The sequence below is a fragment of the Streptomyces aurantiacus genome (assembly GCF_027107535.1).
In the GTDB taxonomy this organism is placed as follows: Bacteria; Actinomycetota; Actinomycetes; order Streptomycetales; family Streptomycetaceae; genus Streptomyces.
This window is the reverse complement of record NZ_CP114283.1, coordinates 4281457-4337716: the sequence shown is the minus strand read 5'-3', so window position 1 is coordinate 4337716 and position 56260 is coordinate 4281457. Positions and strand designations below refer to the sequence as shown.

Here is a 56260-nt window from a genome sequence, read left to right as displayed (position 1 = left end):
TCAGCCGGTGGTCGTACTCGGCAGATACGACGCGGAGTCGTTCCTCAGCCGTGTGCAGAGGTGGCGGGTCTCCTCGACCGTGATGGTGCCCACCCACTTCCAGCGGCTGCTCGCCCTCCCGGAAGAGGTCCGCGTCCGGTACGACGTCTCCAGCCTGCGGCAGGTCTCCCACACCGGCTCCGCGTGTCCGCCGGACGTGAAGCGCACCATGATCGAGTGGTTCGGTCCGGTGCTGACCGAGTCGTACGGCGCCAGCGAAGCGGGCACCGTGGCCCGCATCAGCAGCACCGAGTGGCTGGAGCATCCTGGCTCGGTCGGGCGCGTCCGGCCCCCGTTCGAGGTCCTGGTCACCGATGACGACGGCCGGCAACTGCCGCCCGGAGAACGCGGACTGCTGGCTTTCCGGGCCCCGGAGGACCAGGGCGTCCGTTACCACGCCGACCCGGACAAGACCAGGTCCGCCTACCTCTCCCCCGGCGTCTTCACGCTCGGCGACATCGGCTACGTCGACGCGAACGGCTACATCTTCATCACCGACCGGGCCGCCGACGTCGTGGTCTCCGGCGGCGTCAACCTCTACCCGGCCGAGAGCGAGGCCGTACTGCGGCAGCACCCGGCGGTCGCCGAGGTCGCGGTCATCGGCGTACCCGACCCGGACTTCGGCGAGTCCCTGCGGGCCCTGGTCGTGGCGGCCGGGGACGATCCGCCGTCCGATGAGCTCGACCGGTTCTGCCGCGAGCGCCTCGCCGCCTACAAGTGCCCGCGGTCGTACGAGTTCGTTCCCGAACTCCTGCGCAACGCGATGGGCAAGCTCGACAAGCGCGCGATGCGCCGCCCCTACTGGAGCTCGGAACGGACCATCGCCGGCTGAGTCACCCGCCCGCCCCTCACCCGCACGAAGGACCCCTCATGACCGAACTCCTCCTCATCCGGCACGGCCTCCCCATGGCGGGAGTGTTCGACCCGGGACTGTCGCCGGAGGGCGCAGCCCAGGCCGAGCGCCTCGCCAACTGGCTCGCGCACGACGACGTCGACGCCCTGTACGTCAGCCCGTTCCAGCGGGCCCGTGAGACGGTGGCGCCCCTGGAGCGCCTCACCGGCATGACCGCCACGGTCCTCGACGACCTGCGCGAGTGGGACACGGACGTGTCCCAGCCCTACATGCCACCGGAGCAGATCGGCGCGGACGATCCCCGGGCGGCGGCGCTCGCCGAGGGACGCTACGAGGATTTCGTGCCCGATCTGGACTGGGACGCCTTTCGCACGCGTGCCGTACGGGCCATGGACACCATCTTCGACGCCCATCCCGGCGGGCGGGTCGCGGTCGTGTGCCATGGCGGCATCACCAACACCTACCTGGCGACGGTGCTCGGCCTGCCCACGATGTTCTGGTTCCACCCCGACTACACGTCGGTCAGCCGGGTGCGGCGCATGCCCGGCGGCCGGATCGTTCTGCACTCGGTGAACGAGACAGCCCACATGATCGCAGAACGTGCCGTCGACGCGGCCGTCTGATCCTTTCCCACATCCCAGGAGGTCCCGGCCATGCCCGGATCCGTCATCGTCGCCGGAGCCAGAACGCCCATCGGCAAACTGATGGGCACCCTCAGCTCCGTGTCCGCGGTCGACCTCGGCGCCCACGCCATCGGCGCGGCACTGGCCGCCGTCCGGCTGGACCCGGCAGCCGTGGAAGCCGTCGTCATGGGGCATGTCGTGCAGGCCGGGACAGGCCCCAACTCGGCACGGCAGGCCGCGGTCCGCGCCGGAATTCCGTTCTCCGTCCCCGCGAGCACCGTCAACAAGCTCTGCCTGTCCGGGCTGCACGCCATCGCCCTGGCCGACCTCATGATCGCCTCCGGCCGCCACGAGGTGGTCGTGGCCGGTGGCATGGAGTCCATGTCGGGCGCCCCGCACCTGCTGCGCGGAGCTCGCACCGGCTGGAAGTACGGCTCGGCCGCGGCCGAGGACGCCCTTGACCGCGACGCTCTCGTCTGCGCCTTCGACGGCGTCTCCATGGGCGCGGCCACCGAGCGCCACCAACAGCCGTTCGCCCTGACCCGCGCGGAACAGGACGAGTACAGCGCGCTGTCCCATCAAAGGGCCGCCCACGCCCAGGAGTCGGGGGCGTTGTCCGAGGAGATCACCCCCGTCACCGTGGCGGGGCGTCGCGGCGAGACGGTGGTGGTCACCGACGAGGGTGTACGGCCGGCAAGCACCGCCGAGAGCCTGGGACGCCTGAGGCCGGCTTTCTCCAGCGCGGGCACCATCACCGCCGGCAACTCGTCCCAGCTCTCGGACGGCGCCGCGGCCGTCGTCGTGATGAGCGCGGAGCGCGCCCGGCGGGAGGGCCTGACGCCGCTCGCCGAGATCGGCGCCTACGGCACGGTCGCGGGCCCCGACCCCTCGCTGCTCGTCCAGCCGGCCGGCGCGGTCCGCGACGCCCTGTCCCGGGACGCCCGGCTGAAGGCCGCCGACCTGGACCTGTTCGAGATCAACGAGGCGTTCGCCGGCGTGGCCCTGGCTTCCGTACGGGAGCTGGACATCCCCCTGGACAAGGTGAACGTCAACGGCGGAGCGATCGCGCTCGGGCACCCGGTCGGCATGACCGGAGCCCGGCTGGTGCTGACTCTCGCGGCGGAACTGCGGCGGCGCGGAGGCGGCAGCGGAGCGGCGGCCCTGTGCGGGGGCGGCGGCCAGGGTGACGCGCTGTTGCTGCATGTCCCGACGCAGGACTGAACCCCGGAGCCGAACCACCATGAACGACCACCTCCCCCCGGTCGACACGACCCTTGTCGTGGCGGCCCGCACCCTCGCCGCCGACGGCGTCGTCTCTCTCACCCTGCGCAGCCCCGACGGCGAGATGCTCCCCGCCTGGACACCGGGCGCCCACATCGACGTATTCCTGGACGGCGACGACGGCGATCTGATCCGTCAGTACTCCCTGTGCGGGCAGCCGGCCGAACGCGGGGCCTGGCAGATCGCCGTGCTGCGCGAGCCGCGAGGTCGCGGCGGCTCCGCGTACGTCCACGACCACCTGCGCGAGGGCGCCACCGTGCGGGTCCGCGGACCGCGGAACAACTTCCCGCTGCGGCCCGCCGCACGCCATCTGTTCATCGCCGGAGGCGTCGGGATCACGCCCATCCTTCCCATGGTGGAGGCCGCCGCGAAAGCGGGAGCCGACTGGCGTCTGCTGTACGGCGGCCGCACCCGCACCTCCATGGCGTTCCTGGACCGCCTCGCTCCGCACGGGGACCGGGTACTCATCCGTCCGCAGGACGAGTACGGCCTGCTGGACCTCGCCGCTCACCTCGGCGTACCCGGGGAGGGCACCCTGGTGCATGCCTGCGGTCCCGAACCCCTGCTGCAGGCGGTGCAGGAACACTGCGGTGGCTGGCCCCCCGGCACGCTGGGCGTCGAACGGTTCGCCCCGGTGCGGACGGCCGCGACCGACCCGACCGAAACCTTCGAGCTGGAGCTCGCCCGCTCCGGGCTCACTCTCACGGTGCCGCCGGACCGCTCGGTCCTCGAAACGGTGGAGCAGGCCGGCGTCGCGGTCGACTTCTCCTGCCGGGAGGGCACGTGCGGCACCTGCGAGACCGACGTACTCGACGGCAGGCCCGACCACCGCGACTCACTGCTCACCGAGGATGAGCGGGCCGCCGGCGACACCATGCTCATCTGCGTCTCCCGCTCGTGCGGACCTCGCCTTGTCCTCGATCTGTGACCGCGATCGATTCCAGTAATTTACTAGGACGTCCTAGTATCTCTTCTGTCAGCTGTACCCCACCCTGCCCGGGAAGGCCCCTCATGAGCGACCTGCACCGACCCGTGCACCCTGTCCGCCTGGTCACCGCTTCGGCTCTGTTCGACGGGCACGACGCGTCGATCAACATCATGCGGCGCATCTTCCAGTCCCAGGGCGCCGAGGTGGTCCACCTCGGACACAACCGGTCCGTGCGGGAGGTCGTGGACGCGGCACTGGAGGAGGACGCACACGGCGTGGCGGTCTCGTCCTACCAGGGCGGGCACGTGGAGTACTTCGAGTACCTGGTCGAGTCGCTGCGCGCGCAGGGAGCCGACCACGTCCGCGTCGTGGGCGGCGGAGGCGGCGTGATCGTACCCGAGGAGATCACCCGGCTGCGCGAGAGCGGGGTGACCATCTTCTCCCCCGAGGACGGCCAGCGGATGGGCCTGGCCGGGATGGTCAACTCAGTGGTGAAGGACTGCGACTTCGACCTCTGGGACGGCAAACCGGCCGACGCGGCCGCCGTGCTCGCCGGCGACCGGTTCGCGATCGCCCGCGCCATCACCGGCGCGGAACTGGGCAAGCTGCCCACCGATCTGCTGAAGCAACTGCGAGCCGCCGCCGCGGCACAGGTCACTCCGGTGCTCGGCATCACCGGCACCGGCGGCTCCGGAAAGTCCTCACTGACCGACGAGTTGGTGCGCCGTTTCCGCCTCGACCAGCAGGACAAGCTACGCATCGCGGTCATTGCGGTCGACCCGACCCGTCGCCGTGGTGGCGGTGCGCTGCTAGGTGACCGGATCCGCATGAACTCCCTCGACGGGAGCCGGGTCTTCTTCCGCAGCCTGGCCACCCGCGGCAGCCACGAACTGCCCGAGCACCTGTCCGACGTCATCGACGTGGTCAAGGCCGCCGGGTTCGACCTCGTGATCGTGGAGACGCCGGGCATCGGGCAGGGAGACGCGGCGATCGTGCCGTTCGTCGACACCTCGCTCTACGTGATGACACCGGAGTTCGGCGCCGCCTCGCAGCTGGAGAAGATCGACATGCTCGACTTCGCCGACGTCGTGGCGATCAACAAGTTCGAGCGGCGCGGCGCGCAGGACGCCCAGCGCGACGTCAGCCGCCAACTGGTCCGCAACCGCGAGGCCTTCGGCATGAAGCCCGAGGACATGCCGGTGTACGGCACGTCGGCGGCGACGTTCAACGACGACGGTGTCACCGCGCTCTACCAGCACCTGAAGACGGGCCTGGCCGAGAAGGGGCTGCCGCTGTCCGAGGGCGCGCTGGCACCGGTCGGGGTACGCCACTCCTCCGGCATCCGGCAGGTGGTCCCCGCAGGCCGGGTGCGCTACCTCGCCGAGATCACCGACACGATCCGCGCCTACCACGCCGGGACCGCGCAACTGACCGACACGGTCAGGCGGGTACAGCACCTGGAGACGGCCAGGGACGGGCTCGTCGAGGCCGGCTCCGACGCGGCGAACGTGCAGTCCCTCCTCGACGACGCCCGCAAGCAGCTCCCGCACCAGGTCACGGAGCAGCTCGAGAACTGGCCCGCCGTCATCGCCTCCTACTCCGGAGACGAGCAGGTGGTGAAGGTCCGGGACAAGGAGATCCGCACCACGCTGACCCGCGAGTCCCTGTCCGGCCACAAAATCCCACGCGTCGCCCTGCCCCGCTTCACCGACCACGGGGAGCTGGTGCGGTTCTGGCGCGAGGAGAACCTGCCCGGCTACTTCCCCTTCACGGCCGGGGTGTTCCCCTTCAAGCGCGACGGTGAGGACCCGGCGAGGATGTTCGCCGGTGAGGGCGATCCGTTCCGTACCAACCGACGCTTCAAGCTGCTCTCCGAGGGCCAGCCGGCCACCCGCCTGTCCACCGCCTTCGACTCGGTCACCCTCTACGGCCGGGACCCGGACGAACGCCCCGACATCTACGGCAAGGTCGGCACGTCCGGAGTGTCGGTGGCCACGCTGGCGGACATGAAGGCGCTCTACGACGGCTTCGACCTGATAGCGCCCGCCACCTCGGTCTCCATGACCATCAACGGACCCGCGCCGACCATCCTGGCGTTCTTTCTCAACACCGTCATCGACCAGCAACTGGAGGGATTCCGCGCCGCCGAGGGCCGGGACCCGTCGCCGGAAGAGGCGGACGGGCTGCGGGCCCGCGCGCTCGCGAGCGTGCGCGGCACCGTGCAGGCCGACATCCTCAAGGAGGACCAAGGGCAGAACACCTGCCTGTTCTCCACCGAGTTCTCCCTGCGGATGATGGCCGACATCCAGGAATGGTTCATCGCCCACAAGGTCCGCAACTTCTATTCGGTGTCCATCTCCGGCTACCACATCGCCGAAGCCGGCGCCAACCCCATCAGCCAGCTCGCCTTCACCCTCGCCAACGGCTTCACCTACGTCGAGGCCTACCTGGCCCGCGGCATGCACATCGACGACTTCGCCCCGAACCTGTCGTTCTTCTTCTCCAACGGCATGGACCCCGAATACTCCGTCCTCGGCCGGGTCGCCCGCCGCATCTGGGCCGTCGCGATGAGGGACAAGTACGGCGCGGGCGAGCGCTCGCAGAAGTTGAAGTACCACGTCCAGACCTCCGGCCGCTCCCTGCACGCCCAGGAGATGGACTTCAACGACATCCGCACCACCCTGCAGGCCCTCACAGCCATCTACGACAACGCCAACTCACTGCACACCAACGCCTACGACGAGGCCGTCACCACCCCGTCCGAGGAGTCGGTACGGCGGGCGCTGGCGATCCAGCTCGTCATCAACCGCGAATGGGGTCTGGCGATGAACGAGAACCCACTGCAGGGGTCGTTCGTCATCGACCAGCTAACCGACCTGGTCGAGGAAGCGGTGCTCGCCGAGTTCGAGAGGATCAGCGAGCGCGGTGGTGTGCTGGGCGCCATGGAGACCGGCTATCAGCGCGGCCGTATCCAGGACGAGTCGATGCTGTACGAGCAGCGCAAGCACGACGGAACTCTGCCCATCATCGGCGTCAACACCTTCCGACGCCCCGGCGGCGACAGCAGGCCCTCGCAGCTGGAACTCGCCCGGGCCACCGAGGAGGAGAAGCAGTCCCAGCTGGAGCGCGTGCGGGACTTCCAGACCCTCCACCGCGACCAGGCCCACGACGCCCTGACAGCTCTCAAGGACGCGGCGACGAGCGGCCGCAACGTCTTCGCCGTCCTCATGGACGCCACCCGGGTCTGCTCGCTCGAGCAGATCACCGAGGCCTTCTTCGAGGTGGGTGGCCAATACCGCCGCAACGTCTGACCCAGCCCCGGAAACCACCGCGCAGCGACTCATCAGATAGGACCTCAGATGGATCCCGTTACCCGTCTCGGCGTTGTCGGATGCGGCCTCATGGGCTCCGGCATCGCCGAAGTCGCCGCCCGCAACGGCATCGACGTCCGAGTCGCCGAGGCCACCCCGGACGCGCTCGATGCGGGCCGCCGCCGGCTCACCGCCTCCCTCGACCGAGGCGTACGGCGTGGCAAGCTCAGCGAAGAGCAGCGCGACCAGGCCCTCGCCCGGCTTTCCTTCACCCATGACCTCAGCGACATGGCCGACCGCCAGTTCGTCGTCGAGGCCGTCGCCGAGAACCGCGACATCAAGACCGACGTGCTGCGCACCCTGGACAAGGCAGTCGAGGACCCTGCCGCGGTCCTGGCGACCAACACCTCATCGATCCCCATCGTCGACCTCGCCGTCGTCACCGAGCGTCCCGCACAGGTCATCGGCATGCACTTCTTCAACCCCGTGCCCGTGCAGCAGCTGGTCGAGCTCATTCCCGCCCTCACCACCAGCGCGGACACCGTGCGGCGCACCCAGGGCTTCGCCGAACAGTTGGGCAAACACGCCATCCAGGCGCCCGACCGCTCCGGCTTCGTCGTCAACGCCCTCCTCGTCCCCTACCTGCTCAGCGCCGTACGGATGGTGGAGTCGGGCTCCGCACAGCCGGAAGACATCGACCGGGGCATGGAACTCGGATGCGCCCACCCCATGGGGCCGTTGCGCCTGCTCGACCTCATCGGCCTCGACACCGCCCAGGCCGTGGCCGAGTCGATGTACGAGGAGTTCAAGGAGCCGCTGTACGCGCCGCCCGCCCTCCTGCGCCGCATGGTCGCCGCGGGCCACCTCGGCCGCAAGAGCGGCCGAGGCTTCCACACCTACGACGCCTGAACAAGACGTCAGTCGCCGGAAGAGACCTGGTCCGCCCACCCGAGATCCCGATGGACAGAAGTGGGCCGACCAAGGCTCGACGGGCCCCGGCCGATGGGAGGCCCCAAAGCCGGGTAGTCAGTGGCCAGCGACGGATCGGGTCACGTCCACAGACCGTCGGCGAACAGTTCGCGGTCGAACAACCGCTTCGGGTATCGGAGCGGGTGCGGACGCTGCTGCGGTTCACGCTGTACGCGGTCGCCCGTGACGGCGCAGTGCGGGAGGTGGCCTGATCGGAACGGATGCCGACCTGGTCGGCGAACAGCACTTCGCCGTACTCCGTCTTCGCCGTCGCCCGGATCGCCGGCCATGCCTCCTCCAGCCAGGTTCGCAGCGCCTCAGGGTTCTGCTCGACCGCGCGCTTGTCGGGCCGCTGGAACGACAGTCCCCAGCGCCGCAGGTACTTGCCCACCCGTGGCGCGGTCATCCGCACCCGATCCAGTTGCAGAACCGGGCGAACCCACGTGCCCCGAGGTGTTGCCCACCCACCGCCAGCGCGTTCCTACCCGGTGGGCTTCAGATTCTGCGAACCCGCTGGTTTCGGAGTACGACCGCAGCGCCTGCCCCGACCACCTTGCCGCCCGCCGACGACGCTGTGAGCGCAGCGTCAGCCCTGGAGGGCACGACCCGTGGGAAGCCTGCGCTGCACCCACCGTCATCGTCAGCCGCGCCCTGCTGCAGGCAGAACCCTCACTTCTGCTACTTGCCCGGCCCGCCCAATCCCTTCTTGGCGTTGCGACTCCGCCAGATGCCGATCCCCACCGAGGCACCGGTGATGAGGACGAGCATCACCGCGCCCGTGGGCCAGAAGCCGGCTTTCTCCTGTGCGGCGAGAAAGAGAAGTTCCACAGGTTCTCCCTTGGGTGTCTGTGTGCGATCAGGACCAGTCCCCACCACCGATCCCGGCTCCTCCGCATACCCGCCGAACCCGCCGCCCATTCGACGGGATACGGCACCTACGGAACAAATGCACTCCGCCAATACCCCTGCGCACGCTCGACACCTGCCTTCTCCGGACTACCGGGCGCCCCGTAATCAGGTGTCGGGACGATCAGCCCCCGGGGGGAAAGGTCCGGTATGGGGCCGGAGAACGGCTGCGTACGACGCGGGTGTTACTTTGCTTCCCGTGTTAGAACACCAGGACGAGACCAGGGCGGCCTACGACGGGGTCGTCGAGCTGTATGCGTCGATGTTTGCTAATGGGTTGGAGACGCAGCCGTTCGCGCGGAACATGATCGGCACCTTCGCCGAGCTCGTGCGTGGTACGGGGAATCGGCGGGCAGCCGACGTAGGGTGCGGACCCGGTCATTTGACGGCCATGCTGCACGACTTGGGGCTGGACGCCTTCGGGCTCGACATCTCCCCGGCCATGGTCGACCACGCCCGGCGGGCCCATCCGGCACTGCGGTTCGACGAAGCGCGGATGGAAGCCCTTCCGGTCGAGGACGGCGCCCTCGGCGGGGTGCTGGCCCACTATTCGATGATCCATACCCCGCCTGGGGAATTGCCCGCGCTGCTCGCTGAGCAGGTGCGTGTCCTGGCACCAGGGGGCCTGCTCCTGGTGTCCTTCTTCGGGACCGAAGGGCCAGAACCAGTCCGCTTCGACCACAAGGTGGCGCCCGCCTATAGCTGGCCGGCGGAGCAGTTTGCCGGGTTGCTGACTGGGGCCGGACTCGTCATGGCGGCTCGATTGCTCCACGATCCAGCGTCCGAGCGGGGCTTCCTGGACACCCACTTGTTGGCCCGCCGTCCGTAGAGCGTGGCCCGTGGCCTGGGCCGCGGTGGTATGGATCCTCCGCGTGGATGAAGCTCGTCCGAAGAGCCGTGTTTGTGTCGGCGGCAACTGAGCATCACGGGGGGGGTGACAACCGTCCAGGTCAGGTGCTGCCGATCCGTGGTCTGAGCCCTGAGAAGAGTCGCCGGGCCAACCGCGTCTTGGGACGCGGCGAGGGCATTCGCATACAACCGGCCCGGACAGTGGAGGCCAGGCAGATGCACTGCGACCACTTCACGGTCCGGGATCGCTCCCGGGCTTACGCGGGCGCCGTCCTCGCCCTGCTCCAAGCCCGCGTGTAATCCCGTGGGCCCGCGAAGTTGCGCCATCCCGCGGCGATTTCACCCGCAGACCGCGCTTGGGCCCAGGCTGATGCCCTCCAGGGGGCAGACTGGAGGGCATCAGTGGTGTGCTGGGATCAGATGGCGCCAATCTGCCAGGCGATCGCGCCGGTTGATCCCGTGGTGCCGTCGACGTCGAGGCATATCGGCTTGTGTACGGTGATCCGCTGGCGGACCACCGACTGATCGCAGGGAACCGTGGTGTCCGTGCCCGTGTCCGCCGGCGTGAAGGCCATCCGGGCGCTGCCTGCCCCGAAGCACGTCAGGGTGAGCAGGTAGGTCTTGCCATTCCTCAGGATGGGCTCGGTGTGGATGCCGTCGGTCACCCATTCCGCACCGGCCTCGACCAGCTTTCCGCTGCGGAGGTCGGCGAGAGCCGCCTGGGCCTGCTGGGTGAGGTCTTTCTCCGACACCTTCGAGCGAACTCGCCCGACTCACTGGCGAGTTCGCCGCGTTCCTGACCCCGGCCCCGGCCAACGACGACAAGCTCACCTGTGGATCGCCACAGTCCGCACCGCTGTCCTGCCCCACCTGCACAGCTTCCGCGACCGCACCGCCTGGATCGCCGGCCTCACCCTGCCCCCACCGCGACGGCCGGACCGAGGCCGTCAATACCCGAACGAAGAAGATCATGCGGCAGATACACGGCCGAGCAGGATTCGGCCTCCTCCTCCAAGAAGGAGAACGCACCCTCACCACCGACTACGGAACAGAGCCGAATGTCGTACAGTCCCCGCGCCCGTCGAGCTCGGCCTCGCACGACTGAAGTCCTGGCGGATTTTCCGCAGAGCCCGGTGCAGCCCGAACCGGATGTCGGCAATCGCCGCCGCCATCCTCCCCTGGAGTGGCAACGCTGAAAGAGTCACTGATCACGAACGATGCGTGACACTGAGCCACGGTGCCCTCTGCGACACCGGACTCCATGCTGCAGCAGTCACGTATCGCGAACATAACCAAGCCGGCATCGTCGAAGCGCACCTCGCCGACGTCCAGCCAGCAGATTCGGCCGAAGGTCTCAAGTCCAGTCCCCAGAGAGGAATCCTACGGGCGCCACCAGGCAAGACGTCGTCCTAACGGGCTGGGGTCGGCATGGTCGACGGCCGCCACTCTCGCCTGATCAACCCGAACACCCACGAGTCGGATACCTCGCCGTTCACGACGCAGTCTTCCCGCAACGTCCCTTCCCGCACGAATCCGAGCTTCTCCAGAACCCGGGCAGATGCAACATTGCGTGTATCAGCCTCGGCTTGAACTCGATTCAGTTCGAGTGTGTCGAATGCCCACTGCAGCAAGGCATGTGCGGCTTCCGTCGCGTAGCCCTGACCCCACATCGCCTCGTCGAGGATGTAACCCAACGACGCGCTGGCGTAGTTCGGGTTCCATGCGGTCAGCCCGCACCAGCCGGCGAATGCCCCGTCAGAAACACGGTCGATGGCCACTCGTGCCCCCGTGCCTTCGTCCGCCATCTTCCCGCACATCGCGATGAAGCGCTCAGCGCGAGCCCGTTCGTTCCACGGCGCGGAGTCCCAGTAGCGCATCACGTGGGTGTTGCTGTGCAGCGCGAAAAGGAGGTCCGCATCGGCGTCGGTGAAGGGGCGCAGTCGCAGGCGAGCTGTGTGCAGCACGGGAGTGGTCACAGTCATGCGCACCATCTTGCGCCCTCATGGGGCCGGCAGAACACCGAATATCCGCCCCGGGTCCTGCACCCCTGCAGAGGTAGGCCCAACTCCACCTTTCATTGCAGCTGTTCCGTGTGGTCTGAAAACGTGGAACCCCGTGATCACGTTCAGAAGGTCGTCTTCGCTTCAGCACCGCGCCAGGCGTCGGCGATCCATCCGGACATCAGGGGACGATCGCTCAGAGGGGCGACTTTGTAGTTGCCGTAGCTTCAAGCCCATGCCGTTTCGGCAGCATGCTGCACGGGTTCGGCGGGACATGTCCGCTTTCCCAACGGCTCGTTGGAGGCGATCGAGGCTGCACTTCTCTTCCCGTTCGGTCAAGACCTGGAAGTGGAGTTCGGCGCCGCGCCGGTCACGTTCCTTGTAACCCAGCTCACCAATGCACAGAAGATCGACGCGCCCGTAGCGGGCGATGGTCTTGTTCAGCTGCTCCTCATCAGCAACCTCGGCCATCTCGTTCACCAGTTTCGCGGCGAGCGCGTAGCGGACACGGTAGGCCTTCGTGGCAGCCTCGGTGCCCAGGGTGATGAGCCTATGGGACTGGCTGGTGCCCGAGTCGCCGATCAGGCAGAGCGGCTGGCTCTTCTTGATCCACTCGGAGCTGGCGATGGCGTTCGTGGTGGCCAGGTCGATCACGACACACTGCCCGGGGGCGGCTCGCGTGACGTGCGGCGCACAGCCGGGGGCCGGCGCACATGGCACACAGCCGAGAGCGGTACGCCAGCCGCCTGGCCGGGCGGTACGCGTGACGTACAGCCGGCCCTGAGATGTTTGTTGGGCATCTTTGGGCTCCACCGCGGGGCTCAGAAGTGGCTCCACTTCGTGAAAGTTGAGGCTTTGCCCGTCGAGGAGGGGACGGTGCAACGCGAGCCTGCGACGGGGCAGCCTCGAAAACCACGTGCTCCAGCCGCTGTGCTTTCCTACGCTTCCTGCAATGGAAAGCACCTGGACCGAGAACCTCGTCAACGTCGTGGACGTTGAAGCGACCTGTTGGGCGGGTTCCCAGCCGCCTGGCTCGGTCAGCGAGATCATCGAGGTCGGACTGACCGTCATCGACCTGGATGCCGGTGAGCGCCTCGCCCGACACCGGATTCTGGTGCGGCCCGTCCGGTCCACGGTCAGCGAGTTCTGCACGGAGCTGACCGGCCTCACCCAACACGAAGTCGACCAGGGAGTCAGTTTCGCCGAAGCGTGCCAACTGCTGGCGGTCGAGCACCGTGCAGGCACCCGACCGTGGGTCAGCTGGGGCGACTACGACCGCCATCAGTTCACCCGGCAGTGCCAGGCGACACGGACGCCCTACCCCTTCGGCCGCCACCACACCAACGCCAAGATGGTCTTCACCGAGGCACATGGTCTGCGCAAACGGCCCGGCATGGCACAGGCCCTGAAGATCGCCGGACGGCGGCTTGAAGGCCGTCACCACCGAGGCGAGGACGACGCCTGGAACATCGCGGCCCTCGTGCTCCACCTGTCCCAACAGGGCCCCTGGCCGGCCACGGTCGAACCCCCTGCTTGACGCACTCCGCCGATCCAGCAGCACCACTTGATCAAAGTGGGACCACATCACCTTGCTACGGGGCCGCGAATGCCATCCCCGCATGCCCCCGACGGCCCGCCCGCGGAACCACAAAGGCTCGGTGCACTGGAGCCCAGAGAAGCGCTTCCAAACAGGCGAGACCGACAACACCATGTTCTGACCGGCAGCGGCCGGCCACACCTTGCCTGCAGTGATGAAGGCAGCCGAGCATCCACGAGTGAGACGACCGGCTGTGCAGACGTGGGTCGCCGCTGGGGCACTTCGAATCCTGCTTCTTCCACGACATGGGCGACGAACTCGACAGCTGGCCGCCTGGATGACCAAGCGGACAGTGGATGGCTCCGCAGGGGGCGGACACCCGCTGACCAAAGGTGTTTGCGCAAACCGCGCAGACCACGCGAAACTCACGGCTCGCGACACTGCGTAGCTCAATTTGCTGTTGGCCATGGGCGCAGCGATGAGTTTTCCCGGCCCGGCAAGTCTCACCACCGTTGTCGACAACAAAGGAGGAGCACGTGGCTCAGCTACTGAGAGTCCAGAACTTCAACATCTCGAGTGACGGAATCGGTGCCGGTGAGGATCAGACCCTTGAGAGGCCGTTCGGCCATGTCGAGCCCGAGAGGCTGTTCGCCTGGGCCGGCGCCACAGCGAGCTGGCCCATGCGTACCGACCCCGGAGGAAGCCGGGGCCTGGACGACTACCTCACGCGGGACTACCCCCGCAACATCGGCGCCGAGATCATGGGCCGCAACAAGTTCGGGCCCCAGCGCGGCCCCTGGCAGGACCATGAGTGGCAGGGCTGGTGGGGGGACGAGCCCCCCTTCCGCACTCCGGTGTTCGTCATGACCCACCACAAGCGTCCTTCGTTCACGCTTTCCGACACCACGTTCCACTTCGTCGACGGTGACCCTGCCACGGTCCTTGAACAGGCCCGGGAAGCGGCGCAGGGTAAGGACGTCCGGCTCGGAGGTGGGGCCACCACCATCCGGCAGTTCCTCGACGCCGACCTCGTCGACACGATGCACGTGGCGGTCTCGCCGGTGAAGCTCGGGTCCGGAGTACGACTCTGGGACTCCCCCGATGAGCTGCTCGACCGGTTCCACCTGGAGGTGGTTCCCAGCCCGAGCGGTGTCACGCACCACCTGTTCTGGCGAAAGTGACCGGTCCTCAGGGCGGCCCCTGGCGCCGTTCTGCCTTCCAGGCCGCCCTGAGGTAGGCCTTCGGCGTAGTCGCGCGACGCCCGGTTTGTATTGGTCCGTCAGGTCAGCGACAAGGCCCGGAACATGACAGGCGCGACTTCCAAGATCAAGGAGTTCTCGACGCCCGGTGATCCGAGTGGAAGACCGTGCCTGCCGACGCACCATCGCTGATCCCGCCTGCCCTTGACCAGCTCCATGAGCACCCCGCCGTCGTATCCGAGGAGGCCCCGAGCCTTCTGGAGCGGTCGGCCGAGGTACCGGACCCACGTGATCCACGCGGGGTACACCACCGCCTGGCCATCGTCCTCGCACTCACCGCGTGTGCGGTGCCGACCGGGGCAGCCTCGCTGCCGGCGGTCGGCGGTCGGCGGTCGGCGGTCGGCGAGTGGAACGCCGACGCTCCGGCTCATGTGCTGGAACAGGTCGGCGCCCGCCCCGATCCGCTGCCGCCCAGGCGGGTCCTGCCCGCCGAGACAACGGGGTGCCCACTACATCGTGATCCTCAAGGGCAACCAGAAGGGGCTGCGCAGGCAGCTCAAGTGCCGTCCGTGGAAGGGCATCCCGCTTCAGGGCCGCACCAAGGCTGTCGGCGCCGCTCGGAGATCCGCCGGATCAAGGTCGCCTCCGTGAACAGCCTCTTCCTCCCCGGCGCCCCGCCAGGCCGTCCAGATCAAAAGCAGCCACAGCGACCGCAAGACCGGCAGAGCCACGAGCACGACCCTTTACGCAGTCGTCGGCCTGACCGCCGGGCAGTCCACCCCGGCCCGGCTAGCCCGACTCGTCCGCGACCACTGGCAGATCGATGCCCTGCACCACGCCCGCGACACCACCTTCGCCGAGGACGCCTCACAGCTGCGGGCCGGCAACGCGCCCCGCGCGATGGCCACTTGTCGCGACCTCGCCATCGGAGTCCTCCGGACAGCCGGAGCTAAGAACCTCGTGGCCGCCCTCCGCAACAACTCCCGCGCCCCCGTCGCCCCCTCGCACTCCTCGTCCTCGGATGGGCACAAACCCGGTGACACACAACTACGCCGAAGCCCTGGGCTCGAGCACTTCTTGATCCCTCACCGCCATAAGGCCGTCTCCAAGGCATCGAGCTGGAGATCGGTGCGCATGTGTGTGGCGAGCTGCCATCCGACGGGTTTCCGGGAGTACACGTCCAGGACGAAGGCGACGTAGGCCCAGGCCGACCAGGTGCGGATGTTAGCCGCGGGCTTCTTCCAGCAGACCTGCCGCATGTGCGGTCCGCTGGTACAACACGTAGCGCCCGTCTCTGACCTTGGTGACGAGGCGTGCGCGGTGCAGTGCACTGAGGTGGTAGGAGACGGTGCCCGGTGTGCATCCGATCCGGGAGGCGAGTTCCGTGGTGGACCGGGGGGTTTCGAGGTCCGCCAGCAAGGCCGCACGGGCGTTGCCGACCACTTGCGTGATCGTTCCGGACCTGCGGCCCCTGCCGACTCCGATCCGCTGGGCGGGGTAGTAGAGGACGAACTGTCCGGGGGTGTCGACCTGGATGATGACGTCGGGCCGGTTGAGCACGCCGGGGGCGAGGACCAGGTCCCGGCCGGTGGCATCTATGTCGCCGTCCCACGACTTGGCGAGGGTGACCGCGTCGCCTGCCCAATCCATGTCGGGGTGAAGTGCTCCGAGCGCCCGGCCGACGCCGTGGGTGGCGATGGTCGTCGCGCGGTGGGCGATGTCCTGATCGATGATCGAGCGCAGTTCGGGCCAGCCCTCAGAAAGGGCATCCCGCCAGAACCGGGCGAGACCGTTGGCGAGATGCCGCTGCATCCGCCCCGACTCCGCGATCCGGCGGGTTGTGGCCAGCAGCGGCCTGTTCCAGTGGGTCCGGGTGTAGGTGAAGACCTGCGTTTCGAGGACGTCCTGCGTTGCGGCCTCGATCTGCGCGATCTGCTCGTCGAGCAGGTCACGACGCTGCGCGTTCGTCCCTGGCTGAGGGGTGAGCAGGTCAGGTGTGTAGGTGTCGCCGTTCAGCGGCAACAGGTCCGCAAGCAGGGCAACGTCCGGATGGGCAAGTGACGCGCGGGCGAGTGGTCCGGGATCTCCGAACACCGGGTGCCGTCCCGACGCGGCAGTGAGTTTCAACCACGCCATGGACTCCGACGCGGGGGAAGGGGCCAACCGCACCCTGGACACTGTGTCGGCGTCTACACGCAGAGTGAGCACCGCCCCGACGGTAGCAGTCGTCGCGATGGATTTGAACTGACTCGAATGCTTTCCGGCGCGAGGTCCACGCGTGGTTGAGTCGTGGTGCCGAACAACGGCAGCAACGTTCACTGCCCGAACTGAGGCGGTCGCCTCCGCACGACGTGAGGTTGTCCACCCGAAACCCGAAGAACCTGGGAGTAGTTGTCATGGTGAGATTGCAGGACACCTCGAAGGTGAAGAGCCGCACGAGGACGGTCGGCGCGGCCGGCATGCGAGTTGTGCGAACGAGCGCAGGTTCGATCGTCGCCGTCACTGCCGTTCTCGGATTGAGTCTGGCAACCGCCGGCCCCGCCGCAGCTGCGGATGCCGACCCCGCCGCGGTTACGGATGCCGGCACCTGGCGTGCTTACGGCAACACGAATCCGATTACCTCCAGCACCGCCACATGGCGGTGTGCCGGCAGCAAGACGGTCGACACCTCTGTGCTCGCGCAGGTCTGTGCGATCAGGTCGTCAACCGGGGGCAGCGTGCAGGCGGCAGTGATCGTACGCAACAACCGATCCAGCCTCTACAGTGCACTAGCAGACGTGCACCTGTATACCGTCAACCCTGCGACACGCCTGGGCTCTTGGGAGTGCGCGTCATCGGGGGTCGGGGCGAACTCGTGGTCAGTATGCTTCGGGAGATCCCTCAGCAAGCCCAGCTCGGTGAAGGTGAACTCGGCAGGGCACCTCAACTTTGTTGGACTCGGCCAGTCACCGAACGTCTGAACCGGAGCCCGCCGGGGGGCGTGAATCCGGCCAGGGCGGCTTTACGGAAGATGCGCCACCATCCTTCCTGCAGGTTGAGCCAGCACGCGCCGGTGGGTGTAGAGGCCGATGATCCGTGTCCTTTTGGGACGAAGTCGGGATCCTTCGAGCGTGTCCAGGACCGGGTGCGGCGCCAGCGCACGCCTTCGGCGAGCAGGATGCGCCTCACCTGCGAGCGGCCCACGTCGATCCCTGCGAATCGCGCTGCCGCGGCCAGGGAGTCCAGAATCCACTGGGCCGGCCCGGACTCATCGAAGGCCCACAGCTCCCCGACCGGCTTTCCGCCCACCGGGGCCGTGACGGCTTCGCGGACCCGCCCGTCCCGTGGCCGGTCCTGCACGCCCCCTGCTGGCGCGAAAGTGGGCAGTACACGGAGTCGCGGCGGTGTTCGTGGGCGGCGGCGTGTGGGGGCCGACGGTCAGGCGGTGCGTCGCGGCAGCGAGAGGCGAGGGCGGGTCACAGCCGTGTGGCCGTGCGGATCAGCCCGGCGAGGGCGAGGGAGCGGCTGTGCGCGGGCCAGGCGATGTGGGTGACGACGGGGGGTGCATCGGCCAGGGGGACTGCGGTGTGCTCGGCCCACAGCCAGGCGCGGGCGGAGTCGGGGAAGACGGCCATGGTGCGTCCGAGAGCGATCAGCTGGGCCAGCTGTGTCTGGTCGTGGATCTCAGGGCCCGGGCCGGGTGGGTACGTGCCGTGGCGGGACCAGCGGGCCAGCGGAAGACCGGGGATGTCGGTGACGTCGGCCAGGGACAGAGTCCTCTGCGCGGCGAGGGGGTGCCCGGCGGGCAGGATCGCGACCTGCCCCTCGGTCATCAGTTCCTCGCTGTCGAATCCGGCGAGGGAGTTGAACGGTTTGTGCATGAGTGCCACATCGGCGCGGCCATCGCGCAGCATCTTTTCCTGTTCACACGTGCCGCTCGGCAGCACCTCGATCTCGGCGGCGTCGGGCTCGGCCGCGTAGGCATCGAGGAGCTTGTGCAGCAGCTCGTGCGACGCGCCCGCCTTCACCGCCAGCACCAGGCGGTTGCGAGGGCCGCCCGGACTGTCGGCGCCACCGGCGCGACGGGTGCGGCGGGCGGCGGCGGTGGTCGCGTCGAGGGCTGCGCGGCCCTCGTGCAGCAGTACTTCCCCGGCGCCGGTGAGGGAGACGCCGCGGCGGTCCCGTTGCAACAGGGAGACGCCGAGGCGCCGTTCGAGCTGCTGGATCGCCCGGGACAGTGGTGGCTGGGCCATGCCGAGGCGTTCGGCGGCGCGACCGAAGTGCAGTTCTTCAGCGACGGCCGTGAAGTACCTCAGCTCGCGGGTCTCCAAGGTGTCCACGGCTACAACCTACCTCGGTGATACCTGTCGGGTATGACAGGGCACTGTATCGGTGTTGGATGCGCCGCCTGTGTGCGAGCGAGCATCGACGGCATGAGCAACAGCACGAACACATCCACCGCGTCACTTTCCGGCGGCACCTGGACCCTGGGCGATCTGACCGTCACTCGCTTCGGCTACGGCGCCATGCAGCTCGCCGGCCCCGGAGTCATGGGCCCCCCTGCCGACCGCGAGGGCGCGCTCGCCGTCCTGCGCGAGGCCGCCGGCCTCGGGATCAGCCATATCGACACCGCCGGTGCCTACGGACCGCGTGTCACCAACCAGTTGATCCGTGAAGCGCTGCACCCCTATTCCGAATCGCTGCACATCGTGACCAAGGTCGGCGCGGTCCGCGATCAGCAGGGCGGCTGGCCCACCGCCCGGCAGCCCGAGGACCTGCGCCGCGCCGTCCACGAGAACCTTGAGGACCTCGGACTCGATTCGCTGGACGTGGTCAACCTCCGGCTCGGCGACGCTCAGGGTCTCCAGCCCGGCTCGCTCGCCGAGCCCTTCGAGGCCCTCGTCGAACTCCAGCAGCAGGGCCTGATCAGGCACCTCGGAGTGAGTAACGCGACGGCGGAGCAGGTCGCCGAGGCGCAGGCGATCGCGCCGATCGTGTGCGTGCAGAACATGTACAACCTCGCCCACCGGCAGGACGACGAGCTGATCGACGAACTCGCAGGCCAGGGCATCGCCTACGTGCCCTTCTTCCCGCTCGGAGGCTTCACCCCACTGCAGTCCACAACGCTTTCCGCCGTGGCCACCCGGCTGGATTCGACGCCGATGGCGGTCGCCCTGGCCTGGCTGCTGCGGCGGTCGCCGAACATCCTGCTCATTCCCGGCACCTCGTCGGTGGCGCACCTGCGGGAGAACGTCGCCGGCACAAGGCTCTCGCTCACCGACGAGGAACTTGCAGAGCTCGAGAAGATCGGCCAGTAGGAGGAAGCCAGCCAGGCCCCCCGTTCTCTCGGCCGCCGAGCTCCCAGTCCTCGACCAGGCGCACGGTGCGTTCGGGGTGTTCCTCGTGCAGGTAGTGACCGCTGTCGGGCCAGTGGTCGACGCGGGAACCGGGGACGCGCAGAGTGTCGCGTTCCCAGGCTGCCGCCTCCGCCGAGGTCCACACGGTGAGCGCGGGCTGCGCACGGTGGCGCAGGTACGCCTCGCTGTGTGGGCGGACGCCGACCGCGCCGGGGTCGGCGTACATGCTGGCATACGCCTGGGCGATGACGTGGTTCGGCGTGCCGAGCATGGTGCGGAGGTGGGCGGTACGCAGTCCCGCCGGAGCACCCGCCGAGAAGGCACCGGCGACGAAGTCGGCCGCGGCGCGTGCCCCGTGTTCCCGGTACTCCTCGAGCCGGGCCGGAACTCCCTCCGCTTCCGTGCCGTGCGCGCCGTGCGCCGGATCGAGCGCGACGACCGAGCGGACCAACTCCGGATGCCGTACGGCCAGCAGGTTGACGATCTGGCCGCCCATGGAGTGACCCACGGCAGTCGTCGGCCCGGTGCCCAGGTGGCGGAGCAGCGCGGCGAGGTCGTCGGCCATTTCCCCCATGGTGTTGCCTTCCTCGGGTACTTCAGAGCGGCCGTGCCCGCGCAGGTCGGGGACGATCACGCGGAACCGGTCGGCCAGCGCCTCGGCATGCGCGGACCACTCCCGGCCGTCTCCGCCCCAGCCGTGCACCAGGAGCAGCGGGGCCGTCCGGTCGGACCCGAGAGCGGTGCAGAAGAGCTGCACTCGGTCCAGGTCGATCATCGTCATGGTGGGCCGTCCTGGAAGGTCCGGTAGGTGGTGTAGGCGAGTCCGCGTGGAGACCGGTCACGCCGTGGAACGCTGAGCGGCCTGCCTGCCGTACGGCGTCTCGAATCCCACCTCACCATGGAGAAGATCAAGGCAGACAGCTGACCGGCAGGATCCGGGGGGACTGGGCGTGACCGGCCCCGTCGACGGATACGGCTTCCGGCATCACCCTGGCAGCCCTTCCGGAACCCGACCCCTGTGCGGCAGTTGCCCTGCGAATGCGCCATCATCGCGCCCAGCCTCATCGGGACCGCCCTGGGTCCTGCGCCTGAGGGCCGTGGATGCCCCCGGCGGAGTTCAGTTCGGCGCTCAGTGGCCGGGTGGGATTCGGTCCTGCGGCCCGTCAACCTCCTCAGCCATACCGCCTTCCACCTGCGCCCTCTCGGCCACAGCCGGGTCGGCCGAGTCCGAGACCAGCTCCGCGATGCGCAGAGTGCACTCCCACTCCGTCAGCTTGCCTTTGATCACCACCAGGTATGACTCCTGATCGGCCAAGCGGTACACGCGGCGCCGCTTCTCGACAATATTCTTGCTCGGCAAGTACGTGTGGAGGACGGCACGGAGCTCCTCCAGCGCCTGGTCCTTCGTTTCCCGCCCACGACAGATGAACTCGGTGTACAACTCACCGTTGAAGTACTGCGCGATCACAGCCCAGTTGCCCATGCCCACTCCCCCTCGGCGTCGCCGCCAGTCACCCACAGCTCAGCCGCCGGGACAAGAGCGATACAGACCGAAGGGCGGCCGCCTCACCGTAGTGGAGCGGACGAGCGGCTGACCGCCGCCGGACGGGACGAACCAAAGCGTCGCCCTGGACAGGTCGGCCACACTCGGGGCACGCTACTGCGACGCCAACGTCGGCCGGTTCAGCCAGTCCGACCCCGCCGGCCTCGCAGCCAACCCGTACCCGTACGTCTCCGGCGACCGCACCGACATCGACCCCACCGGTCTGTTCGGCTGGGGCGATACCCGACCGGGCCGCGTCGAGGTCAGGTCAGGTCAGGGACGGCAGCACGTCCGAAGCCACGGTGTCGAGGATCGCCTCGTCACCCGCGAACGGGCCCGACTCCCTCGGCCACGGCGCCAGAACGTCGGTGAAGCCGAGCTCGTCCGCCCGACCGAGGAAGTCGCGGTAGCACTCGACACTCGAAAGCGAGAAGACCGGCGCTGCGTCGGTCTGGAGGAACCGGCGGACCGTGGCGGGATCGCGGGATTCGGCGGCCAACGCCTCGTCGAACCGGGCCGACACCTCGGCCAACGAGCGCCACCAGCCGGCCAACGAGTCGTGGTCGGTACCCAGGGTGACCCACCCCTCGCCGTGCTTTGCAGCCAGGGCCAGCGCCTTCGGCCCGTTGGCAGCCAGCACGAACGGCGTGCGCGGTCGCTGCACGCAACCCGGCGCGTTCCGTGCGTCCACGGCCGTGTAGTACTCGCCGGAGTAGTCGACCCGGTCCTTGGTGAGCAGGGCGTCCAGCAGCTCGACGAACTCCCGGTACCGGCGGAACGGGCTGGCGGCCTTCGTGGCGCCCCCGAACACCTCCACGTCGTAGCCGCCCACCCCGCCCGCGCCGATGCCGACCGTGCAGCGGCCGTCGGACAGGTCGTCCACCGCGAGCACGTCCCTGGCGAACGACAGCGGGTGGCGGAAGTTCGGCGACGCGACCATGAAGCCCAACTCGATCCGCGAGGTCACCGTCGCCGCCGCGCCCAATGTCGGCACGGCGCCCAACCAGGTGTGGTCGACGAGCGGACCCCAGCCCAGGTGGTCGAACGTCCACGCGTGGGCGAACCCGTACGCCTCCGCTGCCTGCCACCGTGGCTTCGCCTCGGCCCAACGGTACTCCGGCAAGATCGTGATCCCGGCCCGCACGACACCCCCATCTACGATCATCGGTCACGTCATTCGAACAGAGCTGGCGTTCGCGGTCAAACACTTAACAAGGTGATCGAACGGTCGGTCAGTCGAGGTTCACGCGCGCCCGACGATCTTCCTCATGTCGGCCACGGCGATCTCGAGCGCGCGAGCGGGGAGTGGATGCGACCTGCCTGCCACAGCAGGAAGACCCCGTGCGGCGGGAGCCCTTGCCGGAGTTCGTGGACGGACAGCAGCTCGTCGGTGCCGACGTCGGCACCGGGGACGGTGAGTTGTGGAGCACTGCCGAACCCTTGCCGGCGCGGCGGTGCCCGCCGTCTCGACCACCGACCGCGACGCCGCGCACGCTGTGCTGCCGCCGCTGCGCGCCCGGTGCTTCCGCTGGAAGTTGATCTGGGCCGACAACTCCCCAGCGGACGCTGGCGGAATGGGCAGGTGCCGCACTACGGCTGGTGCTGCAGGTGGTCAACTGCAAGGAGAACGTGGTGGGCTTCGGGGTGCTACCGCACCGCTGGGTGGTGGAGCGGACCAACGGATGGCTGCTGCGCACCCGTCGCCTGGCGCACGACCACGAGCGCACCATCCCGGCAGTGCGGGGCCGGGGGCAATGACCTGGGCATCGGTCTGCCCCGTCACGTTATTTGAGAATGCCATCCATGACTACTGGCGAGCCGCAGCGGGCCCCGACAGTCACTCCGCCGAGCTGGAAGCCAACACGAAGGCACCGGCAGCCAGCACCTTCATCTAGCCATTGCCGCTCCTTGATCCGGCCATGACCCGCCGCCACGGATCATCGGAAAGGCGGGCAGTCCCAGGATGCCCGATAAGAAGCATGCATGAATCGCTATATGTTAATGTCGCAATACGTTGTCCGCCGGAAGCGCCGCGGGCAGCCGGAAACACAGGCAAGGAGCCCCCGCATGACCAGCGCCACCGACCACCGCACCCACGAGGACCACACGCACGCCCACGGTGAGGGCTGCGGCCATGTCGCCGTGCCGCACGGCGACCACACCGACTACGCCCACGACGGCCACATCCACCGGACCCACGAGGACCACGTCGACGAGTGCGCCAGCACGGGCCATGCCGCCCACGAGGGGCACGACCACCAGCACGGTGAGGGCTGCGGCCATGTCGCCGTACCGCACGGCGACCACACCGACTACGCCCACGACGGCCACATCCACGCCGCCCATGAGGGCCACTGGGACGACCACTGACATCACGTCAAGCACGCGTCGGCACGCGGAGGCTGGAAATCATTGCCATATGCTAATGTCTGCATATGTCGACAACTTCCCCTCCCCCGGCGGACGATCCGCCACAGGACCTGCAGGCAGCCAGTGAACTGCTGCGCGCCCTGGCATCACCGGTACGCCTGGGCATCGTGGCCGAACTGTCGAGCGGCGGGAAGTACGTCCACGAACTGGTGGCCGCCCTCGGCGTCAGCCAGCCCCTGGTCTCCCAGCACCTGAGGGTCCTGCGCACCTCCCGGATCGTCACGGCACGACGTCAGGCCCGGGAAACCCGGTACAGCCTCACCGACGACCACGTCGCACACATCGTGCTGGACGCCATCCACCACGCACAGGAGTAGCGCCCGCACACGCACGACATGGCACCACCTCGACGGCCGCCCGACCTCCCCAACCGGGCGGCCGTCGCCGTTCCGGCCCATCCCCCAACTCACCTGGATCACACGCAACGGCCCTCGGATGCGGTGGGCAAGCGCGAACCCGGCCGAACTCGTCCAACAAAAGAGGTCTCGCCCTTGCCGACTCTCTCAGTTGAGGGGGGCGGCGCGCCGCGGAGCGGGCGCCGCGCACAGCCGGTCGGGCAGCGTGTCGTCGTCCGGCAGGCCGGCCCGCAACCATGCGCCGACGACCTCGGCATCGGCCGCAGCAACGAGCGGGCCCAGAAGCACGACAGCCCCGCTGGGCCGACGATCCAACGTGCACGGCTGAACGGCGGCGTACAGCCCACGCCCGGGAGCGCAATGCAGAAGCCTGCCCAGGCAGTCGGTGGCAACCAGGACTCCGTGCGGACACGTACGCACCGCGTCACGCAGTCCGTCCATGACCTCGCCGTGCACAGCGCCCCGGCAGGGCGTGCAGGCGACGAGAGTGAAAGGGCGCGACTGGCACCCTCGTGTCGCACGGCTCATGCGTCCCGCCCTTCATGCCGGGTCGATCCCGACAGCTGAGCCTGACTGCGTGGCAGGCGGGCTCGTCCGCCACCGACATGCCAGCCGGCCCTTCACTTCCCGATCCTAAGCTAATGACATCCATTTTCAATACGAAGAGCCGTGATGTTCGCGACCCAACCCGCCTTCCTTGGTTCAGGGTCCCGTCTAGGCTGCTCGGCATGACCGTGAACGAGGCAGCGACGGCACCCGCGTTGACTCAGATCACCCGGCCCCGGTCGATCCCACCCGACCTCAGACGGGAACTGATCGACTGCTGGGTGGCGGTGGCGAACACCGGCGGGGCCGTCATCGCACCCGAGTTCCCGCTGCCGCCCGTGAGCACCCGCGAGGCCGGAGCGGCGATGGACCGGCTCATCAGCGGGCTCGATCCTCAGCGCGCCAGGCTCCTGGTGGCCACGGTGAACGGCGCGCTCGCGGGCTGGCTCATCGTGCGTCGCGACGAGCATCCTCTTGTCGCGCACTGCGGTGTGGTCAACCACGTCCAGACGCATCCGCGCTTCCGCGGCCGCGGCATCGGCGCCACCTTGATGTACCGGGTGCGCGACATCGCCCGCGACGAAATGGGCCTGGAGAGACTGGGGCTCGCCGCGAGAGGGGGTCTGGGCCTTGAGGACTTCTATCGCAGGCTGGGCTGGACGGAGATCGGCCGATGGCCGGGGGCGCTGCGCGTGGCCCCGGGCGACGACCGTGACGAGATCCTGATGGGCCTGACCCTCTGAATCCTGATGAGCCTGGCCGTCCGACCGGGAGGCCGCTCAGTCCTTGACCGCGACCAGGACCTGACTGTCGCCGAACTGCCAGACCGGAGTGACATGCCGGAAGCCTGCCTGCCTCAGCAGTTCGGCGTGGCGGGCCGCGGTCAGGCCGTTGTCCCCTCCGCCGCCGTCGGCGCCCGACGGCTTGCGCTGCTCGCGCTCGGTGAACAGGTCTGCCAGCTCAGGGTCTTGGGCCGCGGCCGTCCACCAGGACTGCCAGTCCTCGTTGGCGTGGGTGCGTGACCGTTCGGCCTGACGTCGGCCCACATGTGCGGTCAGGTCCGAGCAGGGCGGGCCGCCCGGCGGGAAGTGGTCCCCGTTGACGAGCGCTCCGCCGGGGCGCAGGAGTCGCGCCAGGCGACGATAGGTGCTGAGCAGGACCGGCTCGGTGAGGTAGTGGAGGGCGGTCGTCGAGACGGCCGCGTCGAGGGGTCGGTTCAGGCCGAGGACATCGGTCCACCCGTCCTCGCCGATCACGGCGTCCACGTAGCGGGCGGCGCCCGCGTGGTGGGTGCGGGCGAGTTCCAGGAGCAGCGGGTCCATGTCGACGGCGACGATCTCGGCGTCCGGCAGTCGCTCGTCGAGCCGTGCCGCCAAGGAGCCGGGCCCACAGCCCAGATCCAGGAGGAGGGGTCCGGTCCGGTCGGCGGTGACGTGCTCGATCACATCGGCGATCACGGTGAACCGTTCCTCGCGGTGGACGGCATAGTGCTGCTGCTGCCGCTCCCAGCGCTCCACCCACGTTTTGGCTGTCGCCATGCTGACGCCCATCCGGCCGCGCCACCTCTTCCGTTGCCCACCTGTTCGCTGACACCCCGAATCTACAGGTGGAAACGGTTTTCATTCGTTTTTTCGCTCGCTTTTTGATGTCAGCACAGCTCTGTGAGGACCGACAGCAGGCGGTCGATCTCCTCGACTGTGTTGTACACATGCAAGCTGACCCGCACCGATCCGTCCTTCTCCCCGGCTCCCGCCTGGCAGAGGCTGTCGGCCCGCACCATGAACCCGTGGCTGAACAGGATGAAGCCGAGGTCGTCGGAGGGGATGTCCTGGTGCCGGAAAGTGACGATGCCGTGGCGGCGCTGGGTGGCGGGGACGACGGATTCGACGCCCAGACTGGCCTGGCAGCCCAGGACCTCGTAGGCGGCGAGGCCCTCGAGTCCCTCGGTGAGGCGAGCCGTGAGGGCGCCGGTCCAGCGCGCGACGCGGTCCGTGCCCACCGTGTCCAGCCAATCGAGCGCGGCTTCCAGCGAGGCGATTCCCACAGTGTTGGGCGTGCCCTGCCACCCGCCGGGCTGGAAAGCTGGACCGCGCGTGTTCCGTGCCCAGACGGCACCGGTGCCGGGCAGGGCCAGTGCCTTGTGGCCGGAGAAGACCACGAAGTCCACATCGAGCGCGGGATCGGCGACAGAGACAGGCAGATGACCGACGCTCTGGGCGGCGTCCAGGCAGATCGGCACGTCCGGGCCGACGGCTGCGCGGATGCGGTGGACGTTCATGTCTGCGCCGTACACGTGGTGAACGTGGGTGGCGGCGACGAAGCGGGTGCGCGGGCCGACGACCCGGTCCAGCGCCCTGTGGTCGTAGTCGCCGGATGCCGTCTGGTAGGGCAACTCCCTCACCCGTACTTCGACACCCCGGGCGGCCAGCAGTTGCCGGGCCTCCAGCCAGGGGTCCAGGTTCGCCCGGTGGTCCGCGAAGGGGACAAGGATCTCGTCGCCGTCCGTCAGATGCGCGATGAGCCAGTCACGGGCCACCGTTCGCAGCCCGTCGGTGGTTCCGCCGGTGAAGTGGACGGCCGAGCGCTGGGGGTCCGGGTCCTTCAGGAACTCCTTGACCCGGTTCCGGGTCCGTTCGACCAGCTCTGTCGTCCGGTTGGCCCACGGATACATGCCGCGCCCCGCGTTGGCGTTCGACGTCGCGAGGTAGGTCTGTACTGCATCCAGCACGGCCTGCGGCTTCTGCGAGGTGGCCGCGCTGTCGAGGTATGCCAGCTCGGGGTGGGCGGTGATGATGGGGAACTGCTTCCTGATCTCCCGCTGCCAGTCGGCCGACGTGCCGTCCTGCCGGGTCCCGTACCGGGGGTGTACCGCGCTCATTCCCGCACCAGCGGTGCACCCGCGTCCCGCCAGGCGACGATGCCACCGGCCAGGCTGCGCACGTCCGGATGCCCCATCCTGCTCAGCACGGCGGCATAGCGGGCGGACTTCTCGCCGACCGGACAGGCCAGCAGCACCGGCTGCGCCTTGCTGAACGGCAGCCCGCCACGGACGAGTTCGTCGAAAAGCTCGTCGACGATGTTGACCGACCCCTCGATGTGCAGCGCGGCGTACGCGTGAGGGCCGCGCAGGTCGACGACGAGCGGGCGCGGCTCTGCGTCGCCGATCCACCGCCGGGCGTCCTCAATGCCGATGACGGTCGCTCCGGCGCGTATCTCGGCGTCGGTGAGGGCTGCGGCGGAGTGCTTCGGACGCGATCGGCCCAGGAGTTCGGGGCGTCGCCGGCGCACGTAACTCAGATAGCTCTCGGTGCGGTCGCAGACGATGAAGACCGCCGTCCGGCGCTGTGCCGCTTCCGCCAACTCCCCGTCCAGCGGGCGCAGATGCCGTACCGCCCCGTGGTAGGCGGCGCCTCCTGTCGGTCCGGTCAGAAGTCCGCAGCGACGGATGAGGGTCAGCATGCCGTCGATGGCCTCGTCGGAGGTCACCGACTCGATCGTGTCGTACGTCGCCGGGTCGAACAGGCCGACCTGGTGGACCTCGTCGATGGTGCGGATACCGGGGATGAAGTCCGACTTGTGGGCGACCAGTCCGAGGACCCGCGTCTCGGGGTCGTGCTCGCGCAGCACCCGGGCCACCCCGGTCGACGAACCGGCCGTGCCCACACAGGCGATGAACCAGTCCGGGGCCCGTCCGTCAAGATCCTTGATGATCTCCGGACCGGTGCCCGCCGCGTGCGCATCCGTGTTGCGCGGGTTGAAGTACTGGTCGGTGTGCAGATAGGTGCTCCCCGGTTCGGAGAGCACCTGGTGGAACCGGGTCAGCGGATCGTCGGTGTCGGTCGGGTCGAGACATTCGCTCTGCCCCGGCAGTTCCTCGATCTCGGCGCCCAGCAGCAGAAGAAGCTCCTTGATCTCCGGCACCCGCATCCGGTTGGTCACGCTCTTGAACCGCAGCCCGTGCATACCGGCCAGCAGGGCGAGGGCCTTCGCGGTGTTGCCGCTGGAAAGTTCCACGACCGTGTCGCCCTGCTCGGCCGCGCCTTCGAGAAGCGGGCGGGCCATGTTCCAGGCGGGCCTGTCCTTGACCGACCCGAAGGGGTTGAGCATCTCCAGCTTCGCGTAGAGGTCGATGTGGCGCAGGCCGTGCACAGCCGGGTCGATCCGCACCAGCGGCGTGTTGCCGATGGCCTCCGTGATGCTGTCGTACCTCATGACAACGCTCCCCCGGGTCGCGTGATCGGCCAGTAGTCCTCGTCCAGGCACCAGCCCCACGATGCGCCGTCCCGGACGACCGCGACCGTGCGGGCGACCGGCTGCCGCTGTGCGTGGTGGGCATGGAAGTCCATCGCGTAGCCGGCCGTGTTGGCGAACGCCAGCACGTCGCCGGTGCGCGGCAGCCGGGGCAGGAAGACCTTGCGGCGCGTGATCAGATCGGCCTCCAGGCACAGGTTGCCGACGAGGTAGACGCCCACCGGATCCTCGCCGCTCTCCTCGGCCACTCCGGTGCGTGGAAGCAGTACCGGATCGACGACCACGCCGTGTTCCTCCAGGCTCACGTCCCCGGCGTTCATGCCGAGGCGCACCAGGTAGTCGCCGGAGTCGTGGCCCGTACGCCGTACGTCCAGGACGCGCGCCAGGGAGAGTCCGCACTGGTCTACCAGTGCGCGGCCCGGCTCGGCGTACAGGTCGTAGAGGTGCTCCAGGAGCAGGGTGGCCGACGGGCGGGCCAGGGAGGGGGCGGGCAGGGAGAGCAGCTCGTCCAGATAGCCGGGCCCGGCAGTGGGGCGGTGAGCCGGGTAGAGGGCAGCGGACCCCCGCACGGTGCCGCCCTCGTTGCGCAGTCCGTAGCCGTGGCCGCGCCAGGTCAAGGCCGGACCGGTTCCCAGGACCGCCTCGGACAGCGCCGTGGTCCAGTGCTCCCACTGGTCGGCGTCGGCGACATAGCCGACGCCGAAACCGCCGCCGATGTCGACGGCGCGCGGGGCGAGTCCCCTGGCGCGGCACTCGTCCAGGAGCATCACACAGCGCTCCAGGGCACGGGCCTTCTCCGGCAGCCCGGTCGTGTCCAGGTGGTAGGCGACGCCGGTCAACACGACGGCGTCACCGTGCCGTTCGACCGCGGACAGCAACTCGCTCACCTCGTCCGCCGGAGTGCCGAAGCGGCTGCGCCGCGAGAGCACCCGCACACCGGATACTCCCTGGGAACCTGCGGCCGACTCGAACTCGGCGAAGCGCAGCAGGACATCGACCCGGGGAAGAGCGTGCTTCCGCACGAGCTCGGCCAGTTGCTCCAGCTCACCGCGCGAGTCGAGGTTCACCGTCGCTCCGACGCGGGCGGCGAGCCACAGGAACTCCGCGTCCTTGGGGCCGGTGGCCATGATCCGGTCCGGGGTGACGCCACACCCCAGGGCATGCCGCAACTCCCCCAGCGAGGCGACATCGACGCCGACCCCGACCGGGTCGGCCGCCGCCAGTCGCCGGACCAGGGCGCTGGACCGGTTCGCTTTGTGAGCGAAATACACCCGCCCGGACAGATGGTGCTTGCGGTAGACGGCAAGGAAACGCTCGGCATTCTCGGCGATCCGCTCCGGAACCAGCACATTGAGCGGGGATCCGAGCGCATCGACGAGAGAGTGCAGGAACGGGCGGTTCGCCAGCAGAGAGGTGAGCGGAGCTTCCAGTCGTGGCTGCAGATACAAGGGCACACGCACGACAGGTCCCTCCCCCTCCGACGGCGGACCGCGGCCCAGACAGCCGTTCGGACGTAATCATTTCCGGTTACATGCGCCTTTAAGCCCAGGCGATCTCTCCCCTGGGCGGCACGTACCCCAACCGCCAGGCGACCCGCAGCGCGCGCAGGCCGTGCACGGAGCTGTCGTCCCTGAAGCGGAGAGATTCGGCGTCGTCGAGTTCACGCAGGTGGGGGCGCCGCTCGCAGAGCTGTCGGAGCACGATCTCCAACTCGGCCCGGGCCAGCGGCTGCCCGAGGCGCTGGTCCACGCCGTGTCCGAAGGCGAGGTGGGCGCAAGGGTCCCGGCGGACGCCGCAGCGGCCGGCGGCACCCGCTCAGGCCAGCAGGACGTCCTCGCCCGCCGTCACGGGGACGACCTGCCTGGCCGACGGCGCCTCGGCCTTCACCGGAGTCCCGAAGTCCGAGAGTGTCATCGTCGTCATGGCCTTCATACCGCCGAAGTAGGACAACCGGGCCTGGACGGCGCGCCCCTTCCCGTCGACCCACACGTCCGCGTAGACGGGCACGTCGTCGCCCAGCTCCTCGCGCAGGTCGTCCAGCCCTTGTTTCGTCTCCGCCGTCATCCGGAGCGTCGCGGTGGCGTGGTCGATGGTGCCCCGGTAGTGCACCGCAGGGGCGCCGTTCACCTGGTCCTTGCCCTCGTTCGACACCTGTCGCATCGTCTTCATCTGGCGGAGCAGGTGCTCGGGGTCGTTCAGCGGCGCCCGCAGGAAATAGCGAGTGAGGGCCTCGCTCCGGTCGGCTGAGGCCCACTTGCCCTCGCCCACGTCCCGCGAGCCCCGCACATAGACGGTGTCGCCGACGAAGACCTCCTCGACGGGTTCCATGCCGCTGTCCTCGAGCTCCACCGTGAGCCGGCCCCTGTCACCCGCCAGGTCGAAAGCGCCGGCGATCGCGAACACGTACGTCGTGGGGCTGTCGGCGGACTGCAACTCGATCTTCTCGGCCAGGCGGGCGCTGTCCGCGCTCGTCCTCTCGATCGCGGCACGCACGGCCGCCCCGTGATCCACGGCCTTCTTCGTACTCTCCGAGGCTCCACTGTCCGGACCGCCGGAACACGCGGTGCAGAGCAGGAGGACAGCGGCGGAGAGGAGGTGGGCGCGGCGCATGGACTCTCCGAGGAATCGTGACTGCGGCAGGGGAAGCCCGAGAGGGCCTGTAGATCTTCGCATGAAACCCGCGACAGGGCGGGGCGTGTCATCGGTGACGGATCGGATGTGGGGGCACCGCGTTCCGCCTGCAGTTCGGCCCATGTCGTCCGGGGCCCGTTCATGCATGATGACGGGATGAACCACAGTGACCAGCGCTTCCACGTCATCGTGCTGTCGAACTTCGCGAAGGGCTTCGACAAGTACGCGTTCGCTTACGGCAAGGCGGGGATTCCGGAAAGTACCTATCCCGACCGGTTCCATCTGCTGACCCGTGCGGAGTTGGGAATCGGCATCGGCAAGGCGCGACGCCTGCTGGACCGTCTGGCCATTCCTGGCGACCGGCTGCTGGTGCTGGAAACCACGGTGGACCCCGCCACGTTGGTGCCCAACGTGGCGACCGGCCTCGGCATGGAACTGCACGAGGCTCGCATCCGGTTGTCAGCCGTCCACGAACTCAACCACGTAGGCGACGAGTTCACCCTGCGCCCGACAACCGTCGAAGACGCGATGGCGGCCTCCCTGCACCTGCACGGATCGGCACAGCGTCGCTACGTCGACATGCGACCGCGCTCGGTTTCGCTTCTGCCGGTCGCCTCCGCCTGCCAAGCCCGGTGTTCGTTCTGCTTCTCCGCGGCTTCGATCTCCAGCGACCAGGCGCCGGCCCGGGTCCCATGGGACGCGGTCGCCCACTGGCTGGAGCGCGCCCGGGCAGCGGGTGCCGAACGTGCGGTGATCACCGGCGGCGGGGAACCCACGCTCATACCGTTCGAACAGCAGCTACGGCTGGTGTCCGCCTGCTCGGCGGCCTTCCCGAAGGTCGTCCTGATCACCAACGCGCACACCCTCGCGAAGGGTCCGCACGCTGACCGCGCCGGGCGTCTCGCAGCCCTGAGCGCCGCAGGCCTGAGCGTGCTGGCGGTCTCCCGGCACCATCAGGACGACGCTGTCAGCGAGCGGCTGATGATGCTGAGCACGCCGGTGAGCTCTGTGATCGACTCCTGGCGCATGGAACGTGACCGCTGGCCGGGGCTGCGCATGAGGCTCATCTGCGTGCTCCAGCACGGCGGCGTCGCCGACGCGTCCGCGGTCGCCGACTACCTTTCGTGGGCCGCGGCTCTCGGTGTCGAAGAAGTCTGCTTCAAAGAGCTCTACGTATCCACCAGCACCGAGTCGCTCTACTTCGACCGCGCCGCCAACGTCTGGAGCCGGGAGCACCAGGTGTCGCTGTCCGTCGTCACCCGGTTCGCCGAGCAGCACGGCTTCGAACTGGCGAGCCGTCTGCCCTGGGGTGCGCCGGTCTACCACGGCAACTGGGACGGACGGCCTGTACGGATCGCCGCCTACACCGAACCCAGCCTGTTCTGGGAACGCACCAATGGGATCGCACGCAGCTGGAACGTCATGGCCGACGGCCGCTGCTACGCCTCCCTGGAAGACCGGGCCAGCGAGATCGTGCCAGAAGGTGCCACGGCATGAGGTTCGACGACTTCCAGGAATTCCGGCAGCGAGAACTCAGCGCCTCCTCATCGCTTCTGGACGCCGCCGAGACCAACGTGTACCGGGCGCTTGCCCCGATGTGCCCGGAACCACCGACCGGCATGAGCACGGTGCACCGGTGCGATCTCGCCCGTGCCTGGCTGCGGCGCTTCGAGCTGCCGGAAGAGTGGTCCGGCCAGGCCATGGTCTGTCGAGGGGTCCGGCACGGGCTCGGCGTGGTGTTCCACCGGCTGCGCACCGTGCAAGCGCGGTTGTGGCTGCCCAGCGACGTGTACCCGGTCTACTTCGAGCTGGCCCGCGCTGCGGGCCTGACGCCCGCGTCCTACCCGACGCTGCCGACGCCGGCCCTGCCGAGGTCGCCGGCGGACGACCGGCCCGAATACCTGCTGCTCGCCAACCCCAGCAAGCCGCTCGGCCGGTACCTGTCCGATGCCGAGTGTGCCGCGGTGATTTCGTGGTTGCGGGAATCACCACGCCGCCGCCTGCTGATCGACAGCGTCTACGACCTGGGAGCGCCGTTCGCGGCCGGCACACGGCGATTGCTGGACACCGGTTGTGCGGTCCTGCTGCATTCGGTCACCAAGGGATGGCTGTGGCCTCGCACGTTCGGCGTGGTCCTGCTGGGTCCCGCGCAAGCCGAACTGGCCGAAGCATTCCGGGCGGATCCACCGACGCCGGCTCAGCTGAGGCTCGCCGACCATCTGCTGACCGAGCACGGCGACGTGCCCCGGCAGGTCGTCGGCGAACTGGCCGCACGGGCTGAGCGGTTGTTCGAACGGTTGCCGGACGAGGTGCTCGGGGCGATTCCCACGGCGAGCCGGACCTGTCCCGGCAACTACTTCTTCCCGGTTGAAATACCGGCGGAGACACTCCAGCGTGAGTGCGGCGTGCTCGCCATGCCGGTCAGCGTGTTCGGGGAGAGCAGTTGGTCCGGCTCCATCCTGACCAGCCTTGCTGACGCTTTCGGTCCGACGCCGACGGCGGCGCGATGAAGCCGCTGGAGGACCTGGCCGTATACGACGATGCGGACTTCTACGATCAGGAGTTCGCCGCGCGCACCCACGACATCCCGTTCTTCCTCGGCCAAGCGGTCCGGGCGGGCGGTCCGGTCCTGGAGGTGGCCTGCGGAACCGGCCGCATCACCCTGCCCATCGCGCGGGCGGGTGTCGAGGTCACAGGGCTTGATCTCATGCCCTCGATGCTTGCGCGTGCCCGTCAACGCGCCGCAGGCGAGCGACTGCCAGTCGAGTGGCTGGAACAGGACTGCCGAGACATCCGCTCCGACAGGCGCTTCGCCTTGGTGTTCTCGGCAACCAACGCGATGCAGCACCTGCACGACCTGGATTCCGTGGTCGCGTTCCTCGCCTCGGCGCGAAAGGTGCTGCGACCGGGCGGGACCCTGATCCTGGACGTGTTCAACCCCGACATGGCCAAGCTGTGCCGGCTTCCCGAGTCGCCCTACCACCACAAGTCGGTCGTGGACCTGGACGGTGCGACGCTCGACGTGCGAGCGACGACCAGCTACGACGCCGCCGCCCAAGTGCTGCGCTTCACACTGGACTACCTACGCGACGGCGTGTGCGTACGCATCAAGAAGGTCAGCATGCGCTGCTTCTTTCCCGAGGAACTGCTGGCACTCTGCCGGCTGGCCGGTCTCGACGTCGCGCAGCGCTACGGGGATTACGACCAGTCCCCGTTCACGAGCACCTCGCCGAAGCAGCTCTTGTTCTGCCGCTCCCGAACCGCCAACGGCCAGATCGGCGATCCGCCGTCGGTGCCGGTGATGCATCTGAGCTGATCCGGCACAGCGTTGCGGCCAACATGCCTGGCCGGAGGCCGCACGAGCGGTGATCCTCGCTGCCGTCCCCGCGGCTGCCGACAGGCGCGTCTGGATCACTCCACCGTGAAGTCGGCCGCCTTGGTGTCCAGCGTCGTGTGGCCGTCCTCGGCGGTGGCCAGGACAGCCACGTGCCACAGGCCTCGAGGAGACCCGTCGGCATCGGCGCCGGTGACGGCGACCGTGTAGGTGCACCGCTCGGTGTCCCCGCCCGAGGGCTTGCAGTCGGCCGACTCCGCGGCGGCCATGTCCTTGGCGGTCAGCCTCTTCTTCGCGAAGGACGAGTTCGCCGGCCAGGCCAGCACCTTCACGTTCTTGACATCGGAGGACGCCGTGACGTCAGTGGTGAAGGTCAGCGAGCCCGCGCGGTCGCCGTCGGGCGCGGTGTATCGGGCCGTACTGTGCGCCAGCGACGGAGGCTGCTCCCCGGCGTGGGCGAGGGCGAAGGCACCGGCACCTCCGAGGACGACGACACCGGCAGTCACAGACAGAACGACACGACGCGACATGAGAAATTCCCCCGACAGGCTCAGCTGGATCACACCGGCGCTCTCGACGGCGCCGTGCACCCATCCTGGCCGCGCAACGGACGCTGGACATGAGCACGCGTACTCAACTCCGGCCTGCGTAAAGACCTTTGAGTCGATCTGGATGAGGCAGCGAGAGCGGGTGCCGCAGTCACCGCCCAGACCCCCGTCCAGCTTGAGTCGTATGTCCGGAGCCTGGGCAGCGCGCGCCGGGTGGACGCGCCTACGGCGCTCGGTCTCCGGGGCAGGGCAGGGACAGGGGCAGGGGCAGGGGCAGGGGCAGGGGCAGGGGCAGGGGCAGGGGCAGGGGCAGGGGCAGGGGCAGGCGAGTAGACCAAAGTCGTGTCCACCGGGCGGCCACTCCCACGCAACCGTTCGTACACCTCATGAGTCACATCCCCATCAGCCCTTCGTCCTCATTACCTCTTTCGACTCTGGGAGTTCACCGTGCGCGCACGCACCCTTGCTGCCACCGCCGTCGTAGCGGCACTCACCGCAGCAGGCCTGACTCTTCCGCTCGCCGGGAGTGCCGCAGCTGCAACGGCTCCGCGGTTCGACTTCAACGGCGACGGATACGCGGACATCGCGGTCGGCATGCCCAACGCCACAGTGAACGGCAAGGCCAAAGCCGGCTACATCAGCGTGATCTACGGCGGCCCGCAGAGTCCTAGCCAGTCCACCGGCGTCATCAGCCAGGCCGAGGCCGGCATACCCGGCACGCCCGAGGCGGGCGACCGCTTCGGCTCCTCCGTGGCACCTGCCGACGTGAACGGCGACGGAGTCTTCGAGCTCGTCGTCGGCGCGAGCGGCGAGTCGCTCACTTCCGATCAGCTCAAGGACGAGGGCACCATCACCGTCCTGGACGGCTTGGCGTGGAACGTCAAGGGCACCACCGTGGCCAGGGGCGTGTCCGAGTACAGCAGCATCGGCCGCACCATCGCCACGGGTGACTACGACGGCGACGGCGACACAGACCTCGCGTACGGCGAGAGCGGCGAGGAGAACGGCGCGCTCCGCTTCCGCCCCGGCCCACTCACCGCCGACCCGGTGACCACCACCACGGTGCGCAGGTACAGCATGGGCGGCAGCACCCGCGCCCTGGCCACCGGTGACTTCGACGGCGACGGCCGGGACGACCTCGCCGCCACCTGGCAGGGCTTGGAGGACTCCAGCACCTTCATCACGCGCTGGGACGCCCAGGCCCAGCCCGCTCAGTGGTGGGCCGACGCCGACCGCGGCAGCGCGCTCGCCGCCGCCGACTTCGACGGGGACGGCACCGACGACCTCGCGGTCGGCCTCGTACAGCCCAATACGGAGTCGGAGACGACGCATTGCGAGGACCGGCTCGGCGGTGCACTGCTCCGGCTGAAGGGTTCCAAGAGCGCACAGTTCGGTACCGAGAACGAGTGCATCACCCAGTCCAGCCCGGAGGTCGGCGGTAGTGCCGAGGAGGGCGACGACTTCGGCACAGCGCTGGCCGCCGGCGACCTGAACGGCGACAACCGTCCGGAACTGGTGGTCGGCGTGCCCGGAGAGGACGTGGGCACCGTGAAGGACGCCGGCGGATACGTCGTCATGAACGGCACGGAGCACGGCCCCTACGGCGGTCTGGCCCGCAGCCAGAGCACCCCGAACATGCCCGGCACGGCCGAGGCCGGCGACCGCTTCGGCGCCCAGGTGACCGTCGGCGACTACAACCGCGACGGCTTGTGGGACACCGCGGTGAGCGCGCCCGGCGAGAACGCCGGTGAGCCCAGGTCGGGTGGCGTCTGGTTCGCGCCGAGCAGCACCGAGGAGACGTACCCGCCGGGCAAGTCGCTGACCCCGTTCGGCTTCGCGCTGCCCAACGGGGCCATCAAGTACGGCGAAGTGCTGGGGCTTTAGGGATCCTTGCAGAATGACCCATCTGTGACACGGAAGATGTGCGTGTGATGCCGTCTTCCGTGAGATGGGTCATGACGCGACGGTGGCCGTGGGAGCCGTCTCCGGGGCCGGGCCATCGCCCGAACGCTCACGCTCTCGATGCGGTCAGTATCCGGGTGCCGGCCCTCTCCGAACATCCGCCCGCCTGCCTCCTGCTGCCACGGCCGCCCACCGCTCTGCATCGGTGGCCTGCACGCCGACGCTCCCGTAGGGTGCGCGGGTTGTCATGCTGGAAAGGCGGTTCACAACGAGGCACCCAGGGCAGCAACACGGGACCAGTTGGCTGGTGCGGCGTGGGCCGCACTGGGCGGCGGGCGGCGGCTGGAGACGGTCGAGCGGATCGCGGGCGGCAGTAAGAAGGGCGTGTACCGCCTGGTGATGGACGATGCGACGACGGCGATCGCCTACCTGTGGGACGAAGCCGAGAACTACTGGCCGGCGGCCACAGGCGACGGCGACCTCACCGACCCGTTCTCGCCCGGCCTCGGGCTCGATCTGTTCGAGGCTGCGCACGCGCGGTTGGACGCACTCGGCGTCCGCGTTCCGGCGATCCGTCTCGTCGACCGCGACGGCGCCCACTGCCCGGCCGACCTTGCGATCGTCGAAGACCTTCCGGGAGAGAGCCTGGAGGCGTTGCTCGCGCGCGACCCAGGTGCTGCCGCTCCGGTCATGGCCCGGCTCGCGGAGTCCCTGGAAGTGATGCGACGTCACCAGGCACCGGGGTACGGCAAGGTGGCCCTGGTCGATGGCGGAGGAGCGTCACGCGGTACGTCGTGCGAGGCGGTGGTTCTCGACCGTGCGCTGCGTGATCTGGCCGAGGCGGCCTCCCGCGATCCGCGGATCGCGGGCGCCCGCGGCCGGCTGGAGGACGGGCTGCTGGGCCTGGCGGCCGCGGTGCGGCCCCGCGCGGAGTACGCGGTCGTGCACGGCGAACTGGGGCCCGATCACGTGCTGGTGGACGCGGACGGGATGCCCGTGGCGATCGACATCGAGGGATTGATGTACTTCGACGTCGAGTGGGAGCACGTGTTTCTGCGGATCCGCCTGCACGACGCCTACCAGCCGCTGAGGGCGGCCGGGCTGGACGAGGACCGGCTCGCGCTCTACATGCTCGCGCAGCGGCTCTCGCTGACGGCGGGGCCGCTGCGGCTGCTCGACGGGGACTTCCCCGACCGGACGTTCATGGCGGGCATCGCCGAGTACAACCTGAAGCAGGCGCTGGAACTGGTCCACGACTGAATTCCCGGGTGTCTCAACTCGTTCGCCACAAGGCAGTGTCTCGCTCCGAGAAGGGAGCAGGGCCTACGCGGAAGAGGGTCAGCCCCAGCTGGGTGTCAGAACACGATCGAGCGCCGCCCTTCCTGCGGGCCCCCATGTCGGCTTGCCGCCGGGAAGGCCCCGCTCCCCGTTCTGGCCCATAAGAATGAGGAAGAGGCTCTTCAACGCAGCCAAACCTCGGGCGCGCCGGATGGTCGCCTCGTCCGCATCCGCGTACTCCTCGAAGAACCGTGCGCCTGCGCCTGCGGGCAGGAGCAGCCACGCGGCCGCAAGGTCCCACGCCGGATCGCCGGTGAACATGTCACCGAAATCGATCACGCCCGAGAGCGTCCCGTCCGAGACGACGACATTCGCGGGGTGGAGATCACCGTGCAGCCATACCGGCGGGCCCTGCCACTCGGGGGCCGCAACGGCATCGTCCCAGACGTCCCAGAGGGCCTGTACGTCGCCGGCGATGCCGCCGGGGGCAATCGCTTGCACACACTTCTCGAAGCCGTCCGTGCAGTTCCTGGGGTGAGCGCCGCGGTCCGAACTGGTCGGCGCATCGGTCGGCGCCTCCACATGGAGCGTTTTGAGGAAGCCCGCCAGAGTGTCGGCAGCGTGGTCGCTGCGGCTGATCGAGGTGCAGTCGAGCGGCTCGCCGGGGACCCACGTCATGATGGTCCAGAGCCTCGGGAAGCGCGCGGACGGTTCGCCGATCCGCACAGGGGTCGGAACCGGGAGCGGAAGGCGCGGCGCCAGGAAGGGCAGCCACCGGCGCTCTTTGCGCTGGAGATCCGGGGCACGTTCCGTGCGCGGCATGCGCAGGACCAACTCGTCCCCGAGGCGCCACATGTGGTTGTCCCAGCCGCCGGCTACTTCGCGGAGGGCCAGCCCTGCAAGGTCCGGATGCTGGTCCTTGAGAAGGCCGTGCAGCAGCTCTGCGGTGATCTCGATCTCGGAGTCGGTCATGCGAAGCCACAGTAGGTGAGACAGACGGAGCCGACTCGCACTCTCCGAAATGCCCACCGCCACGCCCGTTCCTGGCCAGCCAGGATCACCCCTGCCAGGTGCGAAAACGGGTCGCCCGCCCGCGTACCGATCAGGCACTCTCCCCGGCATGGTCACACCACCCTTCATCCCCGGCCTGGAACTCTCCCGGCGCTTCTACCTCCAAGCCGTGCGCCCCCTGTTGGACGAGAACGCTCCGGGTGTCGCGCACTCTGCTGCCCGTCTCGGCGGCGGCTCAGAGGTGCTCGGATTCGACACCGCCCGATCCGCAGACCACGAATGGGGCCCGCGCCTGCAGATCTTCCTGAAGCCTCAGGACGCGGCCGACCACGGCCCACATCACCACGATGCTTTCCGAGCGGCTGCCGAAGGTCTTCTGCGGCTATCCGACTCACTTCGCTCCGACGGGAGAAGGGAATATCTGCGTAATGCGGGCCACCGATGGACCGGTTCACCACCGCATCGAGGTCACCGATCCGAGTTCCTGGTTCACCGCGCTGCTGGGCTTCGACCCGTCCCAGGGTGTCACTTCGGCGGACTGGCTGGCCACGCCCACCCAACGCCTCGCCGAGGTCACAGCCGGCGCCGTCTTCCATGACGGACTCGGTGAGCTTGCCACGGCGCGAGCCAACCTCCGCTGGTATCCGCGCGACCTGTGGCTCTACGTCCTTGCCTGTCAGTGGCAGCGCATCGCCCAGGAGGAGGCCTTCGTCGGCAGGTGCGGCGAAGTGGGTGACGAGCTCGGATCCGCTGTAGTCGCCGCTCGCCTGGTCCGCGATCTGATGCGACTCTGCCTGCTCATGGACCGCCGCCACCCGCCCTACAGCAAGTGGCTCGGTTCCGCCTTCGCCCGCACTCCCCAGGCGTCCTCCCTTGCTCCGCTCCTCAGCACCGTTCTCGCGGCAACCGACTGGCACACCCGCGAACAGCAGTTGGCCCGCGCCTACGAGGCCATTGCGACCGTCCACAACGAACTCGCCCTCACCGACGCGGTCGACCCCACCACCCGGCCCTACCACAGTCGGCCGTTCCAGGTCCTGCACGCTGAACGCTTCACCGCCGCGCTGACCGCCCACATCACCGACCCTGAGATCAGGACCCTGCCGGTCTTCGGCGCGGCCGACCAGTTCATCGACAGCACGGACGTCCTCGTGGACTGCGAGATGACGCGCACCGCGACACGGGCCCTGACCAACCGCAGTTAGAACGCATCGATCTCCTGGAACCGGCTGCCCCTGCGTCAGCCGCGGAGGGTCACTTGCTGTCCAGCCGACCCAGCGCACGGGCGTCGGCGAGGACGGACCGGGCCATCTGCCAGTCGGTGTGGTCGATGCCGGTGATGTGGCGTAGGTAGGCGAGGGTGACCTGCTGGACGAGGGCGACGCGGCTGGGGTCCTCGTCGGTGGTCTCTGCTGCCCGGTAGCCGGAGATGCCGCCGAGGAAGTGCTCGCCGCCGAAGACGGTGAGCAAGCTCTTGTTGCCGCGGCTGAGGGTGTAGGGGTCGCTTGTCCAGGCGGGTCCTCGGGTGGTGAGCGGGAGATCGTCCTTGTCACCGGCGACCACCAGTCCGGGGGCGGTGATGTGGGAGAAGTCCTGGTCGCGGAGCCAGGGAAGGTTCTCGTGAGCGAAGGGGGTCAGGTCGTCGCCACCCGTGCCGGCCGTGGCCAGCTGGATGCTGGCCATGACCCTGGAGTCGGACAGGTCGTCGGCGGTGCCGGTCTGGGGGTCGGTGACGCGCAGACCTACCAGAATGCCCGCGGTCTGGCCTCCGAAGGAGTGGCCCGCCGCGACGATGCGGCTGTGGTCGACCCGGCCGGAGAGGCCGGGCACGGATACCTCCAGCGGCTTGAGCTCATCCAGGATGCGCTTCATGTCCTGCACGCGGTAGCGCCACAGGTGGGGCCTGCGGGAGTCGTCTGCGGCGATGGCGACCCGCTTGGAGTCGAGATGCGTGGCTTGGATCACCACGAAGCCATGAGAGGCCCAGTGGTCGACCAGCGGTGCGTAGCCGTCCAGGTCGGAGCCGAATCCGTGCGCGAAGAGCACGATCGGCAGGCGTGTGCCAGTGAGCGGTGCGGAAACGCGTACGTACAGGTCCTGGCCGCGCTGGGGGCGGGCAGCACGATCGGCTTGACCGTCACGGTCGGGGTCGGAGCGGGGCCGGTGAGGCCGGTCGTCTGGTGGGTGGTCATGTGCGCGCTTCTTTCCGGTGTGGTGCGGGTGGCGGATCAGGTGGTCCTGACGTTGCGGATGCGTGCGGCGTTGATCCGTGATGTATCGGGCGAAAACCCCCGGGGGCATGTCAGCTACGCTAAAACTTGACGTCGACGTCAAAGGCAAGTCGTTATGGCGTAGATCACATGGAGCTCGGAATGCGCATTGGGGAACTCGCCCGCCGCACAGGCGTCAGCACCCGGGCCCTGCGGTACTACGAGGAACAGAACCTGCTCACCGCCGAGCGAAGCAACAGCGGCCAGCGCCACTACCCGGAAACCGCGGTCGCCCGAATCCTCCTGGTCCGGGAGCTGTTCACCGCCGGCCTGTCGAGCAAGATCATCGCCGAGCTCACGCCCTGCGTCATCGACGGCAAGGCCACACCCGAACTCCTCGACCGCCTGACTGTGGAGCGCGGTCACATCGACCAGCACATCGCCGATCTCACGCACACCCGAGACAGGCTCGACTCGGTCATCGCCAGCGCCTCCACATCCATGGACACCGGAACCCCCTGCCGACCCGACCCCGCATCGACCGCTCCGGCGCAGGTCAGCGGCACCACCCTCCGCGGTGATCAAGAAGCTCGGGAAGGTGAGGGATGACGTCGCCCCGTCCCTTCCCGGTGCTCTGGAACAGTGACCAGCTCGCGTTGTCACGAGAACGGGCGAGCTCGTGAACGGCGCCGCTGCGGCAAGTGCAGCGAGCGCATGTCGCCCTTGCCCGCGCACATGGCACCGCGAACGCCGTCATCGCCCGCACGCTCCGGCTGCACCTGGACACCGTGCACCGCTGGCGTAAGCGGTTCACCGCCGAAAAACTCGCAGCCCTGGAGGACCGTCCCCGGCCGGGGCACCCGCGCCGCTACGGTTCCGAAGTGCATCTGGCCATTGTGGCCAGGGTGACCTCGGCACGCCCCGCCGTCGACAGCCAGTGGACCCATCGCGCCATCGCTGATCACCTGGCCAGCACCGGCATCTCAGCCTCTCAGGCCGGACGCATCCTTGCCGGCCTGGACCTCAAACCGCACCTGATACGCGGATGGCTCACCCGCCCCGAGGACCCCGGCTTCTACGCGAAAGCCGCCGAGGTCTACGCCCTCTACCTCCATCGCCCACCGGACTCGGTAGTCCTCAGCGCGGGCGGGAAGACCGCGATGCAGTCCCTCTCACGCAGGCATCCAACCCGCCGCGCGCACCTGGCTGAACCAGGTGGAGATCTTCTTCTCGGGTGGCGCGGTGGAACCAGTTGGGACCAGTCGCAGTCGACGCCGACTAGGGACTGCCTGACGCATCTTGGTCGATGGTCGCCAGCAGGCGTGCAACCAGAGGACTGTGGTCGTTCTTGCGCCAGGCGACGGCCACGCGTGTCCGGGCGGTGCCGGGTTCGATCCTGCGGAAGGCGACGCCTTTGAGGCGGATGCGTCGGATGCTCGCCGGAGCCAAGGAAACGCCCAGACCCGTTTCCACGAGGGCGCACACGGTTTGCCACTCCACCGCGTGCTGGACTATCTGCGGTGCGAACCCTGCTGCGGTGCACAGGCCGATGATCTGGTCATGCAGTGTCGGGCCGACCGTGCGGGGCAGCAGAACGAAGGGCAAATCCGCCAACTGCGCAAGCCGTACGGTCCGTTGGGTGGCCAGAGGATGGGCGGACGGCAGCACGGCCACGAAGTGCTCGCTGAGTACCGTACTGAAGCCGAGCTCCGTCTCGCCGGTGGGGGGTTCGCGCAGGAGACCGATGTCGATGGTCTTGTCGTGCAGGGCAGCGATCTGTGGAGCGGTGGTCATCTCGTGGATGTCCAGGTGCACACCAGGGAACTGGTGGCGGAAAGTGCGCAGCAGGCCGGGCAGGATCGTCAGGGCGAGGGAGGCGGCGAAGCCGATCCGCAGGCAGCCGGCGCTGCCACTGCCGACGGCCCGGGCTGCGGCCAGGCCGTCCGCGATGTCGGTGAGTGCCCGCCGGGCGGCGGGCAGCAGTTCACTCCCGGCCGGGGTCAGGCTGACATGCCCTGGGGCACGGGTGAACAACGCGTGGCCGACCTTGTCCTCCAGGCGGCGGATCTGCTGGCTCAGCGGCGGTTGAGCGATGCCCAGGCGGGCGGCCGCGTGTCCGAAGTGCAGTTCCTCTGCGAGCACGACGAAGGCATGCAGCTGCGGTAGGGGGAGTTCGGGGCGCTCCATACGTTCAGAGATATCAGACCATGCATGTGGACCTATTAGACGTATCATTGCTGGTCATTTAGCGTCGGCGCATGACAGAGCGACGCGCGATCCTCAGTGGCTCGACCTTTGAGGAGCAGATCGGCTATGCCCGTGCGGTGGTCGACGGCGACTGGGTGCATGTGTCCGGGACGACCGGGTTCGACTACGCCACGATGACGATCTCCGACGACGTGGTGGAGCAGGCCGAGCAGTGCCTGCGCAACATCGAGGCCGCGCTGGCCGAGGCGAAGTGCACCTTCGCCGACGTGGTGCGCGTGCGCTATCTGCTCCCCGACCGCGAAGACTTCGAACCCTGCTGGCCGGTCCTGCGGCGCTGCTTCGGCGAGGTTCAGCCCGCCGCCACGATGCTCGTGTGTGGTCTCGCCGACCCGCGGATGAAGATCGAGATAGAGGTGTACGCGCGGCGGCGCATCCCGCCTCACAGGGGCGCTACGAGCAAGCACTCGGAAGCGTCTGCCGTGCCCATCGAGGCCTATGAACCCCCCTACTACGCCGCCGTCTTCACTACGGTGCGAGCCGAGGACCAGAGCAACTACAGCGAGACCAGCGCACACTTGGAGGACCTGGTGAAGGACGTCCCCGGATACCTGGGGGTGGACCACGCGCAGACTCCCGGCGGGCTGGGCATCACCGTCAGCTACTTCCGCGATGCCGATGCCCTCACGGAGTGGCGGACCAACACCGAGCACCGCGCGGCGCAACAGCGCGGGCGACTCCAGTGGTACCAGGCCTACACTCTGCACGTGGCGAAAGTGGAACGAAGCCACGGATTCGTGCGCACAGACGCACAGCAGAGCCCGACAGCGGGCTGACCCACGAAAGTCACCTCAGCACCCGTCCCGCCACAAGCCCGCATCGAACGGGCTGTCAGGCGGATTCGGTCGACCAGGAGTCCGGGGCCGATCACGGACACAGCGGTGATCAACGCCCCTTTCCCGTCCTACGCTGGTGTGATGGGCGTGGGGATAGAGGTATTGATCGTGGACTGGCCGCGGGTCGAGGCGGCAGCGCCTGACGACCGGGGAGAGATGCTGATCGATGCCGCCTTCGGAGACGGGTACAGCGACGACCTTTTCGAGCACGGCTGGTCGTGGTCCTCGCAGCCCAGTGAGGACTGGTACGGCAGATACGCTTTCCGGAACACCCTCGGCTCGTACAAGCCGCACTTTTGGGCTGGTCATCGCTGGGACCACATGCGCGATTTCGTCGCGCCTGGAGCACGCGCGGTGGTGGACCGGTTCAACGACGCGCTGTTCTGGCACGGTCTGGAGGACACCACCGGGTTCGCCTCAGGACTCCCGGAGCGGCCGTGCACCTGGGAGGCAGACCTGCTGCTGTGGTGTCCGCCCGACCATGTGCCGCTGATCGCGGCATGGTGGCGACAGGCGGCACCCCAACTGGGTGATATGCGCGAGCCGTTCGTCCGGCACGCCGCGGAGCCCAGCGGATGGATCACGACCTTCGAATCGTTTGCCGACTTCCTCACCGACTGGGGAGAGGTGGTCACGGAGGCGGAGCGCCACGGCTGGGGCATCATCGGCCTGCGCTGCTGACCACTTCGGGGCGCCGCTCGCGTCCAACTCGACAGCGGCAGCGCCCCGGCCGGCGGTCGGCTGGTGCCGTCGCACCCGAGCCGGATCGCGTCCTGCTCCAGGTATCGGCGCCAAGGGGGCCTGGCGCAGGGTTCTTGCACGCCCGGACCGTCAGTTGAGTCATGGCCTCGTCCTCTCCCCGAATGCGCCGTCATGCCCGCCTTCCATGTCGAACTGAATGAGGACGATGACCGCGCCTCGGCGTGCGTCAGGAGGCGGCGATCGGACCCTTGGCGTCCGGTACCGGGTGACAAGTTCACCGGGTGGACCTGCCAGGGCCGCCGCTGGTCAGGCCGTGGGCGGCGGGGTGAACAGGGCCTGGAGGGTTCGGGTGGCTGTTTCGCGCAGCCAGGTGTGGGCGGGGTCGTTGTCGTGGCGCTGGTGCCAGAGCAGGTGGAGGGGCACTTCGGGCAGCTCGAGCGGCAGCGGCAGTGTGGTCAGGCCGAGCTGGCGGCGGATGGAGCGAGTGGCCGCGTCGGGCAGGGTGACCACGAGGTCGGTTTCACGGGCGAGTTGCAGTGCGGTCGTCGTCGTGGGGGCGGAGGCGATGACGCGGCGCTCGTGGCCCAGTGCGGTCAGGGCGTCGTCGATCGGGTCGTGCAGGCGTCCGCGTCGGGAGACGGTGAGGTGATCGGCTGCCGCGAACCTCTCGGTGGTTACGGGCTGTTCGGTGAGCGGGTGGTCCGGCCGGACTGCGAGGACGAGCCGGTCACGGCCGATGAGGCGGTGGTGGATATCGGGCAGGGAGGGCGGGCCCGCGCTTGAGGCGAGGTCCACCGTGCCGCGGCGCAGCTCGGGGGTGTCGTCGCCCGGCTCGGCGGTGAGGCGCAGTCGCACCCCGGGGGCCTGGCGGTGCACTGCCGCGATCAGGGCGGTCCCGCACGTGGTGGTGAGGGCGTCGTGCCAGCGGACGGTGAACACTCGCTCCAGAGTCGCCAGGTCGAGTTCCGTCTGTGGGGACAGCAGTTGGTGGGCCTGTTGCACGAGGGCGTGGACCTGGGTGCGTATGGCCAGCGCGTGGGTGGTGGGGGTCATGTGGCGTCCGGTGCGGACCAGGATCTGGTCGCCGGTGGCCTTGCGGATACGGCCCAGCGAGCGGCTCATCGCCGGTGCGGTGACGTGGAGACGGGCTGCGGCCCCGGCCACGCTGCCCTCTTCAAGCAGGGCGTCCAGGGCGGTGAGCAGGTTCAAATCCAGTTGCATGACAGTAACTATACGAGTGAAAACCATGCACTTGCTGTTAATGGACGGGGCTTCTACCTTCGAGATGCGGGGCCGAGGGAAGAACCCAACACCGCCCCGTTTCCAGCGAATCCAGGGAGTACGCAATGACCACAGCCATGCCTTTCGACCTCGATGCCACGTTCCTGTCCACGGTGACCGACACGGTGAAGGTCGCCGGAGTCAGCCTGCGGGAGCGCTACACGACCCAGGCCCGGGGCGTGAGTCTGGAGGAGGTCGTCGGCGAGATCCACGCCAATGACGACGCGGTCCTCGCCGTGATGCGTGAGCCGCTTCTGAAGGCGAGGCCAGGGTCGCAGTGGGCGGAGGACGAGCTGGCCGGCGGGGCACTCCCGCCGGGCGAGTGGTGGGTCGTCGACCCGGCCGAGGGCAACATCAACCACGTCCACGGCATGCCGGACTGGGCCGTCACTGCCACCCTGGTGCGCGACAACCAGCCGGTCCTCACGGTCGTTCACCTCCCGCTGACCGGCGACACCTACACCGCCGCCGCCGGCGGCGGCGCCCACCTCAACGGCCGTCCCCTGGCCGTGTCGGCCAAGAGCGACCTGGGTGCCGCCCTGATCGGCACCGGACAGGCCCGGCCCGGTGAGAGCACCGAAACCTTCCGCAGGATCGGCGCATCGGTCACCGCCATGCTCACCGCCGGCCTCGTCGTACGTGTCTCCGTCCCGGCCACTCTGCAGCTCATCCACGTCGCCGCCGGAGGCATGGACGCCTTCTGGCAGTTCTCCGACGTCCGCTCCGGCCTCGTCGCAGGCGCCCTGCTGGTCACCGAGGCCGGAGGTACCGTCACCGACCTGGACGGTAAGCCCTGGAGTACGGCCAGCCGCGACTTCCTGGCCGCCGCCCCCCGCATCCACTCTGCCGCGCTCGACGTGCTGTCCTCGATCTGACCAGCCCCACCTACACCCACCGAGTCCGCAAGGAGCACCCCAACATGAGCAGCATCGGCATTCTGGGCGCCGGTCGCGTCGGCACCAACCTCGCTCGCAGCCTCGCCGCCGCGGGACACCACGTCACCCTCGGCCGCCGTCAAAGCAGCCACGAGACGGGCACGCCGCCCGCCGAGGGAACCGCCATCCGCTACGCCGACCACCCCACCACCGCCCGCACCGCGGACATCGTGATCAATGCCACCCCCGGAGACAGCACCCTGGACCGGCTCACCGCACTGCGGGGCGAACTCGCGGACAAGATCCTCATAGACGTCTCCAACGCCACCCACGACGCCGCCGACAAGCTGCCCGGCGACCTGTGCTACCCCGGTAGCAGCCTCGCCGAACAGCTCCAGGCCGCCCTGCCCGACACCCGCGTCGTCAAGACGCTCAACACCATGCTGTTCATGGTCATGACCGCCCCGGGAACCCTGGCCTCCCCGCCCACCGCCTACCTCTCCGGAGACGACGAGCAGGGAAAGAAGACCGTCACGGGCCTTCTCAACGACCTGGGCTGGCAGCCCGACTGGATCGAGGACCTCGGCGGCATCACCACCGCCCGCGCCACCGAAGCCATGATCCTCGTCGTCCCCCACATCATGCGCCGCAACGGCTTCGCTCCCTTCGCCGTCTCCCTCGCCCGCTGACCCCCTCCGCCATGGAGACGTGGCCCGGCCGCGTCCCGTGCCCGCACCGCCGGGCGGGCGACCGGTCCAGCCGCACCGGACGTGCCACCGAGCAGCGGCGAAAAGGGCCGGATGCTGTGGCTGGGCGTTGCCCGGCGTACACAAAGACGCATACGCCCGCCAGACCCCGCCCCTTCCGCCCGGAGCAGCGCGCCGTCGCACCGGACGTACGGGAAGTCCCACCTCCCGAGCACAGACCTCATCCGTCTTTCCCAGCACTGCGACACGAACGAGAGCCACGCATGACGACCACCGTGCCTTCAGACATCGCCGAGCTGACCGAGATCGTGGCCTATACCGACTTCGCGACCAGCGCCCCACCACCCGTACGGGAGGCCCTGGGTGTCGGCGCGTTACGCATCGGCCCGACGCAGGTGCTGACCATCCGCGAGGACCCGAGCCACTTCTTCAACCGGGCAGGCGGCTTCGGCACCGATCGTCCGATCACCGTCGACGACCTGACCCGGGTGTGCGACTTCTACCGGCAGCAAGGGGTGGCGCAGGGCTCGATCATGCTCGCACCACGGTCGTTGCCGCCCGACTGGGCCGCCACCGCCTCGAAACTGGGCCTCACCGAGGGCAGTCGCTACACCAAGCTCAGCCGCGACACCGAAACGGTGCCCGCCACCGTCGGCGTTCCCGTGCTGGACCCCGGCTGGCGAGTCGGCGTCGTCGAGGCCCGACAGGCCCACGAATGGGCCACCGTCATGATGACCACCTTCGGCTTCACCTCGCCCGCCATGATCGAGATGGCCGCGTCCTTCGTAGGCAAGGCGGACTGGCGGCAGTACGCGGTCTGGGCCGACAAACGGATCGTCGCGGTCGGGAGTGTTTTCCTCAACGGCGAGTGCGCCCACATGTTCGCTGGGGCCACCCTCCCTGACGCACGCGGCCGCGGCGCCCAGTCCGCGCTGCTCGCCGCCCGCCTCCACGCAGCCGCAGCCGAGGGCTGCCGATGGATCGTCGCGGAGACCGTGGCGGAGAGCCCCGGCGAGCACAACCCGTCCTTGCACAACCTGCTGCGCGCCGGCTTCGAGCCGATGTACGACCGCGCCAACTGGTTGTGGCACGCATAGCGCGAAACCACGGTCCCGTGGTGCGCCGGAGAAGGGGACCACGCCCGCACGCCAAATTCCACCCGCGCAGGGCAGGCCCTGTCATGGAGCCGACCACTGACCCGCACCCGAGACGATCCGCAGACGAGGACAGCCATGACCACCCTTTCCCCAGCCCGGACCGCCCCGCCACGACAGGCCAACCGGGTCCGCTGGGCGATCCCGGCCCGGCTGCGCAAGAGCGTCCTCGTCGCGCATGTCGTCTCGGCGGGGGCCTGGATCGGCATCGATGTCATCTCCATCGTCCTGGTGGCGATCGGCTGGGTTCGCGCGGGTGACGACCGCACCGCCGTGTACCAAGCACTTGCGGACTTCTTCGTCGTCCCCCTCCTGCTGACGGCACTCATAGCAGGCACCGTGTGCCTGGTCACCGGAGTACTGCTGGGGCTGGCGACCAAGTGGGGACTCGTACGCTACTGGTGGGTCGCTGTGAAGCTGGTCCTCAATGTCATCGCCTGCGCGATGATGCTGACATTCCTGGGCCCCATCACCGAACTCGCCTCGGGGGAACAGCCGTTGCGCGACATCTGGTTCCTCTCGTTCCTCGCCGCCACCGCCATGGCGCTCCTGAGCTTCGCCACAGTGCTCTCGGTCTTCAAACCATGGGGCCGAGTCCGCAAGTAGCTCCCCCAGTCAGCAAGGAACAGGATCACAGAACAGACCGATCCGAGACCGCGGACGCTTGCCCACCGAACTGCACCACCTCACGACAGGGGCAGCCACCGCCGCCAAGAATCCGTCTTTTCAAGCCGTCGGCTTCATTGTGCCCAGGGCGGACTGTTACCAGCGTTGGTGAAGTTCTGCCCCTCGGGCTGTTTGCCGAACGGTGCCCATCCGTCGAACCCTCATCACAACCGAGAGTGACCATGACACACAACAATCAGCTGGCCCACGACCTCCAGGGCACGGGACCGCTGCTCGTGGCAGTCCACGGCATCACCGAGAACCGCAGCTTCTGGGACCCAGTTCGCCTGCAGCAGCACTTCCGCGTGCTGCGCGTCGATCTGCGTGGCCACGGGGAGTCGCCTCGAACCGCACCCTTCGGGATCGACGAGTCGGTGGAGGACATCCACCGTCTGATCGAGTCGCTGGGCGAGGATCTGACGGGGGACCAGCCGCCGTTCATCGTCGGCCATTCCCTCGGCGGGGTGATCGCGACTGCCTACGCAGCTCGTTATCCGACCCGTGGTGTGGTCAACGTCGACCAGTCGCTGCGGGTCGGTCCGCTGCCTGCGGAGATAGCCATCGCGGTGCGGGGAGAGGGCTTCGCGGACTTCGTTCGTACGGTTCTCGCCTCGATGTACGGTGAGTTGGACCCTGAGCTGGTGGCTGACATCGAGCGCCGCCGCACCCTCGACCAGGACGTGTTCGACGGATTCTGGACCCCGTTGCTCGATTGGGACGCTGAGACCCTGGCAGCGTGGTCTCGACGGGCCACGAGTCTCCCGCCTGGTGTCCCGTACCTGTCTTTGCACGGCACGGACGCAGGTGCTGACTACGCCGACTGGCTCGCCGACCGCATCCCCGCCGCCGTGGTCGAACAGACACCGAAGCGCACGCACTATCCGCACCTGGCACAGCCCGATTGGTTCGTCTCCCGCCTCCGTAAGTTCTTCAGCGTCTGAGTGTCAGGCGCTCACGGGCGCACCCTCTTCCCGCGTCACAAGAACGCTGATGCCCGGCAGCCTGAACGGCAGCCGGGCATCACGGGGGCAGGAAGCCGCCTGAGGGCTTGAGCGGGCGCCACGGCCTTCTTCATCTTTCGCCGCGGCGGGCAGGCCTACGGCTCTCCCGCCGCGGCGGCGTTGTTCATCCGGGCGCTCACCTTCAGGACCTGGTCGATGACGCGGCGGCGCATCTCGCCGGCAAAAGCCGGTTGAGATCGTGACCTTGGTGCGGAAGGGTCTGTCATCATGGAGTACTTCTGCTACCACCGAGACCGGCCGGACTCCCTAGCCCTTCGCGAGGAGCTGACGGAGGAGCACTGGTCCTACATGGACCGGTATGCGAAGGAACTGATCGCTCGCGGCCCGACCTTCGCCGACGATGGTGAAACGCCCACCGGAAGCGTGCATATCGTCGATCTGCCCGATCCCGCCGCTGCCCGCGCGTTCGCCTTCGACGAGCCCAACTACCAGGCCGGTGCGTTCCGGGACGTGCTGCTGCGCCGGTGGCGCAACGTGTTGGGGCGCACCATGTGGGATTTTCCCGGCGGCCGGAGCGGTGGCAACCGGTACCTGGTGCTCGGCTTCGGCGAGGGCCCGGCAGCCGACCTCGACCTGCCGCCCGACCAGGACGAGCTGATCGCGTACGGGCCGCTGCTGTCCGACGACGGCGACACGTGGCTGGGCACAGCGGTACTGCTCAGGGCCCCGGACTCGGATACGGCACGCGCCACCCTGACTCCGGACCGCTACGCAGACATCGAGGTCCACGACTGGGAGTTCGGCGGGCGTCGATGAACGACGGAGACACCGGACGGATGCCATCGACGGAGCGCATCGACCTTGGACAGCGGCGGTGACGGTGGCGATGCGGACGGTTCCGTTGGTCGGCGGGCCGGTGGAGATACGGGGTGCGCTGGACCTGGAGACCACACCGGCAGGAGTCATGCCGCGCCGGTTGGATTTCTGGACACGATCCGGGACGGCCACCCCGACAGCCCGCTGCTGTTGATCTCCCCGGTGAGCTGTCCGGCCCTTGAGCAGGTTCCCGGCCCGGCCGCGACCGGTCCGGACGGGAGGATCACTGCGCTGGGCGACCCGGCAGATGTGGCCGCCGGCGCGTTGTCGCTGACGGTGGTCCGTGCTGAGCTGGCCCGGATCGCTGCGGCACGACAAACGTCTGAGCCGGCGGTCTCCCCCAGGTGGTGGCCGTGACATCAGTCGAGCTCTGCGTGGGAAGCGGAGCCCGGAGGTCGGCCCTGCAGTCCAGCAGCGGTACGACGGGCCCGGTGGCGTACGTGTGGTGCTGCGTTCGTCTGGGCCCTGCCGCGAAGCCGCCCGGATCCGAATTCGATTGCTCCGTCGCGGCCAGTTCCGCATCCTTCTGGGATGCGTTTCTCCATCAACATCCCCAACTTCGGCGACTTCGCCGACCCTCGTAACGTCGCGTCTGTGGCAGCTGCCGCCGAACAGGCCGGCTGGGACGGACTTTTCGTCTGGGACCACGTACTGCACCGACAACACCAAGGGCGCCCCTTCGGAGACCCCTGGATGCTGCTCACCGCGGCCGCGCTGGCGACCTCGCGGATCCGACTGGGCACCCTCCTGACGCCGGTCCCCCGTTACCGTCCGCAGCAACTGGCCCGCCAAGTGGCCACCCTGGACCAACTCAGCAACGGCCGGGTGATCTTCACAGCGGGCCTGGGCGGCCCGGTCGAGGACGAATACCGCAGTTTCGGCGACACGGCTGAGCCACGCGTCCTCGCCGAGCGGCTGGACGAGGGACTGGAACTGTTGGGGCGCTGGTGGTCCGGCGAGCCGGTGACCCACCATGGCCGGCACTACGAGGTCCGGGACGTGACGCTGCTGCCTGCCACGGTGCAGCGGCCTGGTCCGCCGGTGTGGATCGGCGGGTTCTGGCCGCGCCGCCCGCCGATGCGGCGAGCAGCCCGATGGGACGGCGCGGTGCCTCTCTTCGAGACGGCCCGGCATGGGCATGTACCCGCTGTGGCAGAGGTACGGGATCTCGTCGGCTATGTACGTAAGAACCGTGTGGCCGGAGACGAGCGGCCCTTTGAATTCGTGCTCGGCGGTGCCACGCCCTCGGATGCCGCGAAGGCCCGGGACGTCATCGGTCCACTGCGCGACGCCGGTGCCACCTGGTGGGACGAGCGGCAGGTCCAGACCGGCCCCGATCTGGACCGCCTGTCTCCGGTACTGCGCCGGATCGAGGCGGGACCGCCCGTGATCTGATCAGCGTGCTCTCTACAAGGGACCCTGAACGAGGGGCCGTTGCCGGGTCAGGCAGACTCCGAGGCCCCCTGCGGCGGAGGCCACCATGGGCGCACAGCGGGTGCGCACCGGCGCAGATTGTCCGAGCACAGAGCGACCGGCCGACTCGGCACCGATGAAGTCGACAGCTCTGAGCAGGACTTCGGGATGGCGTACGACTGCATGCCGGTATGCAGAGCGAACAGGATCCCACGACGTACGCGCCGGCCCGGTACCCGAGGTCTGCCCTCGACCGGCCTCGGCCCCGGCTCGGGCGCCAACCGATAGAGGAGCGCCCGCAGTTCAGCGGTTTGGTCGGACGGCCGCGTAGGTCCGGCCGACTGCTGGTCCCGATGGGCAGCTGCACGGTTCAGCTCACCCGGATGCCGGACGGTCCGTCATGGCGCTCGGTGGCGCGACTGAGATCCACCAGATACCGGTCACCCATCCCACGCACTCAGGATCCTCACCGATCGTCCTACCTATTTCTTCGACTCTGCTCTCTGTCCGTACCGTTGACAGCGTCGCGACTCCCCTCAATCATCAGACATCCGATGAATTGGAGCCGCTCATGGGTACGTATCCGAGACGTCAGGTCCTGGGCGCCGCAGCCGGAGTCGCCGCCGCAACAGCCCTCCCCCTCACCTCAGCCACCGCCGCACACTCCGCCGAACCGCTCGCCGACAACGCCGGGCCGTGGGTTCCCGTCCCCGACCCCGTCCCTGTCCCGCTCGACTCCCTCTACGACAACGACGGCGTCGACACCGCTTCCGCGCGGGGCGGTGACTTCGACGGCTCGGGCTACACGTTCCCGGGCGAGGAACTTCCCACGGGCCGTGTCGAAGTCGACGGCTCGCCCTTCGTCTTCCCGACTTCGGACGCGGGCGCGAAGAACAATGTCGTCGCCCTCGGCCAGCGCGTCGAACTGCCCGAAGGCCGCTACCTCTCGGCCGTCTTCCTCACCGCGGGCAGCTACGGCAACGCCTCCGGCAAAGCCACGGTGCACTACGCGGACGGCTCGACCACGACCGCCACCCTCGGCGGATCCGACTGGTACGCCGCGGGCGGATCCCTGTCGGTGCCGTACCGCTACGGACCGGACGGCACCAAGGACGAACACCGCGTGGGGATCGGCACGTCCGAGCTGTGGCTCGACCCACAGCGCGACGCCGTAGCGATCACGCTCCCGGTGACCAACCCGGCGCAGGCGAACAAGGCGTCGCTCCACGTGTTCGCGCTGTCCCTGCAACCTGCCGCTCAGGGACGCGCGCTGGCCCTGCGCGGGGCCCGGTCCACGAACTCGCTGCTGGAGTCGTCCGGTGCCCAGAGCGTCGAAGCCACCGTCGTCAACGCGGGGACGGTGGCCGTCCTGGCCGCGGACGGGGTGTCGGTGCGCGTCGAGGTTCCGGGAGCCCGCACCGTCGAGGCCGCTCGTGTCCGCCGCCTGGACCCCGGCGAGCAGGCCCGCCTCCGCGTGGGCATCCGCAACCGTGCGGGCACCGCACCCGGCACGGCCCGGAACGGCTCGGTGACCGTCACCGGCCGCGGGACCCACGTTGCCTCGCGGCAAAGCCCGTTGACCCTCGGCGTCGCCGACTACCAGCCCACTGAGGCTTCTCTCTCCGGCCACCAGGCGCCGTACTGGTTCCAGGGCGCCAAGTTCGGCATCTTCATCCACTGGGGCGTCTACTCGGTGCCCGCATGGTCGCCGGTCGGAAAGCAGTACGCCGAGTGGTACTGGAACCACATGCAGGATCCCCAGAACGCCGTTTTCGCGTACCACCGCGAGAAGTACGGCGAGGGCTTCGCCTACGACGACTTCATCCCGATGTTCACAGCGGAGAACTTCGATCCGCGTGCCTGGGTCGAACTGTTCCGGGACGCGGGCGCGCAGTACCACGTGCTGACCTCGAAGCACCACGAGGGCTTCGCGCTGTGGGACACGAAGGTCTCCGACCGCAACTCCGTGAAGATGGGCCCGAAGCGGGACCTCGTCAAGGAACTCTTCGACGCGTCCCGCCGCTACACACCCGAACTCCACCGCGGGCTCTACTTCTCCATGCCCGAGTGGTTCAACCCGGACGACCCCTGGATGGGTCACGCCCCACGCAATCCGTACACCCTGGAGCCGGAGCCCTACACGGGTTACACCGGGGGCAAGGACTTCGTGAAGGACTACCAGGCCCCGCAGATGCTGGAGCTGATCCAGGGCTACGACCCGGAGCTCATCTGGTGCGACATCGGCGGCGCCAACGACAGCCTCAATGTCCTGGCCGAGTACTTCAACCACGCGAAGAACCGCGCCCGGCCCATCGAGGTCACCGTCAACAACCGTTCGGGCATCGGCTTCCACGACTTCACAACCCCCGAGTACACGACGTACGACAACACGGTCGTCGCCAAGTGGGAGTCCAGCCGCGGCCTGGACCCGTTCAGCTACGGGTACAACCAGGCGACCCCGGACGAGGCCTACATGACGACCGAGGAGGTCGTGCACAGCCTCGTCGACATCGTCTCCAAGAACGGCAACTTCCTCCTCGACATCGGCCCGCGGGCCGACGGCACCATCCCCGAGATCATGCAGACCCGGCTGCGTGAGACAGGCCGCTGGCTGCGCAGCAACGGGGAGGCGATCTACGACACCACGTACTG

At 68.7% G+C, this 56260-nt stretch carries 50 protein-coding genes and 9 pseudogenes (2 of these 59 running past the window's edge); 36 read left to right on the top strand and 23 right to left on the bottom strand.

What is annotated here, in order from left to right:
- From O1Q96_RS21060 to O1Q96_RS21035, 6 genes are all read left to right on the top strand, one after another.
- Window positions 1-871: the 3' portion of an AMP-binding protein gene (locus tag O1Q96_RS21060; protein WP_269249684.1), read on the top strand. 668 nt of this gene lie to the left of the window's left edge; 871 of the gene's 1539 nt are visible here — the last part of the coding sequence; its start codon lies beyond the left edge, outside the window; it ends in the stop codon at window positions 869-871.
- A 38-nt stretch (window positions 872-909) separates the two neighbouring features.
- Complete coding sequence (locus O1Q96_RS21055; protein WP_269249683.1) at window positions 910-1515, top strand: histidine phosphatase family protein; 606 nt, start codon at window positions 910-912, stop codon at window positions 1513-1515.
- 30 nt (window positions 1516-1545) lie between these two features.
- Window positions 1546-2736 carry an acetyl-CoA C-acyltransferase gene (locus O1Q96_RS21050; protein ID WP_269249682.1) on the top strand — a complete coding sequence of 397 codons (1191 nt, stop codon included), beginning with the start codon at window positions 1546-1548 and terminating at the stop codon, window positions 2734-2736.
- A gap of 19 nt (window positions 2737-2755) precedes the next feature.
- Entirely contained in the window at window positions 2756-3724 is a 969-nt protein-coding gene (locus O1Q96_RS21045; protein ID WP_269249681.1) for a PDR/VanB family oxidoreductase, read from the top strand.
- 83 nt (window positions 3725-3807) lie between these two features.
- Complete coding sequence (gene icmF, locus O1Q96_RS21040; RefSeq protein WP_269249680.1) at window positions 3808-7035, top strand: fused isobutyryl-CoA mutase/GTPase IcmF; 3228 nt, start codon at window positions 3808-3810, stop codon at window positions 7033-7035.
- A gap of 48 nt (window positions 7036-7083) precedes the next feature.
- Window positions 7084-7944, top strand: coding sequence for a 3-hydroxybutyryl-CoA dehydrogenase (locus O1Q96_RS21035; protein WP_269249679.1), 861 nt, complete (start codon window positions 7084-7086; stop codon window positions 7942-7944).
- Here the strand turns inward: O1Q96_RS21035 and O1Q96_RS44495 are convergent.
- The gene (locus tag O1Q96_RS44495; protein WP_419586924.1) at window positions 7841-8410 is read right to left on the bottom strand and encodes a winged helix-turn-helix domain-containing protein; all 570 of its coding nucleotides are present in this window, start codon (window positions 8408-8410) and stop codon (window positions 7841-7843) included. The two genes, O1Q96_RS21035 and O1Q96_RS44495, sit on opposite strands and share 104 nt — an antisense overlap.
- Before the next feature lie 272 nt (window positions 8411-8682).
- Window positions 8683-8832, bottom strand: coding sequence for a hypothetical protein (locus O1Q96_RS21025; protein WP_269249678.1), 150 nt, complete (start codon window positions 8830-8832; stop codon window positions 8683-8685).
- Between the two features lie 277 nt (window positions 8833-9109).
- Here O1Q96_RS21025 and O1Q96_RS21020 point away from each other — a divergent pair, with 277 nt between their 5' ends.
- Window positions 9110-9739: a class I SAM-dependent methyltransferase gene (locus O1Q96_RS21020; protein ID WP_269249677.1), complete on the top strand. Its 630-nt coding sequence runs from the start codon at window positions 9110-9112 to the stop codon at window positions 9737-9739.
- Between the two features lie 436 nt (window positions 9740-10175).
- Here O1Q96_RS21020 and O1Q96_RS21015 read toward each other — a convergent pair whose 3' ends face one another.
- Window positions 10176-10511, bottom strand: a complete 336-nt coding sequence (locus O1Q96_RS21015; RefSeq protein ID WP_269249676.1) for a hypothetical protein — start codon at window positions 10509-10511, stop codon at window positions 10176-10178.
- A 2-nt stretch (window positions 10512-10513) separates the two neighbouring features.
- Between O1Q96_RS21015 and O1Q96_RS21010 the strand changes: the two are divergent.
- A pseudogene (locus tag O1Q96_RS21010) lies at window positions 10514-10768 on the top strand (ISL3 family transposase); the annotation flags it as partial.
- A 62-nt stretch (window positions 10769-10830) separates the two neighbouring features.
- Window positions 10831-10935, top strand: a pseudogene (locus O1Q96_RS21005) (IS5/IS1182 family transposase); the annotation flags it as partial.
- Window positions 10936-11168: 233 nt separating this feature from the next.
- Here O1Q96_RS21005 and O1Q96_RS21000 read toward each other — a convergent pair.
- Together O1Q96_RS21000 and O1Q96_RS20995 are read right to left on the bottom strand one after the other, a co-directional pair.
- Complete coding sequence (locus tag O1Q96_RS21000) at window positions 11169-11741, bottom strand: GNAT family N-acetyltransferase (RefSeq protein WP_269249675.1); 573 nt, start codon at window positions 11739-11741, stop codon at window positions 11169-11171.
- Window positions 11742-12043: 302 nt separating this feature from the next.
- A pseudogene (locus tag O1Q96_RS20995) lies at window positions 12044-12410 on the bottom strand (ATP-binding protein); the annotation flags it as partial.
- Between the two features lie 301 nt (window positions 12411-12711).
- Between O1Q96_RS20995 and O1Q96_RS20990 the strand changes: the two are divergent.
- Together O1Q96_RS20990 and O1Q96_RS20985 are read left to right on the top strand one after the other, a co-directional pair.
- Window positions 12712-13296, top strand: coding sequence for a 3'-5' exonuclease (locus O1Q96_RS20990; RefSeq protein ID WP_269249674.1), 585 nt, complete (start codon window positions 12712-12714; stop codon window positions 13294-13296).
- 536 nt (window positions 13297-13832) lie between these two features.
- Window positions 13833-14477, top strand: a complete 645-nt coding sequence (locus O1Q96_RS20985; RefSeq protein WP_269249673.1) for a dihydrofolate reductase family protein — start codon at window positions 13833-13835, stop codon at window positions 14475-14477.
- Between the two features lie 1109 nt (window positions 14478-15586).
- Here O1Q96_RS20985 and O1Q96_RS20975 read toward each other — a convergent pair.
- From O1Q96_RS20975 to O1Q96_RS20965, 3 genes and pseudogenes are all read right to left on the bottom strand, one after another.
- Window positions 15587-15715, bottom strand: a pseudogene (locus O1Q96_RS20975) (DDE-type integrase/transposase/recombinase); the annotation flags it as partial.
- 4 nt (window positions 15716-15719) lie between these two features.
- Window positions 15720-16622, bottom strand: coding sequence for a helix-turn-helix domain-containing protein (locus tag O1Q96_RS20970; protein WP_269249671.1), 903 nt, complete (start codon window positions 16620-16622; stop codon window positions 15720-15722).
- Between the two features lie 1328 nt (window positions 16623-17950).
- Window positions 17951-18814: a LysR family transcriptional regulator gene (locus tag O1Q96_RS20965; protein ID WP_269249670.1), complete on the bottom strand. Its 864-nt coding sequence runs from the start codon at window positions 18812-18814 to the stop codon at window positions 17951-17953.
- Window positions 18815-18907: 93 nt separating this feature from the next.
- Here O1Q96_RS20965 and O1Q96_RS20960 point away from each other — a divergent pair, with 93 nt between their 5' ends.
- The gene (locus tag O1Q96_RS20960) at window positions 18908-19792 is read left to right on the top strand and encodes an aldo/keto reductase family oxidoreductase (protein WP_269249669.1); all 885 of its coding nucleotides are present in this window, start codon (window positions 18908-18910) and stop codon (window positions 19790-19792) included.
- Here the strand turns inward: O1Q96_RS20960 and O1Q96_RS20955 are convergent.
- The 3 genes from O1Q96_RS20955 to O1Q96_RS20945 form a co-directional block, all read right to left on the bottom strand.
- Window positions 19749-20612, bottom strand: coding sequence for an alpha/beta fold hydrolase (locus O1Q96_RS20955; RefSeq protein WP_269249668.1), 864 nt, complete (start codon window positions 20610-20612; stop codon window positions 19749-19751). The genes O1Q96_RS20960 and O1Q96_RS20955 overlap by 44 nt on opposite strands.
- Window positions 20613-20960: 348 nt before the next feature.
- On the bottom strand, window positions 20961-21314 hold the full coding sequence (locus tag O1Q96_RS20950; protein WP_269249667.1) for a hypothetical protein: 354 nt from the start codon (window positions 21312-21314) through the stop codon (window positions 20961-20963).
- A gap of 328 nt (window positions 21315-21642) precedes the next feature.
- On the bottom strand, window positions 21643-22539 hold the full coding sequence (locus O1Q96_RS20945; RefSeq protein ID WP_269249666.1) for an LLM class flavin-dependent oxidoreductase: 897 nt from the start codon (window positions 22537-22539) through the stop codon (window positions 21643-21645).
- A gap of 434 nt (window positions 22540-22973) precedes the next feature.
- On the opposite strand from O1Q96_RS20945, the gene O1Q96_RS44730 reads away from it, so the two are divergent.
- The 3 genes from O1Q96_RS44730 to O1Q96_RS20930 all read left to right on the top strand — a co-directional run bounded on the left by O1Q96_RS44730 (window position 22974) and on the right by O1Q96_RS20930 (window position 24121).
- Window positions 22974-23132 carry a hypothetical protein gene (locus O1Q96_RS44730; RefSeq protein ID WP_269253972.1) on the top strand — a complete coding sequence of 53 codons (159 nt, stop codon included), beginning with the start codon at window positions 22974-22976 and terminating at the stop codon, window positions 23130-23132.
- Window positions 23133-23441: 309 nt separating this feature from the next.
- Window positions 23442-23744 (top strand): hypothetical protein, encoded by a 303-nt coding sequence (locus tag O1Q96_RS20935; protein WP_269249665.1) that lies wholly within the window; start codon window positions 23442-23444, stop codon window positions 23742-23744.
- 65 nt (window positions 23745-23809) lie between these two features.
- On the top strand, window positions 23810-24121 hold the full coding sequence (locus O1Q96_RS20930) for an ArsR/SmtB family transcription factor (protein ID WP_269249664.1): 312 nt from the start codon (window positions 23810-23812) through the stop codon (window positions 24119-24121).
- Window positions 24122-24307: 186 nt separating this feature from the next.
- Here the strand turns inward: O1Q96_RS20930 and O1Q96_RS20925 are convergent, their stop codons facing one another.
- Entirely contained in the window at window positions 24308-24601 is a 294-nt protein-coding gene (locus O1Q96_RS20925; RefSeq protein WP_269249663.1) for a hypothetical protein, read from the bottom strand.
- 287 nt (window positions 24602-24888) lie between these two features.
- On the opposite strand from O1Q96_RS20925, the gene O1Q96_RS20920 reads away from it, so the two are divergent.
- Complete coding sequence (locus O1Q96_RS20920; RefSeq protein ID WP_269249662.1) at window positions 24889-25449, top strand: GNAT family N-acetyltransferase; 561 nt, start codon at window positions 24889-24891, stop codon at window positions 25447-25449.
- Between the two features lie 36 nt (window positions 25450-25485).
- Here the strand turns inward: O1Q96_RS20920 and O1Q96_RS20915 are convergent, their stop codons facing one another.
- The 6 genes from O1Q96_RS20915 to O1Q96_RS20890 form a co-directional block, all read right to left on the bottom strand.
- A complete protein-coding gene (locus O1Q96_RS20915) occupies window positions 25486-26256 on the bottom strand; it encodes a class I SAM-dependent methyltransferase (protein WP_269249661.1) in 771 nt (256 codons plus the stop codon).
- 98 nt (window positions 26257-26354) lie between these two features.
- Window positions 26355-27584 carry an aminotransferase class V-fold PLP-dependent enzyme gene (locus O1Q96_RS20910; RefSeq protein WP_269249660.1) on the bottom strand — a complete coding sequence of 410 codons (1230 nt, stop codon included), beginning with the start codon at window positions 27582-27584 and terminating at the stop codon, window positions 26355-26357.
- Window positions 27581-28918 carry a pyridoxal-phosphate dependent enzyme gene (locus O1Q96_RS20905; protein WP_269249659.1) on the bottom strand — a complete coding sequence of 446 codons (1338 nt, stop codon included), beginning with the start codon at window positions 28916-28918 and terminating at the stop codon, window positions 27581-27583. The genes O1Q96_RS20910 and O1Q96_RS20905 overlap by 4 nt, the downstream gene beginning before the upstream one ends.
- Entirely contained in the window at window positions 28915-30417 is a 1503-nt protein-coding gene (locus O1Q96_RS20900; RefSeq protein WP_269249658.1) for a Y4yA family PLP-dependent enzyme, read from the bottom strand. Before O1Q96_RS20900 ends, O1Q96_RS20905 begins: the two co-directional genes overlap by 4 nt.
- A 79-nt stretch (window positions 30418-30496) precedes the next feature.
- Window positions 30497-30706 carry a hypothetical protein gene (locus O1Q96_RS20895; RefSeq protein WP_269249657.1) on the bottom strand — a complete coding sequence of 70 codons (210 nt, stop codon included), beginning with the start codon at window positions 30704-30706 and terminating at the stop codon, window positions 30497-30499.
- A 66-nt stretch (window positions 30707-30772) separates the two neighbouring features.
- Window positions 30773-31567, bottom strand: coding sequence for an SCO4651 family lipoprotein (locus O1Q96_RS20890; RefSeq protein WP_269249656.1), 795 nt, complete (start codon window positions 31565-31567; stop codon window positions 30773-30775).
- Between the two features lie 177 nt (window positions 31568-31744).
- On the opposite strand from O1Q96_RS20890, the gene O1Q96_RS20885 reads away from it, so the two are divergent.
- Genes O1Q96_RS20885 through O1Q96_RS20875 form a run of 3 tightly spaced genes read left to right on the top strand, consistent with a single transcriptional unit; the run spans window position 31745 to window position 34904 of the window.
- On the top strand, window positions 31745-33085 hold the full coding sequence (locus tag O1Q96_RS20885) for a radical SAM family protein (protein WP_269249655.1): 1341 nt from the start codon (window positions 31745-31747) through the stop codon (window positions 33083-33085).
- Window positions 33082-34098: an aminotransferase class I/II-fold pyridoxal phosphate-dependent enzyme gene (locus tag O1Q96_RS20880; RefSeq protein WP_269249654.1), complete on the top strand. Its 1017-nt coding sequence runs from the start codon at window positions 33082-33084 to the stop codon at window positions 34096-34098. The genes O1Q96_RS20885 and O1Q96_RS20880 overlap by 4 nt, the downstream gene beginning before the upstream one ends.
- Entirely contained in the window at window positions 34095-34904 is an 810-nt protein-coding gene (locus O1Q96_RS20875) for a class I SAM-dependent methyltransferase (protein WP_269249653.1), read from the top strand. Before O1Q96_RS20880 ends, O1Q96_RS20875 begins: the two co-directional genes overlap by 4 nt.
- Before the next feature lie 95 nt (window positions 34905-34999).
- On the opposite strand, the gene O1Q96_RS20870 is transcribed toward O1Q96_RS20875, so the two are convergent.
- Window positions 35000-35452 carry a DUF5707 domain-containing protein gene (locus O1Q96_RS20870; protein WP_269249652.1) on the bottom strand — a complete coding sequence of 151 codons (453 nt, stop codon included), beginning with the start codon at window positions 35450-35452 and terminating at the stop codon, window positions 35000-35002.
- 465 nt (window positions 35453-35917) lie between these two features.
- Between O1Q96_RS20870 and O1Q96_RS20865 the strand changes: the two genes are divergently transcribed.
- Together O1Q96_RS20865 and O1Q96_RS20860 are read left to right on the top strand one after the other, a co-directional pair.
- Window positions 35918-37354: an FG-GAP and VCBS repeat-containing protein gene (locus O1Q96_RS20865; protein WP_269249651.1), complete on the top strand. Its 1437-nt coding sequence runs from the start codon at window positions 35918-35920 to the stop codon at window positions 37352-37354.
- 318 nt (window positions 37355-37672) lie between these two features.
- Window positions 37673-38632 (top strand): phosphotransferase family protein, encoded by a 960-nt coding sequence (locus tag O1Q96_RS20860; protein WP_269249650.1) that lies wholly within the window; start codon window positions 37673-37675, stop codon window positions 38630-38632.
- A 78-nt stretch (window positions 38633-38710) separates the two neighbouring features.
- Here the strand turns inward: O1Q96_RS20860 and O1Q96_RS20855 are convergent, their stop codons facing one another.
- Window positions 38711-39622, bottom strand: a complete 912-nt coding sequence (locus O1Q96_RS20855; RefSeq protein ID WP_269249649.1) for an aminoglycoside phosphotransferase family protein — start codon at window positions 39620-39622, stop codon at window positions 38711-38713.
- Window positions 39623-39770: 148 nt separating this feature from the next.
- Between O1Q96_RS20855 and O1Q96_RS20850 the strand changes: the two are divergent.
- Window positions 39771-40866, top strand: a pseudogene (locus tag O1Q96_RS20850) (DUF4037 domain-containing protein).
- Window positions 40867-40915: 49 nt separating this feature from the next.
- On the opposite strand, the pseudogene O1Q96_RS20845 reads toward O1Q96_RS20850, so the two are convergent.
- Window positions 40916-41853: pseudogene (locus O1Q96_RS20845) on the bottom strand (alpha/beta hydrolase family protein).
- 180 nt (window positions 41854-42033) lie between these two features.
- Here O1Q96_RS20845 and O1Q96_RS20840 point away from each other — a divergent pair.
- Window positions 42034-42480, top strand: coding sequence for a MerR family transcriptional regulator (locus O1Q96_RS20840; RefSeq protein ID WP_269249648.1), 447 nt, complete (start codon window positions 42034-42036; stop codon window positions 42478-42480).
- Between the two features lie 92 nt (window positions 42481-42572).
- Window positions 42573-42869 (top strand): annotated as a pseudogene (locus O1Q96_RS44485) (helix-turn-helix domain-containing protein); the annotation flags it as partial.
- A gap of 280 nt (window positions 42870-43149) precedes the next feature.
- Here the strand turns inward: O1Q96_RS44485 and O1Q96_RS20835 are convergent.
- Window positions 43150-44058 carry a LysR family transcriptional regulator gene (locus O1Q96_RS20835; RefSeq protein WP_269249647.1) on the bottom strand — a complete coding sequence of 303 codons (909 nt, stop codon included), beginning with the start codon at window positions 44056-44058 and terminating at the stop codon, window positions 43150-43152.
- Window positions 44059-44129: 71 nt separating this feature from the next.
- Here O1Q96_RS20835 and O1Q96_RS20830 point away from each other — a divergent pair.
- From O1Q96_RS20830 to O1Q96_RS20820, 3 genes and pseudogenes are all read left to right on the top strand, one after another.
- A pseudogene (locus tag O1Q96_RS20830) lies at window positions 44130-44507 on the top strand (RidA family protein); the annotation flags it as partial.
- 57 nt (window positions 44508-44564) lie between these two features.
- A complete protein-coding gene (locus O1Q96_RS20825) occupies window positions 44565-44912 on the top strand; it encodes an antibiotic biosynthesis monooxygenase family protein (protein WP_269253667.1) in 348 nt (115 codons plus the stop codon).
- Window positions 44913-45053: 141 nt separating this feature from the next.
- Window positions 45054-45653: a hypothetical protein gene (locus tag O1Q96_RS20820; RefSeq protein ID WP_269249646.1), complete on the top strand. Its 600-nt coding sequence runs from the start codon at window positions 45054-45056 to the stop codon at window positions 45651-45653.
- 327 nt (window positions 45654-45980) lie between these two features.
- On the opposite strand, the gene O1Q96_RS20815 is transcribed toward O1Q96_RS20820, so the two are convergent.
- On the bottom strand, window positions 45981-46895 hold the full coding sequence (locus O1Q96_RS20815) for a LysR family transcriptional regulator (protein WP_269249645.1): 915 nt from the start codon (window positions 46893-46895) through the stop codon (window positions 45981-45983).
- 125 nt (window positions 46896-47020) lie between these two features.
- Here O1Q96_RS20815 and O1Q96_RS20810 point away from each other — a divergent pair, with 125 nt between their 5' ends.
- From O1Q96_RS20810 to O1Q96_RS20770, 9 genes and pseudogenes are all read left to right on the top strand, one after another.
- Window positions 47021-47830 (top strand): inositol monophosphatase family protein, encoded by an 810-nt coding sequence (locus O1Q96_RS20810; RefSeq protein ID WP_269249644.1) that lies wholly within the window; start codon window positions 47021-47023, stop codon window positions 47828-47830.
- 44 nt (window positions 47831-47874) lie between these two features.
- Window positions 47875-48519 carry an NADPH-dependent F420 reductase gene (locus O1Q96_RS20805; protein WP_419586923.1) on the top strand — a complete coding sequence of 215 codons (645 nt, stop codon included), beginning with the start codon at window positions 47875-47877 and terminating at the stop codon, window positions 48517-48519.
- A gap of 281 nt (window positions 48520-48800) precedes the next feature.
- Window positions 48801-49634, top strand: a complete 834-nt coding sequence (locus tag O1Q96_RS20800) for a GNAT family N-acetyltransferase (protein ID WP_269249643.1) — start codon at window positions 48801-48803, stop codon at window positions 49632-49634.
- Window positions 49635-49769: 135 nt separating this feature from the next.
- Window positions 49770-50297: a hypothetical protein gene (locus tag O1Q96_RS20795; protein ID WP_269249642.1), complete on the top strand. Its 528-nt coding sequence runs from the start codon at window positions 49770-49772 to the stop codon at window positions 50295-50297.
- Window positions 50298-50539: 242 nt separating this feature from the next.
- Entirely contained in the window at window positions 50540-51298 is a 759-nt protein-coding gene (locus O1Q96_RS20790) for an alpha/beta fold hydrolase (protein WP_269249641.1), read from the top strand.
- A 288-nt stretch (window positions 51299-51586) separates the two neighbouring features.
- A complete protein-coding gene (locus O1Q96_RS20785; RefSeq protein WP_269249640.1) occupies window positions 51587-52135 on the top strand; it encodes a YciI family protein in 549 nt (182 codons plus the stop codon).
- A gap of 162 nt (window positions 52136-52297) precedes the next feature.
- A pseudogene (locus O1Q96_RS20780) lies at window positions 52298-52525 on the top strand (lipase); the annotation flags it as partial.
- A 201-nt stretch (window positions 52526-52726) separates the two neighbouring features.
- Window positions 52727-53590, top strand: coding sequence for an LLM class flavin-dependent oxidoreductase (locus tag O1Q96_RS20775; RefSeq protein WP_269249639.1), 864 nt, complete (start codon window positions 52727-52729; stop codon window positions 53588-53590).
- Between the two features lie 589 nt (window positions 53591-54179).
- A protein-coding gene (locus O1Q96_RS20770) for an alpha-L-fucosidase (protein WP_269249638.1) crosses the window boundary here: on the top strand, window positions 54180-56260 show its 5' portion. It continues 268 nt past the right edge of the window; the window shows 2081 of its 2349 coding nt (coding positions 1-2081); the start codon lies at window positions 54180-54182; the stop codon falls past the right edge of the window.

Bases quoted from the DNA above. Each gene is read 5' to 3' on its own strand.
- O1Q96_RS20915 (WP_269249661.1), bottom strand. From the start codon at position 26,256: ATGGGCGTCAGCATGGCGACAGCCAAAACGTGGGTGGAGCGCTGGGAG.
- O1Q96_RS20870 (WP_269249652.1), bottom strand. From the start codon at position 35,452: ATGTCGCGTCGTGTCGTTCTGTCTGTGACTGCCGGTGTCGTCGTCCTC.
- O1Q96_RS44495 (WP_419586924.1), bottom strand. From the start codon at position 8,410: ATGACCGCGCCACGGGTGGGCAAGTACCTGCGGCGCTGGGGACTGTCG.
- O1Q96_RS20945 (WP_269249666.1), bottom strand. From the start codon at position 22,539: ATGATCGTAGATGGGGGTGTCGTGCGGGCCGGGATCACGATCTTGCCG.
- O1Q96_RS20910 (WP_269249660.1), bottom strand. From the start codon at position 27,584: ATGAGCGCGGTACACCCCCGGTACGGGACCCGGCAGGACGGCACGTCG.
- O1Q96_RS20890 (WP_269249656.1), bottom strand. From the start codon at position 31,567: ATGCGCCGCGCCCACCTCCTCTCCGCCGCTGTCCTCCTGCTCTGCACC.
- O1Q96_RS21000 (WP_269249675.1), bottom strand. From the start codon at position 11,741: ATGACTGTGACCACTCCCGTGCTGCACACAGCTCGCCTGCGACTGCGC.
- O1Q96_RS21055 (WP_269249683.1), top strand. From the start codon at position 910: ATGACCGAACTCCTCCTCATCCGGCACGGCCTCCCCATGGCGGGAGTG.
- O1Q96_RS20835 (WP_269249647.1), bottom strand. From the start codon at position 44,058: ATGGAGCGCCCCGAACTCCCCCTACCGCAGCTGCATGCCTTCGTCGTG.
- O1Q96_RS21045 (WP_269249681.1), top strand. From the start codon at position 2,756: ATGAACGACCACCTCCCCCCGGTCGACACGACCCTTGTCGTGGCGGCC.
- O1Q96_RS20960 (WP_269249669.1), top strand. From the start codon at position 18,908: ATGAGCAACAGCACGAACACATCCACCGCGTCACTTTCCGGCGGCACC.
- O1Q96_RS21035 (WP_269249679.1), top strand. From the start codon at position 7,084: ATGGATCCCGTTACCCGTCTCGGCGTTGTCGGATGCGGCCTCATGGGC.
- O1Q96_RS21050 (WP_269249682.1), top strand. From the start codon at position 1,546: ATGCCCGGATCCGTCATCGTCGCCGGAGCCAGAACGCCCATCGGCAAA.
- O1Q96_RS20885 (WP_269249655.1), top strand. From the start codon at position 31,745: ATGAACCACAGTGACCAGCGCTTCCACGTCATCGTGCTGTCGAACTTC.
- O1Q96_RS20820 (WP_269249646.1), top strand. From the start codon at position 45,054: ATGGGCGTGGGGATAGAGGTATTGATCGTGGACTGGCCGCGGGTCGAG.
- O1Q96_RS20905 (WP_269249659.1), bottom strand. From the start codon at position 28,918: ATGAGGTACGACAGCATCACGGAGGCCATCGGCAACACGCCGCTGGTG.
- O1Q96_RS20800 (WP_269249643.1), top strand. From the start codon at position 48,801: ATGACGACCACCGTGCCTTCAGACATCGCCGAGCTGACCGAGATCGTG.
- O1Q96_RS20810 (WP_269249644.1), top strand. From the start codon at position 47,021: ATGACCACAGCCATGCCTTTCGACCTCGATGCCACGTTCCTGTCCACG.
- O1Q96_RS20925 (WP_269249663.1), bottom strand. From the start codon at position 24,601: ATGGACGGACTGCGTGACGCGGTGCGTACGTGTCCGCACGGAGTCCTG.
- O1Q96_RS20920 (WP_269249662.1), top strand. From the start codon at position 24,889: ATGACCGTGAACGAGGCAGCGACGGCACCCGCGTTGACTCAGATCACC.
- O1Q96_RS20795 (WP_269249642.1), top strand. From the start codon at position 49,770: ATGACCACCCTTTCCCCAGCCCGGACCGCCCCGCCACGACAGGCCAAC.
- O1Q96_RS20840 (WP_269249648.1), top strand. From the start codon at position 42,034: ATGCGCATTGGGGAACTCGCCCGCCGCACAGGCGTCAGCACCCGGGCC.
- O1Q96_RS20790 (WP_269249641.1), top strand. From the start codon at position 50,540: ATGACACACAACAATCAGCTGGCCCACGACCTCCAGGGCACGGGACCG.
- O1Q96_RS20855 (WP_269249649.1), bottom strand. From the start codon at position 39,622: ATGACCGACTCCGAGATCGAGATCACCGCAGAGCTGCTGCACGGCCTT.
- O1Q96_RS20875 (WP_269249653.1), top strand. From the start codon at position 34,095: ATGAAGCCGCTGGAGGACCTGGCCGTATACGACGATGCGGACTTCTAC.
- O1Q96_RS20785 (WP_269249640.1), top strand. From the start codon at position 51,587: ATGGAGTACTTCTGCTACCACCGAGACCGGCCGGACTCCCTAGCCCTT.
- O1Q96_RS20930 (WP_269249664.1), top strand. From the start codon at position 23,810: ATGTCGACAACTTCCCCTCCCCCGGCGGACGATCCGCCACAGGACCTG.
- O1Q96_RS20990 (WP_269249674.1), top strand. From the start codon at position 12,712: ATGGAAAGCACCTGGACCGAGAACCTCGTCAACGTCGTGGACGTTGAA.
- O1Q96_RS20935 (WP_269249665.1), top strand. From the start codon at position 23,442: ATGACCAGCGCCACCGACCACCGCACCCACGAGGACCACACGCACGCC.
- O1Q96_RS20805 (WP_419586923.1), top strand. From the start codon at position 47,875: ATGAGCAGCATCGGCATTCTGGGCGCCGGTCGCGTCGGCACCAACCTC.
- O1Q96_RS20880 (WP_269249654.1), top strand. From the start codon at position 33,082: ATGAGGTTCGACGACTTCCAGGAATTCCGGCAGCGAGAACTCAGCGCC.
- O1Q96_RS20955 (WP_269249668.1), bottom strand. From the start codon at position 20,612: ATGACGATGATCGACCTGGACCGAGTGCAGCTCTTCTGCACCGCTCTC.
- O1Q96_RS20950 (WP_269249667.1), bottom strand. From the start codon at position 21,314: ATGGGCAACTGGGCTGTGATCGCGCAGTACTTCAACGGTGAGTTGTAC.
- O1Q96_RS20815 (WP_269249645.1), bottom strand. From the start codon at position 46,895: ATGCAACTGGATTTGAACCTGCTCACCGCCCTGGACGCCCTGCTTGAA.
- O1Q96_RS20775 (WP_269249639.1), top strand. From the start codon at position 52,727: ATGCGTTTCTCCATCAACATCCCCAACTTCGGCGACTTCGCCGACCCT.
- icmF (WP_269249680.1), top strand. From the start codon at position 3,808: ATGAGCGACCTGCACCGACCCGTGCACCCTGTCCGCCTGGTCACCGCT.